The organism is Nocardiopsis sp. NPDC050513 (genome assembly GCF_044457925.1).
GTDB lineage: Bacteria > Actinomycetota > Actinomycetes > Streptosporangiales > Streptosporangiaceae > Nocardiopsis.
In genome coordinates this window covers 170,573-228,243 of the sequence record NZ_JBITHK010000001.1, presented here as the reverse complement: position 1 = coordinate 228,243, position 57,671 = coordinate 170,573, and the positions used below count along the sequence as shown (strand labels likewise).

General features: G+C 72.6%; 47 protein-coding genes (2 of these 47 running past the window's edge). 28 read left to right on the top strand and 19 right to left on the bottom strand.

The window, feature by feature from the left end; translation table 11 throughout:
• Both ACIBFB_RS00945 and ACIBFB_RS00940 read right to left on the bottom strand, forming a co-directional pair.
• A protein-coding gene (locus ACIBFB_RS00945) for an ATP-binding cassette domain-containing protein (RefSeq protein WP_397224762.1) crosses the window boundary here: on the bottom strand, positions 1-562 show its 5' portion. Its footprint begins 362 nt before the window's first position; only the first 562 of its 924 coding nucleotides appear in the window; it begins with the start codon at positions 560-562; its stop codon lies beyond the left edge, outside the window.
• Positions 563-610: 48 nt separating this feature from the next.
• Positions 611-1,282 carry a TetR family transcriptional regulator gene (locus ACIBFB_RS00940; RefSeq protein WP_397224760.1) on the bottom strand — a complete coding sequence of 224 codons (672 nt, stop codon included), beginning with the start codon at positions 1,280-1,282 and terminating at the stop codon, positions 611-613.
• A gap of 183 nt (positions 1,283-1,465) precedes the next feature.
• Here ACIBFB_RS00940 and ACIBFB_RS00935 point away from each other — a divergent pair, with 183 nt between their 5' ends.
• Both ACIBFB_RS00935 and ACIBFB_RS00930 read left to right on the top strand, forming a co-directional pair.
• Positions 1,466-2,317 carry a carbon-nitrogen hydrolase family protein gene (locus ACIBFB_RS00935; protein WP_397224758.1) on the top strand — a complete coding sequence of 284 codons (852 nt, stop codon included), beginning with the start codon at positions 1,466-1,468 and terminating at the stop codon, positions 2,315-2,317.
• A gap of 241 nt (positions 2,318-2,558) precedes the next feature.
• Positions 2,559-2,804, top strand: a complete 246-nt coding sequence (locus ACIBFB_RS00930; RefSeq protein WP_397224756.1) for a hypothetical protein — start codon at positions 2,559-2,561, stop codon at positions 2,802-2,804.
• Between the two features lie 306 nt (positions 2,805-3,110).
• Here the strand turns inward: ACIBFB_RS00930 and ACIBFB_RS00925 are convergent, their stop codons facing one another.
• On the bottom strand, positions 3,111-4,619 hold the full coding sequence (locus tag ACIBFB_RS00925) for a CoA-acylating methylmalonate-semialdehyde dehydrogenase (protein ID WP_397224754.1): 1,509 nt from the start codon (positions 4,617-4,619) through the stop codon (positions 3,111-3,113).
• A gap of 203 nt (positions 4,620-4,822) precedes the next feature.
• Positions 4,823-6,118: an aspartate aminotransferase family protein gene (locus ACIBFB_RS00920; RefSeq protein WP_397224752.1), complete on the bottom strand. Its 1,296-nt coding sequence runs from the start codon at positions 6,116-6,118 to the stop codon at positions 4,823-4,825.
• Between the two features lie 183 nt (positions 6,119-6,301).
• Here ACIBFB_RS00920 and ACIBFB_RS00915 point away from each other — a divergent pair, with 183 nt between their 5' ends.
• On the top strand, positions 6,302-7,906 hold the full coding sequence (locus ACIBFB_RS00915; RefSeq protein WP_397224750.1) for a PucR family transcriptional regulator: 1,605 nt from the start codon (positions 6,302-6,304) through the stop codon (positions 7,904-7,906).
• 149 nt (positions 7,907-8,055) lie between these two features.
• A complete protein-coding gene (locus ACIBFB_RS00910) occupies positions 8,056-8,544 on the top strand; it encodes an Lrp/AsnC family transcriptional regulator (protein WP_397224748.1) in 489 nt (162 codons plus the stop codon).
• Between the two features lie 234 nt (positions 8,545-8,778).
• On the opposite strand, the gene gabT is transcribed toward ACIBFB_RS00910, so the two are convergent.
• Positions 8,779-10,116, bottom strand: coding sequence for a 4-aminobutyrate--2-oxoglutarate transaminase (gabT, locus tag ACIBFB_RS00905; protein ID WP_397224746.1), 1,338 nt, complete (start codon positions 10,114-10,116; stop codon positions 8,779-8,781).
• A 153-nt stretch (positions 10,117-10,269) separates the two neighbouring features.
• On the opposite strand from gabT, the gene ACIBFB_RS00900 reads away from it, so the two are divergent.
• The 11 genes from ACIBFB_RS00900 (at position 10,270) to ACIBFB_RS00850 (ending at position 26,280) form a co-directional block, all read left to right on the top strand.
• Complete coding sequence (locus tag ACIBFB_RS00900; RefSeq protein ID WP_397224744.1) at positions 10,270-11,703, top strand: PucR family transcriptional regulator; 1,434 nt, start codon at positions 10,270-10,272, stop codon at positions 11,701-11,703.
• A gap of 185 nt (positions 11,704-11,888) precedes the next feature.
• Complete coding sequence (locus ACIBFB_RS00895; RefSeq protein ID WP_397224743.1) at positions 11,889-15,008, top strand: DNA helicase; 3,120 nt, start codon at positions 11,889-11,891, stop codon at positions 15,006-15,008.
• 417 nt (positions 15,009-15,425) lie between these two features.
• The gene (locus ACIBFB_RS00890) at positions 15,426-16,304 is read left to right on the top strand and encodes an Fpg/Nei family DNA glycosylase (protein ID WP_397224741.1); all 879 of its coding nucleotides are present in this window, start codon (positions 15,426-15,428) and stop codon (positions 16,302-16,304) included.
• 79 nt (positions 16,305-16,383) lie between these two features.
• A complete protein-coding gene (locus tag ACIBFB_RS00885) occupies positions 16,384-17,403 on the top strand; it encodes a LacI family DNA-binding transcriptional regulator (RefSeq protein ID WP_397225407.1) in 1,020 nt (339 codons plus the stop codon).
• Positions 17,404-17,629: 226 nt separating this feature from the next.
• Complete coding sequence (locus tag ACIBFB_RS00880) at positions 17,630-19,330, top strand: ABC transporter substrate-binding protein (RefSeq protein ID WP_397224739.1); 1,701 nt, start codon at positions 17,630-17,632, stop codon at positions 19,328-19,330.
• A gap of 74 nt (positions 19,331-19,404) precedes the next feature.
• Entirely contained in the window at positions 19,405-20,400 is a 996-nt protein-coding gene (locus ACIBFB_RS00875) for an ABC transporter permease (protein WP_397224737.1), read from the top strand.
• Positions 20,397-21,296 carry an ABC transporter permease gene (locus ACIBFB_RS00870; protein WP_397224735.1) on the top strand — a complete coding sequence of 300 codons (900 nt, stop codon included), beginning with the start codon at positions 20,397-20,399 and terminating at the stop codon, positions 21,294-21,296. The genes ACIBFB_RS00875 and ACIBFB_RS00870 overlap by 4 nt, the downstream gene beginning before the upstream one ends.
• Positions 21,296-22,249 carry an ABC transporter ATP-binding protein gene (locus ACIBFB_RS00865; RefSeq protein ID WP_397224733.1) on the top strand — a complete coding sequence of 318 codons (954 nt, stop codon included), beginning with the start codon at positions 21,296-21,298 and terminating at the stop codon, positions 22,247-22,249. Before ACIBFB_RS00870 ends, ACIBFB_RS00865 begins: the two co-directional genes overlap by 1 nt.
• Positions 22,246-23,175: an ABC transporter ATP-binding protein gene (locus ACIBFB_RS00860; protein ID WP_397224731.1), complete on the top strand. Its 930-nt coding sequence runs from the start codon at positions 22,246-22,248 to the stop codon at positions 23,173-23,175. The genes ACIBFB_RS00865 and ACIBFB_RS00860 overlap by 4 nt, the downstream gene beginning before the upstream one ends.
• A gap of 91 nt (positions 23,176-23,266) precedes the next feature.
• Positions 23,267-25,789: a glycoside hydrolase family 2 protein gene (locus tag ACIBFB_RS00855; protein ID WP_397224729.1), complete on the top strand. Its 2,523-nt coding sequence runs from the start codon at positions 23,267-23,269 to the stop codon at positions 25,787-25,789.
• Positions 25,790-26,061: 272 nt separating this feature from the next.
• Complete coding sequence (locus ACIBFB_RS00850) at positions 26,062-26,280, top strand: cold-shock protein (RefSeq protein ID WP_358569782.1); 219 nt, start codon at positions 26,062-26,064, stop codon at positions 26,278-26,280.
• Positions 26,281-26,481: 201 nt separating this feature from the next.
• On the opposite strand, the gene ACIBFB_RS00845 is transcribed toward ACIBFB_RS00850, so the two are convergent.
• From ACIBFB_RS00845 to ACIBFB_RS00815, 7 genes are all read right to left on the bottom strand, one after another.
• Positions 26,482-28,050: an FAD-dependent oxidoreductase gene (locus ACIBFB_RS00845; RefSeq protein ID WP_397224726.1), complete on the bottom strand. Its 1,569-nt coding sequence runs from the start codon at positions 28,048-28,050 to the stop codon at positions 26,482-26,484.
• Between the two features lie 353 nt (positions 28,051-28,403).
• Positions 28,404-29,153, bottom strand: coding sequence for an MIP/aquaporin family protein (locus ACIBFB_RS00840; RefSeq protein WP_397224724.1), 750 nt, complete (start codon positions 29,151-29,153; stop codon positions 28,404-28,406).
• A gap of 210 nt (positions 29,154-29,363) precedes the next feature.
• Entirely contained in the window at positions 29,364-30,869 is a 1,506-nt protein-coding gene (glpK, locus tag ACIBFB_RS00835; protein ID WP_397224722.1) for a glycerol kinase GlpK, read from the bottom strand.
• A gap of 310 nt (positions 30,870-31,179) precedes the next feature.
• Positions 31,180-31,971 (bottom strand): IclR family transcriptional regulator, encoded by a 792-nt coding sequence (locus ACIBFB_RS00830; RefSeq protein WP_397224720.1) that lies wholly within the window; start codon positions 31,969-31,971, stop codon positions 31,180-31,182.
• 151 nt (positions 31,972-32,122) lie between these two features.
• Positions 32,123-33,136 (bottom strand): threonine aldolase family protein, encoded by a 1,014-nt coding sequence (locus tag ACIBFB_RS00825; RefSeq protein WP_397224718.1) that lies wholly within the window; start codon positions 33,134-33,136, stop codon positions 32,123-32,125.
• A gap of 89 nt (positions 33,137-33,225) precedes the next feature.
• On the bottom strand, positions 33,226-33,681 hold the full coding sequence (locus ACIBFB_RS00820; protein WP_397224716.1) for a MarR family winged helix-turn-helix transcriptional regulator: 456 nt from the start codon (positions 33,679-33,681) through the stop codon (positions 33,226-33,228).
• Positions 33,678-34,316, bottom strand: a complete 639-nt coding sequence (locus ACIBFB_RS00815) for a DJ-1/PfpI family protein (RefSeq protein WP_397224714.1) — start codon at positions 34,314-34,316, stop codon at positions 33,678-33,680. Before ACIBFB_RS00815 ends, ACIBFB_RS00820 begins: the two co-directional genes overlap by 4 nt.
• Positions 34,317-34,546: 230 nt before the next feature.
• Here ACIBFB_RS00815 and ACIBFB_RS00810 point away from each other — a divergent pair, with 230 nt between their 5' ends.
• Together ACIBFB_RS00810 and ACIBFB_RS00805 are read left to right on the top strand one after the other, a co-directional pair.
• Entirely contained in the window at positions 34,547-35,728 is a 1,182-nt protein-coding gene (locus ACIBFB_RS00810) for a caspase family protein (protein WP_397224712.1), read from the top strand.
• A gap of 234 nt (positions 35,729-35,962) precedes the next feature.
• Positions 35,963-37,339, top strand: a complete 1,377-nt coding sequence (locus ACIBFB_RS00805) for a GntP family permease (RefSeq protein WP_397224710.1) — start codon at positions 35,963-35,965, stop codon at positions 37,337-37,339.
• A 35-nt stretch (positions 37,340-37,374) separates the two neighbouring features.
• On the opposite strand, the gene ACIBFB_RS00800 is transcribed toward ACIBFB_RS00805, so the two are convergent.
• The gene (locus ACIBFB_RS00800) at positions 37,375-38,079 is read right to left on the bottom strand and encodes a FadR/GntR family transcriptional regulator (RefSeq protein ID WP_397224708.1); all 705 of its coding nucleotides are present in this window, start codon (positions 38,077-38,079) and stop codon (positions 37,375-37,377) included.
• A gap of 134 nt (positions 38,080-38,213) precedes the next feature.
• On the opposite strand from ACIBFB_RS00800, the gene ACIBFB_RS00795 reads away from it, so the two are divergent.
• Entirely contained in the window at positions 38,214-38,729 is a 516-nt protein-coding gene (locus tag ACIBFB_RS00795) for a gluconokinase (protein WP_397224706.1), read from the top strand.
• Positions 38,730-38,867: 138 nt separating this feature from the next.
• Complete coding sequence (locus ACIBFB_RS00790; protein WP_397224704.1) at positions 38,868-39,401, top strand: hypothetical protein; 534 nt, start codon at positions 38,868-38,870, stop codon at positions 39,399-39,401.
• Here ACIBFB_RS00790 and ACIBFB_RS00785 read toward each other — a convergent pair.
• A complete protein-coding gene (locus tag ACIBFB_RS00785) occupies positions 39,372-40,220 on the bottom strand; it encodes an alpha/beta fold hydrolase (protein WP_397224702.1) in 849 nt (282 codons plus the stop codon). The two genes, ACIBFB_RS00790 and ACIBFB_RS00785, sit on opposite strands and share 30 nt — an antisense overlap.
• Positions 40,217-40,645 carry a helix-turn-helix domain-containing protein gene (locus ACIBFB_RS00780; RefSeq protein WP_397224700.1) on the bottom strand — a complete coding sequence of 143 codons (429 nt, stop codon included), beginning with the start codon at positions 40,643-40,645 and terminating at the stop codon, positions 40,217-40,219. The genes ACIBFB_RS00785 and ACIBFB_RS00780 overlap by 4 nt, the downstream gene beginning before the upstream one ends.
• 403 nt (positions 40,646-41,048) lie before the next feature.
• Between ACIBFB_RS00780 and ACIBFB_RS00775 the strand changes: the two genes are divergently transcribed.
• The 7 genes from ACIBFB_RS00775 (at position 41,049) to ACIBFB_RS00745 (ending at position 49,617) form a co-directional block, all read left to right on the top strand.
• Positions 41,049-42,716: an ABC transporter substrate-binding protein gene (locus ACIBFB_RS00775; protein WP_397224698.1), complete on the top strand. Its 1,668-nt coding sequence runs from the start codon at positions 41,049-41,051 to the stop codon at positions 42,714-42,716.
• Positions 42,717-42,860: 144 nt separating this feature from the next.
• Complete coding sequence (locus ACIBFB_RS00770; protein WP_397224696.1) at positions 42,861-43,865, top strand: ABC transporter permease; 1,005 nt, start codon at positions 42,861-42,863, stop codon at positions 43,863-43,865.
• Entirely contained in the window at positions 43,865-44,848 is a 984-nt protein-coding gene (locus tag ACIBFB_RS00765) for an ABC transporter permease (RefSeq protein ID WP_397224694.1), read from the top strand. The genes ACIBFB_RS00770 and ACIBFB_RS00765 overlap by 1 nt, the downstream gene beginning before the upstream one ends.
• Positions 44,849-44,850: 2 nt before the next feature.
• Positions 44,851-45,909, top strand: a complete 1,059-nt coding sequence (locus ACIBFB_RS00760) for an ABC transporter ATP-binding protein (RefSeq protein WP_397224692.1) — start codon at positions 44,851-44,853, stop codon at positions 45,907-45,909.
• Positions 45,906-47,009: an ABC transporter ATP-binding protein gene (locus tag ACIBFB_RS00755; RefSeq protein ID WP_397224690.1), complete on the top strand. Its 1,104-nt coding sequence runs from the start codon at positions 45,906-45,908 to the stop codon at positions 47,007-47,009. Before ACIBFB_RS00760 ends, ACIBFB_RS00755 begins: the two co-directional genes overlap by 4 nt.
• 73 nt (positions 47,010-47,082) lie before the next feature.
• Positions 47,083-48,666, top strand: a complete 1,584-nt coding sequence (locus tag ACIBFB_RS00750) for a serine hydrolase domain-containing protein (RefSeq protein WP_397224688.1) — start codon at positions 47,083-47,085, stop codon at positions 48,664-48,666.
• A 177-nt stretch (positions 48,667-48,843) separates the two neighbouring features.
• A complete protein-coding gene (locus ACIBFB_RS00745) occupies positions 48,844-49,617 on the top strand; it encodes an LPXTG cell wall anchor domain-containing protein (protein WP_397224686.1) in 774 nt (257 codons plus the stop codon).
• A gap of 63 nt (positions 49,618-49,680) precedes the next feature.
• Here the strand turns inward: ACIBFB_RS00745 and ACIBFB_RS00740 are convergent, their stop codons facing one another.
• Both ACIBFB_RS00740 and ACIBFB_RS00735 read right to left on the bottom strand, forming a co-directional pair.
• Positions 49,681-50,571 (bottom strand): 3-methyladenine DNA glycosylase, encoded by an 891-nt coding sequence (locus ACIBFB_RS00740; protein WP_397224684.1) that lies wholly within the window; start codon positions 50,569-50,571, stop codon positions 49,681-49,683.
• A 42-nt stretch (positions 50,572-50,613) separates the two neighbouring features.
• A complete protein-coding gene (locus ACIBFB_RS00735; protein ID WP_397224682.1) occupies positions 50,614-52,416 on the bottom strand; it encodes a hypothetical protein in 1,803 nt (600 codons plus the stop codon).
• Between the two features lie 331 nt (positions 52,417-52,747).
• Between ACIBFB_RS00735 and ACIBFB_RS00730 the strand changes: the two genes are divergently transcribed.
• On the top strand, positions 52,748-54,172 hold the full coding sequence (locus ACIBFB_RS00730) for an aldehyde dehydrogenase family protein (protein ID WP_397224680.1): 1,425 nt from the start codon (positions 52,748-52,750) through the stop codon (positions 54,170-54,172).
• Between the two features lie 57 nt (positions 54,173-54,229).
• Here ACIBFB_RS00730 and ACIBFB_RS00725 read toward each other — a convergent pair whose 3' ends face one another.
• Positions 54,230-55,294 carry a trypsin-like serine peptidase gene (locus tag ACIBFB_RS00725; protein WP_397224678.1) on the bottom strand — a complete coding sequence of 355 codons (1,065 nt, stop codon included), beginning with the start codon at positions 55,292-55,294 and terminating at the stop codon, positions 54,230-54,232.
• A gap of 169 nt (positions 55,295-55,463) precedes the next feature.
• Positions 55,464-57,125, bottom strand: coding sequence for a CocE/NonD family hydrolase (locus ACIBFB_RS00720; RefSeq protein ID WP_397224676.1), 1,662 nt, complete (start codon positions 57,123-57,125; stop codon positions 55,464-55,466).
• Between the two features lie 244 nt (positions 57,126-57,369).
• On the opposite strand from ACIBFB_RS00720, the gene dxr reads away from it, so the two are divergent.
• A protein-coding gene (gene dxr, locus ACIBFB_RS00715; RefSeq protein ID WP_397225405.1) for a 1-deoxy-D-xylulose-5-phosphate reductoisomerase crosses the window boundary here: on the top strand, positions 57,370-57,671 show its start. 913 nt of this gene lie beyond the right edge of the window; only the first 302 of its 1,215 coding nucleotides appear in the window; its start codon is at positions 57,370-57,372; its stop codon lies beyond the right edge, outside the window.

Genomic DNA, 57,671 nt, shown 5'->3' with positions numbered 1-57,671 from the left:
TGGACAGCAGGACCGAGCGGCCCTGGGCGCTGGCCTCGCGCACGCAGTCGGTGAAGACGGACTCCATGAGCGGGTCGAGGCCGGAGGTGGGCTCGTCGAGGATGAGGAGTTCGGCGTCGGAGGCCAGGGCGGCGACGAGGGCGACCTTCTGCCGGTTGCCCTTGGAGTAGGTGCGCGCCTTCTTGGTGGGGTCGAGCTCGAACCGGCCGAGCAGTTCCCGCTTCCGGGCGGCGTTGACCGACCCGTGCAGCCGCCCGAGCAGGTCGATGGCCTGGCCTCCGGTGAGGTTCGGCCACAGGGCGACGTCGCCGGGGACGTAGGCGAGGCGGCGGTGCAGGGCGACGGCGTCGCGCCAGGGGTCGCCGCCGAGCAGGCGGACGCTGCCGCCGTCCGCGCGGAGGAGGCCGAGCAGGACGCGGATGGTCGTGGACTTGCCCGCGCCGTTGGGGCCGAGGAACCCGGCGACCTGGCCGGGCTGGACGGTGAGGTCGAGGCCGTCGAGGGCCTTGAACGCGCCGAAGTGCTTGTCGAGTCCGCGCACGTCGATGGCGGGGGATGACATGGGTGTTCCTCCTGAGGGGCGGTGATCGTGAACGTGGGAGCCGGGGATTCAGGACGATCCCTCCGGCGGGTCGCTCACGTACAGGAGGTAGGCGTCGAGCATCGACCGGTCGGTGAGCAGCCCCTCGGTGTAGACCTCCAGGGCGGGGAGCGCGAACTCCGTCATCCACTCGCGGATGACCTTGCGGAAGTCGACGTCGGGGCCGGGTTCGCGCAGGGTGACGAGCATGAGGAGCGACCCGGCGCCGTTGGCGGCGAGCCAGCGGGCCCTGGCCCTGGGGTCCCGGCTCGGGCGGACGGTGCCCGCCTCGACCCCGGCGTCGAGGTAGGCCTCGACGTCCGCGGCCATGCGCTCGTACAGCGTGCGGGCCAGGTCCCCTCCGGCTTGCAGGCACCGGAAGACGAAGGCCATGTAGGGGGCGAACTCCTCCGCCTCGGCGATCTGGTGCAGGATCGTCTGCTGGTCGCCACTGGTGACCGACTCCGTCTTGACCTCGCGGATCAGGCGCGTGACGTGGTCCTCGCAGGCGGCGAGCAGGTTGGCCTTGGTGCCGAAGTGGTGCATGACCAGCGCGGGGGAGACCCCGGCGCGTTCGGCGATCTCGCGGACCGGGACGTTGAACCCCCGCTGCCCGAAGCAGTCGATGGCCGCGTCGCGGATGCGGGCGCGTGCGGTGAGGTCCTCCTCGCGGTCCGGAGGCTTCCTCGTGGCTGAACTCATGTTCATCATGCTAAACGCGCGTTCAGTATCCTGGCAAGACGTTCAGCCGATGTCCGGTCCGGCGCGGTAAGGGGTCGGGCCGGGGAGCGGGAGCGGGGCCGCGGCGCGGGTGCGCCGGCCGTAGACTGCGGTGCACGGTCCGGGGCGGCCCAGGCGCTCCGGCGTCGAGGAGGGGAGCCATCCATGGTGCGGGTCGCGGTCGCCCAGTTCGCGCCGGGGCAGGACAAGGCGGAGAACGCGCGCTCGGTCGCCGAGTTGGCGGCCAGGGGCGCCGCCGAGGGCGCCGACGTGGTCCTGCTGCCCGAGTACGCGATGTTCACCGCGCCGCGGACCGACCACCGCTACGTCAAGGCGGCCGAGCCCTTGGGCGGACCGTTCCTGGAGGCCGCCGCCGACACGGCCCGGTCGGAGGGCGTCCACCTGGTGCTGGGCGTCAACGAGACGGTCGGCGGGACGGGCGGTCCGGACGGGGCCGTGGAGCCGGACGCGGGCGGGGCCACGCACTTCGCCAACACCCTCGTCGCGCTCGGTCCGGACGGCGGGCGGGTCGCGCTCTACCGCAAGATCCACCTGTACGACGCGTTCGGCGTCCGCGAGTCGGACGTGGTTCGCCCGGGTCCGATCGAGACGCCGGAGACGTTCACCGTGGACGGGGTGGTCTTCGGTCTGCAGACCTGCTACGACCTGCGCTTCCCCGAGGTGACGCGGCGGATCGCCGACGCGGGGGCGCACGTGCTGCTGCTCGCCGCCCAGTGGGTGCCGGGGCCGCTGAAGGAGGACCACTGGCGGACGCTGGCCCGGGCGCGGGCGATCGAGAACACGGTCTACGTCGCGGCGGCCGGGCAGTCGGGGCCCACGGGGGCGGGCAACAGCATGGTGGTCGATCCGATGGGGACCACCGTCGCGGCGCTGGGGGAGCACCCCTTCGCGGTCGCCTCCGCGGAGGTTTCGGCCGCCCGCGTGGAGGAGGTACGCGCGGTGAATCCCGCACTGTCCCTGCGCCGGTTCGCGGTCACCGCGCGCGACCTGGACTGAGGTCCCGTACCCCTACCACTCAGTAGGCATCGGGCAAATCATGTGAATATACATCTATGAACTGGGGTCTTCCCAGGGTTCGTTACTTAGGGTTATGATCTCCGTGCACGGAGTGATTTGGATCGGTCCGGACACTTTCCAGTGCCGCGAGCCTCTGATTCGATAAAGAGCCGGTAACTATCGGCCCGCCAGACTGTCCTAAACCACGGGGGGAGCAAGGACATTGCGCGGAACGAGCACGATGTGTGCAGCGGGTGCACGGCCTGACGACACGTCGGAAACCTACGTCTACGACCCGGAGGCGCTGACCGGGGCCCAGCGCGTGGGGGATGCCTGCGCCGTCTGCCACGCGCAGTGGCCCCGACCCCGTCGCGTTCTCGGCCGGCTCCCGGACGGCGCCCGCGTGTTCGGCTGCCAGGAGTGCGCGGACATCATCGGCGCGGATCTCGTCACGGGCTCCGGTCACCGCGTCTACGCCGTCCGCTAGGGGCGGTCGCCGGAGAGGGCGTGTCCGCCGACGGGTGCGCCGTCGTGCGCGAACGCACGGGGGCGCGACTCCGCGAGCGCGGTCGCGCTCCGGGTCCAGGGGGAGAGTCGGACCCGGAGCGCTTCCGCTGACGCGCCCGCTTCCATGGGGAGGAGGGGAATTGAGCGCGTCCTTCCAGGATGGTCTCCGCGGCCTCCTCCGGCGTCGGCCACGCCCCGTGAGGGTGGCCGCCACCAACGATACTCCGTGTCGTCCACCGTCGACCGTCAGTGAGAGAGATTCATCCCGTGTTTCCGTTACCGGGGTCTAACCGTTCGTGGGGAATCCCAGGTCGACGCCGCCCTCGGGGCGCTTGCCGGGGTCCGTCCAGCGGGCGGTGACGGCCTTCGTGCGGGTGTAGAAGTGCACACCCTCCGTGCCGTGCGCGTGCGAGTCGCCGAACAGCGACTGCTTCCACCCTCCGAACGAGTAGTAGGCCATCGGCACCGGGATCGGCACGTTGATGCCGACCATGCCGACCTGGATCTCGTTCTGGAACCGCCGGGCCGCCCCGCCGTCGTTGGTGAAGACGGCGGTGCCGTTGCCGTAGCGGTTGCCGTTGATCAGTGCGACGGCCTCGTCGTAGCCGGAGACCCGCACGACGCTCAGCACCGGGCCGAAGATCTCGTCGCGGTAGCAGTCCATCTCCGGGGTGACGTGGTCCAGCAGCGACGGCCCGAGCCAGAAGCCCTCCGTCTCCCCGCCCAGGACCGGGTGCACGCGGCCGTCGATCGCCAGCGTCGCGCCCTGCTCCACGCCCGAGTCCAGGTAGGAGGCCACCTTGTCCCGGTGTTCGCGGGTGACCAGCGGGCCCATCTCGCTGCGGTCGTCGTCGCCCGGGCCGACGCGGAGGCGCTCGACCCGCTCGCGGATCCGCGCGACCAGTTCGTCGGCGACCGAGTCGACGACCGCGATCGCGGAGATGGCCATGCAGCGTTCACCGGCCGAGCCGAACCCCGCCGAGACCGCCGAGTCCGCCGCCAGGTCGAGATCCGCGTCGGGCAGCACGACCATGTGGTTCTTGGCGCCGCCCAGGGCCTGCACGCGCTTGCCGTTCTCAGCGGCGCGGGAGTAGATGTACCGGGCGATCGGGGTCGAACCCACGAAGCTGACCGCCGCCACGTCCGGGTGCTCCAGCAGGCCGTCCACCGCGACCTTGTCGCCCTGGAGCACGTTGAACACGCCGTCGGGCAGCCCGGCCTCGGCCCACAGCTCGGCGAGCAGCAGGGACGCCGACGGGTCCTTCTCGCTGGGCTTGAGCACGAAGGTGTTGCCGCAGGCGATCGCCACCGGGAACATCCACATCGGGACCATCGCCGGGAAGTTGAACGGGGTGATCCCGGCGACCACGCCCAGCGGCTGGAGGATGGAGTAGGCGTCCACACCGGTGGACACGTTCTCGGAGTAGCCCCCCTTGAGCAGGTGCGGGACGCCGCACGCGAAGTCGACGACCTCCAGGCCGCGCTGCACCTCGCCCGCGGCGTCGGAGACGACCTTGCCGTGCTCGGCGCTGATCGCCTCGGCCAGGCGTCCGGTGTTGGCGCGCACCAGCTCACGGAAGCGGAAGAGGATCTGGACGCGCTTGGACAGCGACGTGTCGCGCCAGCCGGGGAAGGCGTCCCTGGCCGAGCGCACGGCGGCGTCGATCTCGGCCGGTCCGGCCAGGTCGACCGTGCCGGAGACCTTCCCCGTCGCGGGGTTGTACACGTCCGCGCGGCGCTCCGCGGGACCCTGGTGGCGGGCTCCGCCGATCCAGTGGGTGACGTTCTCGCTCATGCGTTCCTTCTTCGTCGAATGCCGGCCTGTCCACAGGAACCCAGTCACGACTGGCGCACCCACGACACACCGTGTTTGCTTACTGACAAGGGGGCGCTCAACCGCCGCCGACCTCGTGCTGCCCGCGCGCCGACCGGGCCCCGCGCTCACCCACGGGACCCGACCCCCCACACCTCGGGCGGTCCTGACGCCCCCGACGCCTCTCAGGCGTCGCACGCCTCCGCGTCGACCGCGCGGACCGCGTCCAGGAGCACGTCCCGGCCCTCGGCCGCCTCCTCGGCGGACAGCGTCAGCGGCGGCGCCATCCGCAGCACGTTGCCGTGCACGCCGCCCTTGCCGACCAGCAGCCCGCGCTCACGCGTGCCCTCCAGCACCCGCCCGGCCAGCTCCGCGGAGGGGGCGCCCGTGTTCGGGTCGACCATCTCCACGGCGAACATCAGGCCCTTGCCGCGCACGTCGGAGACGCTCGGCAGGTCGGTCAGCGGGCGCAGGCCGTCGGTGATCAGCCCGCCCTGGCGCAGCGCGTTGCCCTGGAGGTCGTGCTCCAGCACGTAGTCGAGGGTCGCCCCGGCGGCCGCCATCGACACCGGGTTGCCGCCGAACGTCGCCACACCCAGCGCGTGCAGGCGGTCCATCAGGTCGCCGCGCGCCACGACGCCGCCGACCGCGAAGCCGTTGCCGAGCCCCTTGGCGAAGGTCATCGCGTCCGGCGTGACACCGTGGTTGCCGATCCCGAAGAAGCTCGACCCGGTACGTCCCCAGCCCGTCTGGACCTCGTCCGCGACGAACAGGATGCCGTGCTCGTCGAGGACCTCCTTGTAGGCGGCGTACAGGCCGTCCGGCGGCATCGCGAAGCCGCCCACGCCCTGGATCGGCTCCGCGATCAGGCACGCGACGTTCGGCGCCGTGGTGTCCAGGACGTCGCGCAGGTCGGCGACGCACGCGGTGACGTACTCCTTCTCGGACATCCCGCGGAAGGCGGGTGCGCCGCGGTCGGTGCCGTGCAGGTAGTGCACGTTGAGCGGCGACAGCGAGGAGTTCTTCCAGCCCCGGTTGCCGGTCACGGCCACGGTGCCGAACGAGCGGCCGTGGTAGCTGCCGCGCATGGCGAGGACCTCGTCGCTCCCGCGCGCGTAGGTGGCCAGGAGCAGCGCGGTCTCGTTCGCCTCGGTCCCGGAGTTGGTGAAGAAGACCTTGGCGTCGGGGATGCCGGACAGCCGGGCGATCTTCTCGGCCAGTTCGACCTGGCCGCGGATGAGGTACAGCGTGGAGGTGTGCACGACGCCCCTGGCGATCTGCCGCTCCACGGCCTCGCGGACCTCGGCCACGTCATAGCCGATCATGTTGGTCACGATGCCCGTGAAGAAGTCGAGATAGGTGCGGCCGTCGGCGTCCGTGACGCGCGACCCCTTGCCGCTGACGATCTCCAGCGGGGACTCGTAGTAGAGGGGCAACCAGGAGGGCATGACCGCGCGGTGGCGCGAGAGAAGTTCCGACATGCCCCCAGTCTCTCCGCGCCTCCGGCGGATGGCCAGGATCACCATGTTGACAACATGCCGGTCGGTGTTACGACGTGTAAAGTCGGCCCCGGTGCGCGGTCGCGGTGGTCAGAGGGCATGCGGTGCGTGCAGGGTGTAAGGCGGCGGTGCCCGGTGCGTGACAGTGCGTCCTAGAATGGCAGGGTGCTTCCCACTCTCGCCGAGGTCCTCGAGCTGCCCGCCCTCAAACGCGCGCGCCCGCGCGTCGTGGTCGGCTCCGACCACCTGGACGTCCCCGTGCGCTGGGTGCACATCGCCGAGGTCACCGACCTCGCCCACCTGCTGCGCGGCGGCGAACTGGTGCTCAGCACCGGCATCGCGATGCCCGACGACCCCGACGCCCTGCGGCGCTACATCGACGACCTCGCCGCCGCCGGTGTCAGCGGCATCGCGGTCGAACTCGGCCGCAAGTACCACGCCGAACTCCCGCCCGCCTTCCTGGGCGCGGCACGCGACGCGGGGGTGCCCGTCGTCCTGCTCGACCGCGAGGCGCGGTTCGTGGAGATCACCGAGGCCGTGCACATCCGGGTGGTCAACGAGCAGCTGGAGGAGCTGCGCGAGTCGGAGAAGCTGCACTCGGTCTTCACCCAACTCTCGGTGGAGGGCGCCGACACCGGCCAGATCCTGCACGAGGTCGCCCAGCTGTCCGGGTGCCCGGTGGTGCTGGAGAACCTCACTCACCAGGTGCTGGCCTGCGACCTCAACGGCGAGGACCCCGGCACGCTGCTCACCTCCTGGGAGAGCCGGTCGCGCGCGATCCGCTCGGGCAGCCACACCGTCCACGCCCCCAGTACCGGCTGGCTGGTCACCACGGTCGGCGCACGCGGCCAGGACTGGGGCCGCCTGATCCTCATCGTCGGCGCCAACCCCACGCAGCGCCAGAGCATGCTCATCGAACGCGCCGCCACCACGCTGGCGCTCGGTCGGCTGCTCGAACGCCACCAGGAGAGCCTGGAGCGCCAGACGCACCGGACGATCATCTCCGGCATCATCGACCGCGCCTACTCCGACCCCGAGGAGGCGCTGGTCCGGGCCCGGGCGGTCGGGGTGCCGCTCAAGGGGCGCGAGCTGGTCGGGCTGGTCCTGCGGCTGCGGGAGAGCGGGACCGGGCTGGCGGCCCAGGCACGGCTGTCGGACACCGCGGAGGGCGCCGCGCGCGCCTGCCGCGAGCTGCGGCTGCCCGCCCTGGTCGGCTCGCTCGACGACCTGAGGGTGGGCATCCTGCTGCCGCTGTCGGGCAAGCAGCGGCTGGAACCGACGCTGCACATGCTCGCCGACCGGGTGCGGCACACGATCGGGGACGCGGCGGTGCTGGCCGTGGGGTCGTCGGCGGACGGCATCCGCGAGGTGCGGCGGTCGTTCCTGGAGGCGCGGCAGGTCGGCGACGTGGCCGTGCGCCAGAACGACCAGCGCCCCTTCTACCGGCTGCCCGACCTGCACCTGCGCGGGTTGCTGCACCTCTTCCGCGACGACGAGCGGCTCCAGACCTACGTCGAGCGCGAACTGGGCCCGCTGCTGGACCACGACGCCCGGCACGGCGACGACCTGACCGCCATGCTCCGGTGCTACCTGGGAGCGGGCCGCAACAAGGCGCTCGCCGCCAGCCGCGCCCACCTGTCGCGGCCCGCCTTCTACGAACGGCTGCGGCGGATCGCCAACATCCTCGACGCCGACCTGGAATCCGTGGAGACGTGCCTGTCGCTGCACGTGGCCCTGCTGTCCCTGGACTCGGTGCGGGACGAGCGCTGACCCGGTCGCGGGTTCGCAGGAGAGTCTTCCGCCGGGAACGAACCGTGCAGTAACGTGGAATCCGTCGTTGTTGACTGGCGCAGCGGCGAATTCCCTACGTCGTCAGGCCAGAATTCATCGGATTCTTGCGGAAGCAAGCGGAGGATCATGTGACCGACCAGGGGGACTCCGGTCCCGCGCGCAGGAGCAACGGCGTCGTCCTCGACGACACGGCCAAGCGCATCATCGAGCTCCTCCAGGAGGACGGGCGGCGGTCCTACGCCTCCATCGGCAAGTTGGTCGGCCTGTCGGAGGCGGCGGTGCGCCAGCGTGTCCAGCGGCTGCTGGAGGCCGGGGTCGTGCAGGTCGTCGGCGTCACCGATCCGATGATGCTGGGCTTCAACCGGCAGGCGATGATCGGCGTCCGCACGACCGGCGACCTCAACCGGGCCGCCGACGCCATCTCCGACATCCCGGGCGTGGAGTACGTGGTGATCACCGCGGGCTCCTTCGACCTGATGGTCGAGGTGGTGGCCGAGGACGACCCCAGGCTGCTGGAGATCCTGGCGCGGATCCGGGACGTCGACACGGTCGACACCACCGAGACCTTCCTCTACCTCAAGCTCCGCAAGCAGACCTACGCCTGGGGTACGCGCTAGCGGTCTCGGACGGGAACGGCCCCGACCGCCGCCCTCCACCGCCCGGGGCCACCGCGCGGAGAACGGCCCCGCCCGCGTCCAACGAGACGCGCGGGCGGGGCCGTGCCTTGGCGGGATCACGGTGGACGCGGGGGCATACCATTAGCCTGTTGCGCAAGGCCGTGATCGGGCGATGTCCGCCAAGGTGGCCGGGGTGGGGGCGTGCGCCGTCGGACGCCCCCGGGGCCGGGCGGTCTACAGACGGGCGAAGGCCTCGTCGAGGATGTCCAGCCCCTCGTTCAGGAGCTCGTCGGAGATCACCAGCGGCGGCAGCATGCGGACGACGTTGCCGTAGGTGCCCGCGCTGAGCAGGATCAGGCCCTGGGAGTGCGCGTAGGCGAGCACCTTGGCCAGCGCCTCCGGGTTCGGCGTCTTGTCCGCGTCCTTGACCAGCTCGATCGCGATCATCGCGCCGCGGCCGCGGACGTCGCCGACGACCTCGTACTTGGCGGCCAGCTCGCGCAGGCGGCCCAGCATCAGCTCTCCGATCCGGCGGGCGCGCTCCACCAGGCCGTCGGACTCGACGGCCTCCAGGGCTGCCAGGGCGGCGGCGCACGCGGCCGGGTTGCCGCCGTAGGTGCCGCCGAGGCCGCCGCCGTGGACGGCGTCCATCAGCTCCGCGCGGCCGGTCACGGCGGCCAGCGGCAGGCCGCCCGCGATGCCCTTCGCCGTGGTGATGAGGTCGGGGACGATGCCCTCGTGGTCGCAGGCGAACAGGTCGCCGGTGCGGGCGAAGCCGGTCTGGACCTCGTCGGCGACGAACACGATGCCGTTGGCGCGGCAGAAGTCGACGATCGCGGGCAGGAACCCGGCGCCCGGCTCGATGAAGCCGCCCTCGCCCTGGATCGGCTCGATCACCACGGCGGCGACGTTCTCGGCGCCGATCTGCTTGGCGATCTGGTCGATGGCGGTCCTGGCGGCCTCGGGGCCGCAGTTCTCGGCGCCGGTCGCCCAGCGGTAGGGGTAGGCCATCGGGACGCGGTAGATCTCGCCGGCGAACGGCCCGAAGCCCTGCTTGTAGGGCATGTTCTTGGCGGTGAGGCCCATGGTGAGGTTGGTGCGGCCGTGGTAGGCGTGGTCGAAGACGACGACGGCCTGGCGACCGGTGGCGCTGCGGGCGATCTTGACCGCGTTCTCCACCGCCTCGGCGCCGGAGTTGAGCAGGATCGAGCGCTTCTCGTGGTCGCCCGGGGTGACGCGGTTGAGGGCCTCGCACACGTCCACGTACGCCTCGTACGGGTTGACCATGAAACACGTGTGGGTGAACCGGCCGAGCTGCTCGGCCGCGCGCTCGACGACGCGCGGGTCGGCGTTGCCGACGTTGGTGACCGCGATGCCGGAGCCGAAGTCGATCAGGGCGTTGCCGTCGACGTCCTCGACGATCCCGCCGCCCGCGCGCTCGACGTAGACGGGCAGGACGCTGCCGACGCCCTGGGCGACCGCACCCCTGCGGCGTTCCTGGATCGCACGGCTCTTCGGGCCGGGGATCTCCGTGACGATCCGGCGTGACTGGACGACCTCGGACGTGGCCATGCGGCTGCCTCCTGTGAACGGGCTCGGTGAGGGTGTCGGTCCGACTGCCACGACCTTAGGCGGCGCGGACCGGGCCAGACATGGACACGGTGGATAATTGGGGCACGGAGCTGTGCCAATGAGGCGTGCGACACGTGGACGGAGGGAGAGCGGATGCCCCCGACCCTGGGCGCCCTGCTGCGGACGCCGAGCCTGAGGCTGCGCCTGCTCACGGGCGAGGACCGGCTGGACCGGAAGGTCGCGTGGGTCGCGGTCAGCGAACTCACCGACCCCACCCCGTACCTGGCCGGCGGCGAACTCGTGCTGACCACCGGCGTCAGGTGGGCCGACAGCGCGCCGGACCACCGCGACTACGTCCGCCGACTGGCGGAGCGGCAGGTCGCGGGACTCGGCTTCGGGGTCGGCGTCGTGCTGGAGGAGACCCCTCCGGCGCTGCGCGGGGCCGCGGCCGAGTTCGGCGTCCCGCTCGTGGAGGTGGCGCGCGAGACGCCGTTCATCGCGGTGGGCAAGGAGGTCTCGCGGCTGCTGGCCAAGGAGGAGTACGAGGGCCTCACCCGGGCCTTCGCGGCGCAACGGGAACTGACGCGGGCGGCGCTCGCGGGGGCGCCCGAGATCATCGACCGGCTGGCCCGCGACCTCGACGCCTGGGTGCTCCTGCTCGGCGACGACGGCGCCGTCGCGCACGCGGCGCCCGCCGCGGCCGGGAGGCACGCGGCGGAGATCGCCGCGGAGCTGCCCCGGCTCCGCCAGGCGGGCGTGCGCGCCAGCGCGTCAGTGGAGACCGGGGGCGAGCGGGTGTCCGTGCAGCCGCTGGCCACGGGGCGGCGGGCGCGCGGGTACCTCGCCGTGGGGACCGCCGGGCCGTTGGGCTCGGACGAGCGCACGCTGGTCAACGCGGCGGTGTCGCTGCTCTCGCTCGAACTCGAACGCGGCCCCTCCGGCCAGGCGGGCGAGGGCGTGGTGGTCGCACTGCTGAGCGGGGCGCTCGACCCCCTGCACGAGGGCGCGGCGCCCCTGCGCGGGACGCTTCCCCGCGAGCCGGTCGTGGTCGGCGTCGGTACGGCGGTCGGGGCCGCCCACCCGCCCGAAGGGGTGCTCGTCGCCGAACACGACGGGCGGGCGCTGCTCCTGGCGGGTGCGGCGACCCCGGGCGCGGTGATCCGCGAGGTGCTGGACGGGCCGGTCGGGCTGAGCGAGCCCAGCGGGTACGCGGACCTGGAGACCGCCCTGGCCGAGGCCGAACGCGCCCGGGCCGCCGCGCCGGAGGGGGAGGGCGGCGTGGTCCGCGTCGGCGACCTGCCCGGGGGGCTCCTCGGTCTGGCGGAGACCCCGGTGGGCGCGCGCATGGCCGCGGACCTGCTCCGACCGCTCAGCGGCCAGCGCACCGGAGCCGAGTTGCTGGCGTCGTTGCGCGCGTACCTGGCCAGCGCGGGCCGGTGGGACGCCGCGGCCGAGGCGCTCGGCGTCCACCGCCACACCCTGCGGTACCGGATGACCCGGATCCGGGACCTGCTCCCCGGGGATCTCGACGACCCCGACTACCGGGCCGAGCTCTGGATCGCCCTGCGCGTGCGCGGCGTCGACTGACCCTCGCGCGGACCGTTCCCGCACGCGGGCGACCCCGTGTCCGGACCGTTCCGATCGTGGTCACCCAGAGTGAAATTCCGGGCGGTTTCCGTGGTTCCACCGGCTTGGGCCGGGCTGATCCACAAGAATGGCCTTGCTAGCGGGCGGTAATCACCCGATCACGGGGCGGCGGGCCGGGGGGCGACGTGAGGTCACTGCGCGACGACGAACAGCAGATCGGCGGGCCGATCGGCCCCGGGACGGTCGCGGGGGTACCGGGAACGCCCTCCACCGACACCCGGATCGGCAGGTCCGGGGTGGGGGCGGCATCGCTGCGGTGGAAGCCCTCGATCGACCGCGACGAGGTCCGTTCCGTCCTCGCCTACCTGCGCGCCTGCCTGAGCCGCGAGGGCGTGCACACCCACGTCGTGCGGGCCGAACACCTCGGCTCCGACATCTGCGCCTGCCTGCCGCCCGGCCCGGAACTCCTGTTCAGCGGCGCCCTGGACGCCGTCCCCCTGCACCCCGAGGGCACCCGCGTCCTGCGCCTGGCCCAGCTGCGCGGCCAGGCGCTGCGGTACGGGTACCCGCTGGTGGTCCTGGGCGAGGGCGCGGACCGCGTGGCGCTCCCGCTGCTCACCACGGACGTGCGCGCCGTGGACGACCTCGACGGGCTGCCGCGCGACCCCGGTCCCCGCGCCGAGAACGGGACCGCGGTCCGCGCGGTCGGCCCGCCCGACGTCAACGTCGCCCTGCTCGCCCGCCTCGGGATCGGCGACCCGGACGACCTGTTCGAACTCCGGGCCCGCCTGCGGGCCGGCGCGCCCGACACCGCGCACCGCCCGGCCGCCGTCGCCGACCTCACCGCCAAGGTGCGCACGCTCCTGGCCCGGTTGGAGGTCGAGCGGGTCGACGCCATCGACCCGCTGGGCACGCGAGGCTGCCCGACCGAGCTCGTGCCCGGCGCGCACAACACCGCCGTGCTCTTCCGCGCCGGACCCGGCGCCCAGTCCGAGGGCGACGACCACGGGCCCGGCTCGGTCGAGGGCGTGCTCGCCGACCTCGACTCCTCCGACCGGGACGGTCTGGACCCCGAGTCGGCCGTCGGCACCGCCCTGGAACCCCTCCTCGGCCGCGGCGCGCGGCCGGCCCAGCCGGAGACGGCCCGGCGGCCGGTCGGCGGTTCCGCCCGCCGGGCCGCCGCCCCGGCTCCGGAAGGCCGCGACGGCGGCGTCGCCGCGTCGGTCCCCGTCTCGGCCACGCCGCTCAACCAGTCCCAGTACGCGGTCCTGGACGCTGCCATGCGCGAACAGCTCACGGTGGCGGCGGCCCCGCCCGGCAGCGGCGTCCACGACCTGGTCGACGCGCTCGTGCGCACCGCCGTCAGCAACGGCCAGCGGGTCCTGGTCTGCGGGGGGACGGAGAACGACCTCGCCGAGATCACCCGGCGCGCCCGGATCGCGCCGGGGCACCCGGTCGTGCGCGTCGGCGGATCCGAACACCGCTCCGCCGAGATCCGCCAGCTCAACCGGCTGCTCCTCGACCACGCCGGGACCCCGCCCCCGGTCACCCCCGACCCCGCGGACGGCGAGGACGTCTCCCACCAGGCCGACCTCGCCGACGACTGGGCGCGCGTCCGCCAGGCGTGGCGGGCCATGGACTCCATGGCCTCGGGCGGGCACGCGCTCGCGCGGCTGGCGGAGGAACGCGGGCGCAGCATCGCGGGCGGCTGGGACCCCGACGCGCTGTTCACCCCCGAGCGGGGCGGCCCCGAGTACTGGCTGCACCGCGCCGAACGTGCCGGGGCGGGCGGGTTCGTCGGTCTCCAGCACCGCGCCGCCATCCGCCGTGAGCTGGGCGTGGGCACCGATCCCGACAGCCTCGCCCGGTTGTGCGCCGTCGCCCGGATGGAGAGCGAGTGGCGGGCGGCGGTCGACCGGCGGACGCGCTGCGCACCGCTCGGCGAGTTGACCGGGGGGCTGTCCGACGCCCTGACCGGCCACCGCCGGTCCAGCTCCGCCTGCCTGAGCGCGGCGACCGAGCCCCGGCTCCGTCGCGGCCGGGCGGCCATCGAGAACCGCCTGGAGACCCTCAACTGGCACCACGGCACCGGTTGGCCCGGGGTGTCCAACCTGCTGGACACCCTGCCCACCTGGATGTGCCGCACCGAGCAGGTCCGCGCCCTGCCGCCGCAGGCCGGACTGTACGACCTGGTCATCCTGGTGGGGGCCGAGCGGACCCGGGCCGCCGAGGCGCTGCCCGCCCTCTACCGCGCCAGCCGGGCGCTCGTGCTCGGCGACCCCGCCCACCCGGGGCCGCCGAGCGGGCTCGAACCCGCCGAGGAACGCCGGGCCCTGACCGCCGCGGGGTTGACCGCCGACCAGCTCGACGACCGGGGCCTGCGGCACGGATCGGGGTCGGCGCTGCGGGCCGCCTACAAGGCCGCGCCGCCCCTGCTGTGGCTGGACGAGCACGTCGGTGCGGCCCCGCCGCTCGCCGCGGCGGCCTCCCGGCACTGCTACGGGGGGCGCGTGGCCGTGCGCACGATCCCCGACCCCGCGGGCGGTCCCGCCTTCGAGTGGCACGACGTGCACGGCACGTGCGAGGCCGCGCCGGGCGCGTCCTACGTCAACCGCGACGAGGCCTACCGGGTGGCGGTCGTGGTGGACGAGCTCGACGCCACGCTGCCCGCCGACCACCTGATCGCCGTGGTGGCGCCGACACAGCCGCAGGTGGCGCTGATCCGCCGCCAGCTCCGCCACCGCGAACCGCGCCACGACGTGCGCGTCGGCGGTCCCGACCTGCTCGCCTGCGACCGGGACTCCGCCGACGTCACCGTGCTCTCGCCGATGCTCGCGGCCGGTGCGCCCGCCATCGCCGAGCGCCGGGTGCGGCGGATGGGGCACCTGTGGTCGTCGGTGCTCACCCGGACGCGGCGGCGGCTCGTGGCGGTGGGGGACCGGGGGTACTGGATCGGCGGCGACGGGCCGCTCGCCGACCTGGACACGTTGGTGTCGGGCACACACCTGGGAGCCGGGGCCGACCCGGCCAGGGACGCCCTGGTGGACGAGCTGCGCGGCGCGGGCACGTCGGTCGCACTGCTCCAGACCGTCCAGGGGTGGACGGTGGACCTGGTCGTCCGCTTCGCCGCCCGTCGGTTGATCATCCTGCTCGACCGGGAGCCGGACGGCCGCGCGCTGCGCCACCTCATCGTCCGCGGCGAGGCGCTCAACCGCGTCACCGGCGACCCGGTCGTGCTCGTGCCCGCCTGGCGCTGCCTGGCCGACCCCCGTGCACTGGTGGAGGAGATCCTCGCGGCGTACTGAACGCGGGGCGGGCCGGTCGCGCGCGCCGACGGGCCCTCCCGCCGTTCGGGGCGCACCCCCGCGTGCGGGGCCAGGGCGACCGCCCGGGGCCCGGTGGTCGCTGGGGCGCGTAGCCGTGCCGCCCGGGTCGCTCGGGTCGGGTTCCCCCGATGGCCGTGATGCATGGGTCGCGTGGGGCTCGGTGATCCCTGGGCTGTTCGGGTTCCGCCGTCTGTTCGGGGCGTCCGGCCTTCGGGGCAGGTCCGCCGGTCGGGGGTGCGGCGGCCCTGGGGCCGGCCTGCCGCGGTCGGCCCGGCGGCCACCGCGCGGCTCGGGGACGCCCGTCCTGGGCGCGGGCGGGCCGCACTACCCTGATCGGAGCATCGTGCCCGGCACGCGGCGGTCCGTCCGCCGTGCCGGGCGGGGAGGGAGACACGCGTGCCCGAGGGCCACACGCTGCACCGGTTGGCGGCGCACTTCGACACGACCTTCGGCGGCGGCGCCGTGCGCGCCTGCAGCCCCCAGGGCCGCTTCGCCGACGGCGCGGCGCGGGTCGACGGGCGCGTGCTCACCGAGAGCGAGGCGCACGGCAAGCAGCTGTTCCTCGGATTCGACTCGGGGGAGTGGCTGCGGGTGCACCTCGGCCTGTACGGCGCGTGGACCTTCGGCGACGCCGACGGCGAGCGCCACCTGGGCGCGCCCAGGACCGAGGGCGCGGGCCGACGCGAGCTGGAGCGGGACGCCGAGGGCTTCGTCCTGCCGCCCGCCCCCGTCGGCACCGTGCGGGCCCGGATGGTCAACTCCTCCGGCTGGGCGGACCTGCGCGGCCCCTCGGCCTGCGAGGTGATCACCGACGACGGCAAGCGCGCGGTCCAGGACAGGCTGGGCCCCGATCCGCTGCGCGCCGACGCCGACCCCGAACGCGCGTGGCACGCGGTCAGCCGCTCCCGGACGAGCGTCGCCGTGCTGCTCATGCGCCAGGACGTCATCGCGGGCATCGGCAACATCTACCGCGCGGAGTCCCTCTTCCGCGCCGGGATCGACCCGTGGACGCCGGGCCGCGACCTCGCCCGGGACCAGTGGACCGCTCTCTGGGACGACCTCTCGGCCCTGCTCCGCGACGGCGTGCGCGACGGGTACATCATCACCACGCGTCCCGAGCACCGGCCCGATCCCGACGCCCGCCCCGTGCCCCGCCCGGACACGCTCTACGTCTGCTACCGCACGGGGGAGCCCTGCCGCGTGTGCGGATCGCCCGTCGCCGCCGCGGACCTGGCCGGACGCACCCTGTACTGGTGCCCCGGTTGCCAGCGCTAGACACGGTGTGTCACGGAGACACCGCGTAAACTCGATACTGAACCGGTTCAGTACCCAGGGAGGATCGTTGGGGTCCCAGATGCGGCGGCCGACCATCATGGACATCGCCCGGGTGGCGGGGGTGTCCAAGGGGGCGGTGTCCTACGCGCTCAACGGCAAGCCGGGGGTGTCGGAGCAGACCCGCCAGCGCATCGTCGGCATCGCCCGCGACCTGGGGTGGGCCCCCAGCGGACCCGCGCGCGCCCTGTCGTCCGGCGGCCGGGTGGGCGTGATCGGCCTGGTGGTGGACCGGCCCGCGCACACCCTGGGGGTCGAACCCTTCCTCATGCGGCTGGTGTCGGGCATCGAGGCGGAGCTGGCCGAGTCCGGGACGCACCTGCTGTTCCAGGTGGTCGAGGGGCCGGGCGCCGAGCTCGCCACGTACCGGCGCTGGGCGGCCGAGCAGCGGGTGGACGGCGTCGTGCTGGTCGACCCGCGGGTCGACGACCCCCGGCCGGACGTCGTGGACGGCCTCGCCCTGCCCGCCGTCGTCGTGGGCTCCCGGGAGAGCGCCGGTCCGCTGCCCGGCCTGCACACGGACGACGGCGCCCCCATGCGCGAGGTGGTGCGGTACCTGGCCGCGCTCGGGCACCGCAGGATCACGCGCGTGGCCGGACCGGAGTCCTACGTCCACACGCGGGAGCGCTCCCACGCGTTCCGTGAGGCGGCGGGGGAGGCCGGGATCGGCGAGGCGCGCACGGTCTGCGCCGACCACACGGGGGAGGCGGCCACGCGCGTGACGCGCACGCTGCTCGCCCAGCGCGACCGGCCCACGGCGTTGGTCTTCGACAGCGACCTCATGGCGGTGGCCGGCCTCGGCGTGGCTCGGGAGATGGGCGTGGACGTGCCCTCCCGGCTGTCCGTCGTGGCCTGGGACGACTCCGTCCTGTGCGGTCTGGTCCGCCCCTCGCTCACCGCCGTCGCCCGCGACGTGGCGGCCTGCGGGAACGAGGCCGCGCGCATGCTGCTCGCACTGATCGAGGGTGAACCGGTCGAGAGCCGGCCGGCCCCGCGCGCGGAGCTGCACCCGCGCGCGAGCACGGGCCCGCTCGTCTCCTGACGCGCGGCCGCGCCGATCCGGATCCGCAGGTCCGCGCTGTTACAAGCGGATAACGCCCATGCTGCTGGGGATTGACGACGCCGTCGGGCGCGTGTTGTTGTTGACGTCACTTACCCGGTTCAGCAACGGCCTTCCGCGCCCCTGATTGGGAGCGCTCCCACCCTGCCGCTTGCCGGAAGGGCCCACCCCCATCCGAGGGCCGGCCGGGGACGAAGGAGGAGTCGAGATGAGAGCTCTGCGGCTTCCGGCCGCCCTCGCGGCCCTGGTCCTGGCGGCCACGGCCTGCGCCGACGGCGGAGAGGGCGGCTCCGGGGCCTACCCCCGCAACGAGACCCTGTACACGTCCGGGACCGCCTGGGGGCCTCCGGTCAGTTGGAACCCCTTCATGCGGGGCCAGTACGCGGTCGGCACGATCGGCCTCGTCTACGAGCCGCTCTTCCTCTTCGACCCGTCGGAGAACGAGTACGTGCCCTGGCTCGCCGAGAGCGACGAGTGGACCGCCGAGGACGTGCACGTGATCACCCTCCGCGAGGGGATCCAGTGGACCGACGGAGAGGTCCTGGACGCGCAGGACGTCGTCACCACCCTCGAACTCGGCCAGATGGACGCCTCCCCCTACAGCAACGTGTGGGACTACGTGGAGAGCGTCGAGGCGACCGACGACCGGACCGTGACCGTCACGTTCTCGGAGCCGCGCCCGCAGGAGTGGATGAACTGGGCCTACACGAACCCGATCGTCCCCGACCACCTCTGGGCCGACAGCACCGAGGACGAGATCGTCGACAACCCCAACGAGGACCCGGTCGGCACCGGCCCCTACGTCTACGGCGACCACGCGGACGACCGCATGATCTGGGAGCGCAACGACGACTGGTGGGCGGTCGAGCAGCTCGACATCGACATGGACGCCCGGTACATCGTCGACATCGTCAACGCCTCCAACGAGGTGACGATGAACATGCTCGCCCAGGACGAGCTGGACCTGTCGAACAACTTCCTGCCCGGCATCGACCAGCAGCTCGAGAGCGACGAGACCCTCACGAGCTTCTACGACGGCCCGCCGTACATGCAGAGCGCCAACACCGCCTGGCTGGTCCTCAACCACGACCGCGCGCCGATGAACGACACCGCCTTCCGCCAGGCGCTGGCGCGGGCCGTCGACATGGACCAGATCATCGCGGGCCCCTACTCCAACCTGGTGGAGGCGGCCAACCCCACCGGCCTGCTCCCGAGCTGGGACCAGTACGTCGACCACGAACTCGTCGACGAGTCCGGGATCGGCTACGACCCCGACGAGGCGGTCGGGCTCCTGGAGGAGGCCGGCTACCTTGACGAGGACGGCGACGGCTTCGTCGAGACGCCCGACGGCGACCCGATCGAGCTGACCCTCATGGTCCCCTCCGGCTGGACCGACTGGATGGAGGCCGCCCGCCTCATCGCGGAGAACGCGCAGGCGATCGGAATCAACGTCGAGGCGCAGTTCCCCGAGTTCGACCTGCTCGTGGACGACCGCAACGCGGGCGAGTTCGACATGCTCATCAACAACGAGCGCCAGCAGAGCAACTCGCCCTGGACGTACTACGACTACCTCTTCCAGCTGCCGGTCCAGGAGCAGCAGACCACCGTCAACTTCGGCCGGTACGAGAACGAGGAGGTCTGGGGACTGGTCGAGGAGTTCGCGGCCGTTCCCACCGACGACGTGGAGGCCGCCGCCGAGATCAGCGCGCGGATCCAGGAGATCCAGCTGGCCGAGATGCCCGCGATCCCCCTCTGGTACAACGGCCTCTGGTCGCAGACGAGCAACGTGTACTGGACCAACTGGCCCAGCGAGCACGAGGACACCCCCGACTCCGCCGCCACCCTGTGGAACGGGTGGCTGGAGCTCGGCGGAGTGCTCACACTCGCCGAGATCGAGCCGGTCGGATAGGCGGTCCGGGGCCGGGGGCACACGCCGCCCGGCCCCCGGACCTCCGTCCACCGCCAACCCCGGAGGTCAAGCGCGTGTCGCGCTACATCGGCCGCAAGCTCGTCATCTACCTGCTGACGTTCGTCATCGCGGTCACCGTCAACTGGATGATCCCCCGCTTCATGCCGGGGGATCCCGTCCGCAGCATGCTCTCCCGCGCCTCGGTCAGCGACCCCGCCGCCCTGGAGCGCATGAACGCCTACTACAACGAGGTCTTCGGCCTCGACACCCCGCTCCACCAGCAGTACCTGAGCTTCTGGAGCGGACTCCTCAGGGGCGACCTGGGGGTCAGCATCATGCTGTACCCCGAGCCCGTCACCGACGTCATCCTCCGCGCCGCTCCCTTCACCCTGGCGCTGCTGATCCCGGCCATCCTGCTGAGCTGGATCGCGGGCAACCGCCTCGGCGCCGTCGCCGCGCGCGGCAAGGTCCTCGACAACACCATCCTCCCGGTGGGCTACGTCCTCACCGCGACGCCGTACATGTGGCTGGCGCTGCTGCTGGCCTGGTCACTGGGGGTCGTGGCCGGGGCCTTCCCGGTCGCGGGCGGCTACAGCTACGCCCTGCGCCCCGAGCTCTCGTGGGCGTTCACGTCGAGCCTGGTCAGCCACTGGTTCCTGCCGTTCCTGTCCCTGTTCGTCGTGGCGCTCGGAGGGTGGGCGATCGGCATGCGCAACATGATCATCTACGAGCTGGAGGCGGACTACGCCAACTACCTCCAGGCCCTGGGCGCCCCGCGGCGCCTCATCCGGCGCTACGCGTTCCGCAACGCGATGCTCCCGCAGATCACCGGACTGGCGGTCCAGCTCGGCACCGTCATCGCCGGGGCGCTGCTCACCGAGATCGTGTTCAACTACCCCGGCCTCGGCACCCTCATCCTGGACGCCCTCACCAACCGCGACTTCTTCCTCCTCCAGGGGATCTTCCTGTTCGTGGTGGTCGGGGTGCTGATCGCCAACTTCATCATCGACATCGTCTACGTCCTGGTCGACCCCAGGACCCGGACGCAGATGACGGGAGGTGCGGCGTGAGCGACGTCGCCGGAACCCCGGGCACCGCCGCCGGAGGCCCCGCCGCCGAGCGGCGGTTCTCCGAGACACTGCACTTCGCCCGGCGCAACCCCAAACTGCTCATCGGACTGGGCGTCGTGCTCGCGTTCCTCGTCACGGGGCTGGTCGGCCCGGTGTTCGTCGACCACGACCCCAACGAGTACGTGGGCCCCCAGAGCCAGCCGCCGAGCGGCGAGTACTGGCTGGGCACCACGACCTTCGGGCAGGACGTGTGGGCCCAGTTCGTCCACGGCCTGCGCTCGACCTTCCTCATCGGAGCCTTCGGCGGCGGGGTCGCGTTCGCGGTCGGCACCGCGGTCGGCTTCCTCGCCGGATACAAGGGCGGCTGGGTCGACGAGGTCCTCAACATGATCACGAACGTCGTGCTGGTGCTCCCGACGCTCGTCGTGCTCATCGTGGCCGTCGCCTACCTCGACGCGCGCGGCGTGCTCGTCCAGGGCGTGTTCATCGGCCTCACCTCCTGGCCCTGGGCGGCGCGCGCGGTACGGTCCCAGACCCTTTCCCTCGCCACCCGCGACTTCGTGGACCTGGCGCGGCTCAGCGGTCGGCGCACCTGGCGGATCATCACCGCCGAGGTGGCGCCCAACATGAGCTCCTACCTGGTGATGACGTTCATCCTGCTCTTCGGGGGCGCGATCCTCATCGCCGCCGGTCTGGACTTCATCGGACTCGGCCCGACGAACGGCGTCTCCCTGGGCCTGATGCTGGAGAACGCGGTCGCCTGGAGCGCCCTCCAGCTCGGTCTGTGGTGGTGGTTCGTCCCGCCGGGGCTCGGCATCACCGTGATCGTCGGCTCGCTGTACATCCTCAACGTCGGGTTGGACGAGGTGTTCAACCCCAAGCTGCGGGAGCTGTGATGACGCTGCGCGTGAAGGACCTCAAGGTCTACTACCGGACCCTGCGCGGGGACGTCCACGCCCTCGACGGTGTCACCTTCGACCTCGCCGACGGCGAGATCATGGGCCTGGCCGGGGAGTCCGGCTGCGGCAAGAGCACGTTGGGCAAGAGCCTGATCCGGTTGGACTCGCGGATGCGGCACGTCGGCGGCACGGTCGAGCTGGACGGGAAGGACGTGCCGATCGCCGACGACGAGGCGATGGTCCCGCTCCGGTACCACGAGATCTCCCTCATCCCGCAGTACGCGATGAGCGCGCTCAACCCCACGCGCAGGATCGGGCGGATGATCAACGAACTGCTGCGCTCCCGCGGCGTCCGCCCCGGCGACGTGGCCGACGAGCTGCGCCGCCGCCTGGAACTGGTCGGTCTCGACCCCGAGGTGCTCGACCGCTTCCCCATCGAGCTGTCCGGCGGCATGAAGCAGCGCGTGGTGATGGTCGTCTCGACCCTGCTCGACCCCTCGCTGCTCATCGCCGACGAGGTCACCTCGGCCCTGGACGTGTCCACCCAGCGCTCGGTGGCCGAATCGCTCGTGGAGTTCCGCGACCGGGGGTACGTGCGCAGCATGGTGTTCGTGACCCACGACATCTCGCTCGTGTACCAGATGGCGGACACGATCATGGTGATGTACGCGGGGCGGGTGGCCGAGAAGGCGCCCGCCGGGGCCGTGATCGGGGACCCGCGCCATCCCTACACGCGCATGCTCGTCTCGGCGCTGCCCGAGGTGGGGAGCACGGTCGACGGAGGACGGCTGGAGGGCATCCCCGGCACCCCGCCCGGCCTCCTCGACCCGCCGACGGGCTGCCGTTTCAGGGACCGCTGCCCCCTGGCCTTCGACAGGTGCGCCGAGCAGCCGCCGCTGGTGGAGATCGAACCCGGCCACTGGGCCGCGTGCTGGAAGACGGGTGAATGACGGTGAGCGAGCCCCTCCTCGAACTCGAACACGTGCACAAGGTGTACCGGACCGGAGCCTTCGGCGGCGGACGCACGCGGGCGGTCCGCGACGTCAGCCTGACCGTGCGGGCGGGCGAGGTCGTGTCGCTGATCGGCGAGAGCGGCAGCGGCAAGAGCACCCTCGGCAAGATGGTGCTCGGCCTGTCGCGGCCGACCGAGGGCCGGATCCTGGTCGAGGGCACCGACATCGCCACCATCCGCCGGTTCGCCGCGCGCAAGGAGTACTACCGCCGGGTCCAGGGCGTCTTCCAGGACCCGTTCAGCTGCTTCAACCCCATCTTCAAGGCCGACCGGGTCTTCGGGATGGTGCGCGGCTCCTACTTCCCCGAGGTCTCGGACGCGGACTGGCGGGACCGGGTGCTGTCGGCGCTCGGCACCGTGCGGCTGGACCCGGGCAACGTGTTGGACAAGTACCCGCACCAGCTCAGCGGCGGGCAGCTGCAGCGGATGCTCATCGCCCGCGCCCTGCTGCTGGACATCCGGCTCCTGGTGGCCGACGAGATCATCAGCATGCTGGACGCCTCCACCCGGATCGACGTGCTCAACCTGCTCGCCGACCTGAAGGAACGCGGCCTGGGCATCCTGTTCGTCACCCACGACCTGTCCCTGGGCAACTACGTCAGCGACACCTCGGTCATCCTGCGCAGGGGCGCGATCGCCGAGATGGGCCCGACCGCGCGCGTCTTCGACAACCCGCTGCACCCCTACAGCCGCCACCTGCTCTCCTGTGTGCCCCAACTGCACCGCACCTGGGCGGAGGTCGACGCCGACCTGGCGGCCCACCCCCCGGAGGACGTCACCCTGCCCACGGTGGCCGACGGAGACGCCTCGGCGCCGCTCCTGGAGGCGGAGGAGGGGCACTTCGTCGGGATCGACCAGAGGTGAGGGGCGCCCCGCCGCGCCCACACGCCCGCGTGGACCCGGCCGGGGGCCGGGCCCCCGCATGACCCGTCCCACCACCGGAAACGGAGCCTCCATGACCGCCTCGTTCGACCTGCGCGACGGATGGGCCCTGGCCGCCGTCGGCGCCGACCCCGGCTCCCCCGCCGCCGGGCTCGGCACGCTGCCCGCGACCGTGCCGGGGTGCGTGCACACCGACCTCCTCGCCGCGGGGGAGATCGACGACCCCCACGCCGACGACAACGAGACCCGGCTCGGCTGGATCGGCCGGACGGACTGGGTGTACACGCGCTCCCTGGCCCGGGAGGCCGGGCTGCTCGCCCGCCGCGGGGAGGTCTCCGGCCGGGGGGAGGAGCGCGTGGACCTGGTGTGCGAGGGCCTGGACACGGTCGCGACCGTGCGGGTGGCCGGGCGCGACGTGGGGCGGGCCGAGAACGCGCACCGCGTCCACCGGTTCGACGTCACCGAGGCGTTCGCCGCCGGGGGAGGCGCCCCGGAACTGGCCGTGGAGTTCACCGCCCCGTACCGCTACGCCGAGGCCCACCGGGAGCGGATGGGGCCGCTCCCGGCCGCCTACGACGAGCCGTACCAGTTCATCCGGAAGACCGCCTGCGACTTCGGGTGGGACTGGGGGCCGACCCTGGTCGGCGCCGGGATCTGGCGGCCGATCCGGTTGGAGTGCTGGTCGACCGCGCGACTGGCCGCCGTCCGACCGCTGGTGAGCGTCGAGGGACTGGGCGGCGGGAGGGTCACGGGGCGCGTCCGGGCGCACGTCGACCTGGAGCGGGCCGCCTCCGGTCGGGAGGCCGAGCTCACCGTCACGGCCCGTCTGTCCGGCGTCGCCGCCGCGGTGACCGCGGGCCCGGGCCGGGACAGCGCGGTGGTGGAGCTGGAGGTGGCCGACCCCGAACTCTGGTGGCCGCGCGGCCACGGCGGCCAGCCGCGCCACGAGCTGGTCGTGGAGCTGCGGGCGGGAGAGCGGGTGTGCGGCACGTGGCGCGGCCGGATCGGCTTCCGCGAGATCGCGGTGCTCCAGGAACCCGACGAGCACGGCACCGGGTTCGCGCTCGCCGTGAACGGGCGGCGGATCCTGGTCAGGGGCGCCAACTGGATCCCGGACGACACCTTCCCCGCCCGCGTCGACCGCGCGCGCCGCCGGGAGCGGATCGGGCAGGCGTGCGCGGCGGGCGTCAACCTGCTGCGCGTGTGGGGCGGCGGCACCTACGAGTCGGAGGACTTCTACGAGGTGTGCTCCGATCTGGGGGTCCTGGTGTGGCAGGACTTCCCCTTCGCCTGTGCCGCCTACCCCGAGGACGAGCCGATCGCCTCCGAGGTGGCCGCCGAGGCGCGCGACGCGGTCGTCCGGCTGTCTCCGCACGCCGCTCTCGCGCTGTGGTGCGGCAACAACGAGAACCTGTGGGGCCACGAGGACTGGGGGTGGAAACCCGCCCTGGACGGTCGCCCGTGGGGCGCCGGGTACTACCTCGACCTGTTGCCGCGCGTGGTGGCCGAGCTCGACCCGACCCGGCCCTACCTCCCGGGCAGTCCGTTCTCGCCGGGGGAGGGCACCCACCCCAACGACCCCGCCCACGGCACCACGCACGTGTGGGACGTCTGGAACCGGCTCGACCACACCCGGTACCGGGACCACCGGCCGCGCTTCGCCGCCGAGTTCGGCTACCAGGCGCCGCCCGGCCACGCCACCCTGCGCGCGGCCGTCTCCGACGACCCGATGACCCCCTCCTCCCCGGGCGTGGCCCACCACCAGAAGGCCGAGGACGGCGACGCCAAGCTCGCGCGCGGACTCATGGAGCACTTCGGGGTCCGCGACCCGGGCTACGACGACTGGCACTACCTCACCCGCGTGCTCCAGGCACGGGCGCTCGACGTGGGGATCGGCCACTTCCGCTCCCTGTGGCCGTACTGCACGGGGACGGTGGTGTGGCAGCTCAACGACTGCTGGCCGGTGACGTCGTGGGCGCTGGTCGACGGCGCGGGACGGCGCAAGCCCGCGTGGTACGCCGTGCGCGCGGCCTACGCCGACCGGGTGGCCACCGTGCAGCCGTCCGGGGGAGGGCTGTGCGTCGTGCTGGGCAACGACACCGACGAGGAGTGGCCGGTGGAGCTGACCGTGGCGCGGCGCGACGTCGCTGTGGAGGGCGGGCTCCTGGCCTCGTCCGCCCACGCCGTGCGGGTGGGTCCGCGCGCGGCGCTGCGGGTGCCCGTTCCCGACGGGGTGGCCGTGCCGGGACGGCCCGGACGGGAGGTGCTGACCGTCGACGGAGCCGGGGAGCGGGCGTGGTGGTTCTTCGCCAGGGACCGGGATCTCGACCACCGAAAACCGGAATTCGACGCGCAAACACGCGTGCGCGGGAGGGATTTGCTGGTGCGGATCCGTGCTCGCTCGCTGCTGCGGGATCTGGTCGTCGAGATCGACCGCCTCGACCCGGCGGCCACCGTGGACACCGCCCTGGTGACGCTGCTGCCGGGGGAGGAGCACACGTTCGTGATCACGGACGGTGCCCGTCTGGACCCCTCCGCCGTGCTGGCCAGACCCGTCCTGAGGTGCGTCAACGACGTTCTGGCGACATCGAGGTGAGCAGACAGTGACGCTCCGGTGACCTGGGGGGAGTCCGTGCGCGCTGTCCCGGGTACGCCGGGTATTCCCCGGGCGTCCGTGCGGGTTGCCACACCGAAATCCGCCGCCGACGCGCCCGGCTGTGATACGTTCGATGGTGATTGTTAGTCGTTGAATTTCGCAGTTGGTGTATGCCCGCGGAGTTTGTGACCGGCGGGCGGTTTCGATCGGCTCGCGGCAATTGCTCGGACGCGTGTGTAAGCGTCCGTGCACACCGAGCTGAAGGAGAGAACATGGCTCAGGGCACTACTGTTCAGGGTACTGTGAAGTGGTTCAACGGCGAGAAGGGCTTCGGCTTCATCTCCCCCGACGACGGTGGGCCCGACGCTTTCGTCCACTACAGCGCGATCCAGGGTTCGGGCTTCCGTAACCTCGAGGAGAACCAGCGCGTGGAGTTCGAGATCGTCGCCGGCACCCGCGGCCCGCAGGCCGAGAACGTCGTCGCCATCTAGGTAGGGCCACGCACGTCACGGTACGCCCCCGGAAGGTCCGCCTTCCGGGGGCGTTCGCGTGTGCGGCGCCGCTCCGGCCGGGCGGGGCCGCGGAGCACGCCCCGGACACAGCGGTGTCCCGGCGCCGGGGTCAGGAGCCCGGCGCCGGGACGCGGTGGACCGGCCGCCCCTCCAGGGAGTGCGGGGCGGCCGGAGTCGGGGTCAGCCCTGGAGCAGGGCCTCGGTGCGCTGACGCACCTCGGGGGTGTCCAGCCCGCGCACGGTGACCGTGGTGCGGCGGCGCAGGACGTCGTCCGCGGTGACCGCCCACTCGTGGTCGCGGGCGAAGACCACCTGGGCCCAGATGTCCGGGCCGTCGGGGTGGATGCGCTCGCCCAGCCCGGGCTCGTCGCGCACCAGGGCCGCGATGTCCATCGCCAGGCTGCCGTAGTGCGACGCGAGGTGCCGCGCGACCAGCGGGTCCAGGCGGGCGCCCGGATCGCGGTCGATGATGATCCGGTGGGTGACCGCCTCGGGGCTGGCCAGGCCGGGCAGCGGCACCGTCTTGAGCGGGTCGGACATGTCCTCGGCCAGCGGCACGGCCGAGACCTTGCGCAGCTCCTCCAGGATGGTGCGGCCGATGTGCCGGTAGGTGGTCCACTTGCCGCCCGCGACCGACAGCATGCCGCCCCGGCCCTGGGTGACCACGGTCTCGCGCTTGGCGGAGCTGGTGCCGCCGGGCCCGCCGGGAAGGACGCGCAGCCCGGCGAAGGAGTAGGTGATGTTGTCGGGGTTGAGGTAGGGGGCGTCGATGCCGAGCGCCGCCTCGCCGAGGATCTGGTCGACGTCGCCCGGGACCACACCGACCTCGGCGGGGTCGCCGGTGTACTCCTCGTCCGTCGTGCCCAGCAGGAGACGGCCCTCCCACGGGATGGCGAAGGAGACGCGGTACTTGTCGACGGGGATGGTCAGCGCGGCGCGCCACGGCTCCGGGGTCTTGAGCACCAGGTGGGCGCCCTTGGACAGGCGCACGCTCGGCGCGACGCCCGGCTGCTCCATGTCGCGCAGGCGGTCGACCCACGGGCCGGTGGCGTTGAGCACCAGGCGCGCGTCGATCCCGAACTCCCGCCCGTCGACCCGGTCGCGCAGGTCGGCGCCGGTGACCCGGCCCCGGGTGGTGCGCAGGCCCACGACCTCGGCGTGGTTGAGCACGACCGCGCCCGCGTCGACGGCGGCGCGGACGGTCATGACGGCCATCCGGCTGTCGTTCATCTGGTGGTCGCTGTAGGCGGCGACCGACCGGAGCCCGTCGGTGCGCAGCCCGGGAGCCAGCCGCTTGGCCTGGTTGGGGGAGAGCAGACGGCCCATGCCGTCGCCGAAGGCCGACAGAGCCGAGTACAGGAACACGCCCGCGCCCATCTTCGCGGCGCCGTGGGGGCCGCCGGAGTAGATGGGGACGAGGAACGGCATGTGGTTGACCAGGTGGGGGGCCACGTCCGAGGCGAGGGAGCGGCGCTCCTTGTGGTTCTCGGCGACCAGGCGCACGTTGCCGGTCTGGAGGTAGCGCAGGCCGCCGTGCACGAGCTTGGAGGAGGCGCTGGAGGTGGCCCCGGCGAAGTCCCCGGAGTCGACCATCGCGACGCGCAGACCGGCCTGGGTGGCGGTCCAGGCGGCGGATGTGCCCAGGATGCCGCCGCCGATCACGAGGAGGTCGAACGTGCCCCTGGCGAGTTCCTCACGCGTGTGGGCGCGGGAGGAGGCGATGTCGTGTTGGTGGGTTCTGGCGGTCATGGCTGGTGCTCCGTCCGTTCGGGAGGGATGGCGGGTGCCGTGCCTGTACCTGAACGGGCTCTGACGTTTCAGGCAGGTGTCATCTGCATAATACGACAATGCCGCACGATGTTGAAGATAGTCCTCCCCTCTACCTGCGAGTAGGCGCGAGGGCGGGGGTATGGCCGCGATTTCGCGGGGATTTCGTCGCTCAGGGTGGCGAATCATGCGCATGAAGCTTCGGATGTTCGGTATTGTCGAACGCTCTGGTCAGTACCAGTACGGCCGCCCGGGCGTCGCGGGATCGGGCCGCAGACGAAGGAGCCGGGTACCGCCCCCGTGGCGGTACCCGGCTCCCCCGGTGGAGAGGCTCGTCAGCCCCCGAACCCGGTCAGCTTCCAGATCCAGGCGCCGAGCACGCCGCCGACGATCGGCGCGACGACGGGGATCCAGGCGTAACCCCAGTCCGAGGAGCCCTTGCCCGGGATGGGCAGGAGCGCGTGGGCGATACGCGGGCCCAGGTCACGGGCCGGGTTGATCGCGTAGCCGGTCGGGCCGCCCAGGGACAGGCCGATGCCGAGCACGAGCAGACCGACCAGGAGCGGGGCCAGACCCGTGGAGAACAGGGCCGACAGGTCCACCTCACCGTCGCGGATGTGCTCGCTGTTGGCGCCGATGCCCAGGATGCCGATGAGCAGCATCGCGGTACCGATGACCTCGGTGACGAAGTTGGCGACCGGCTTGCGCACGGCCGGGGCCGTGCTGAACACCGCGAGCTTGGCGTCGGCGTCCTCGGTCGGCGCCCAGTGCGCGTGGTAGACGAGGTACACGAGCACGGCACCGGTGAAGGCGCCCGCCATCTGCGCGGCGATGTACCCGGGAACCAGGGACCACTCGAACGAGCCGATGCTCGCCAGACCGATGGTGACCGCCGGGTTGATGTGGGCGCCGCTCGTGGTGCCCGTGACGTAGACGGCCATCGCGACCGCCATACCCCAGCCGAACGTGATGACGATCCAGCCGGCGTTGTTGGCCTTGGACTTGGCCAGCACCACGCCGGCGACGACGCCGCCGCCGAGCAGGATCAGGATCGCCGTGCCGACGAACTCTGCCAGATAAACCATGTGGACCTCCGCCCCGTGTGGGGCATGCGGGGTGCGGGAGGTCCGTCGCTCCGCGTCCGGGGGGCGTGGGACGCGGGCGACAAGCGGACTCACCCGTCACGTGATGGGGATGTGCGGGGCACGCGGTGTGCCCCGGGGGCCGCCCCGGGGATCCCCGGCTGTCGCCGGTGACCCCTGGGAGCGGTCGTCAGAGGGGATCGCCGAAGCGTTCTACTTCGCGTTCTCGGCCGGGTGCTCGACCCAGCCGAGGGTGCGCTCGACGGCCTTGTTCCAGTTGCGGTACTCGCGGTCGCGGACCTCGGGATCCATCTTGGGAGTCCACTCGGCCGCCTTGTGCCAGTTGGCGCGCAGGGTCTCCACGTCCGGCCAGTAGCCGACGGCCAGACCCGCGGCGTAGGCCGCGCCCAGGCAGGTGGTCTCGGCGACCATCGGCCGGACGACCTCGGCGTCGAGCACGTCGGACAGGATCTGCATGAGGAGGTTGTCCGCCGTCATGCCGCCGTCCACCTTGAGGGTGGTCAGGTCGATCCGGGCGTCGGCGTTCATCGCGTCGACGACCTCGCGGGTCTGCCACGCGGACGCCTCCAGGACGGCGCGGGCGATGTGGCCCTTGTTGACGTAGCCGGTCAGACCGGCGACGACGCCGCGGGCGTCGCTGCGCCAGTGCGGGGCGAACAGGCCGGAGAAGGCGGGGACGATGTAGCAGCCGCCGTTGTCCTCCACGGTGCGCGCGAGGGTCTCGATCTCCGGGGCGGTGGAGATCAGGCCCAGGTTGTCGCGCAGCCACTGGACGAGGGAGCCGGTGACGGCGATCGAGCCCTCCAGGGCGTACACGGCGGGCTCGTCGCCCAGCTTGTAGCCGAGCGTGGTGAGCAGGCCGTTGTCGGAGGTGACCGGCTCGGTGCCGGTGTTCATCACCAGGAAGGTGCCGGTGCCGTAGGTGCCCTTGACGTCACCCGGGTCGAAGCAGGTCTGGCCGAACAGGGCGGCGTGCTGGTCGCCGAGGGAGGAGGCGACCGGGGTTCCGGCGAGGTAGCCGCGGGCGGTGCCGTAGACCTCGGAGGAGGAGCGGATCTCGGGGAGGACGGCCGCGGGGATGTCCATCGCGTCCAGGACCTCGGGGTCCCACTCCAGCGTGCGGAGGTTCATCAGCATGGTGCGGCTGGCGTTGGTCACGTCCGTGACGTGGTGGCCCGTCAGCTTCCAGATGAGCCAGGTGTCCATGGTGCCGAACAGCACCTCGCCGCGCTCGGCGCGCCCGCGCAGGCCCTCGACGTTGTCCAGTAGCCAGCGGAGCTTGGGGCCGGAGAAGTAGGTGGCGAGCGGGAGGCCGCACGCGGCGCGGAAGCGGTCCTGGCCGCCGTCCTCGCTGAGCTCGCGGACGATGTCGTGGGTGCGCGTGTCCTGCCAGACGATGGCGTTGTGGACCGGCTTGCCCGTTTCGCGGTCCCACACGACGGTGGTCTCGCGCTGGTTCGTGATGCCGATGGCGGCGACCTGGTCGGGCGTGATGTCGCTCTTCTGGAGGGCCTGCTGGACGACGACCTCGACGTTGGTCCAGATCTCCTCGGCGTCGTGCTCCACCCAGCCGGGCTGGGGGAAGATCTGGCGGTGCTCGCGCTGGTCGACCGAGACGATCCGTCCGTCCCGGTCGAAGAGGATGCAGCGGCTCGACGTGGTGCCCTGGTCGATCGCGGCGACGTACTGCTGACTCATCGGGATGTTCGCCTTCCGGTGGACGGCTGCGGGTTGGAAGCCGGGATGGGTGTCGAACGGGTGAACTCGGCATGTACCGAACGGCGTACGACATTGACGTATGAAGTACGCGTCAGTTTCATCCGTCTTTCCTTCCCATGTCAAGACGGCGTGACGCAATCGTGTCGCGTGGATCACACACCACGGAGAGTGATCGCCAGTGGGTGTACGAGAACTGTGTCAGGGCAGGGGCTGGCGCGGAACGCACCACTCCGACCTGCGGATATCGCGTGACTCAGGGGCGGAGGGCCGTGCGGGCGCGGGGTGGCGGTCAGTAGGGGGTGGCGCCCAGATCCCGGGATATCGCGCGGGCGGCGTCGCGGACGTAGGAGACCTGCTCCATGTCCGGCTTCCCGTCCTCCCCCGCCAGGCGCTCCACCGCGCCGCGCACGCCGATGCCGCCCACGGTGACGCCGCGCCGGTCGCGGATGGGCGCGGCGATGGAGACCTCGCCCTCGACCAGCTCCTCGGCCTCCCACGCCCAGCCGTTGTCGCGCACCTCGGCCAACTGCTCCTCCAGGGCGGCCGGGGAGACGATCGTGTGCCGGGTGAACACGGGGAGCGAGACCACCCCGTCGGACTCGGAGGCCGGGGTGTCCTCCTCGGGGACGGCGAGGGGGTCGTAGGCCATGAGGACCTTGCCGATGGCGGTCGCGTGCAGGGGCAGGAGGTCGCCCACGTCGAGTGTCTGCCGGGTCGAGTCCGGGCGGAAGACGTGGTGCACCACCAGGACCTGGCTCTTGTGCAGGGTGCCGATCCGCACGCTCTCGCCGCTGCGGGAGGCGAGGGTGTCGGCCCAGTTCAGGGCGCGGGTGCGCAGTTCGTTCCCGTCGAGGTAGCGGGTGCCCAGGCTCAGCATGCCGCCGCCCAGGCGGTAGCGCCCCGACTCGGGGTCCTGCTCGACGAACCCCACGTGCTGGAGGGTGCGCAGGATGCCCAGGGCGGTGCCCTTGGGCAGTTCGAGGGACCGGGAGATCTCCGCCAGGCTCAGCCCCCGGGCGCCGCTGGCCAGGAGCCGGAGGATGGCGGCGGCGCGTTCGATCGACTGGATTCTTCCCGGCATGGGGGTGCAACCACTCTCTAGTACGACAATGTCATACGCCAAATGCTACTACGCGATGTGACGCGCCACACCTCGCGTGCGTCTCGGCTCCGCGTGCGGTCGGGCAAGTGTAGCCCCCGACCTGTGCCCTGACCTGCGTGGGAGAGGAGCGTCACAGCTCCGCGGCGGCCTTGGTGATCTCCCCCGCGGCGGCGTCGACATCGCTGTCGGTGATGTCCAGGTGCAGGACGAGCCGGATGAGGGAGGGGCCGATGGCGAGGGCGGCGACACCGTGCTCGGACATCAGCTCCACGAGCCGGTCCGCCGCCCCCTCCGGGGTCCGCACCAGCACCATGTTGGTCCGCGCCCGCGCCGACAGTCCCGGCGCCTCCGCGAGCCGATCGGCGAGCAGGTCGGCGCGGCTGTGGTCCTCGGGCAGCCGCTCGCGGTGGTGGCGCAGCGCGTGCAGCGCGCCCGCGGCGACGATCCCCGCCTGGCGCATGCCGGCGCCCAGCAGCTTGCGGGCGCGCCGGGCACGGCGGACGGTCGCCGCGTCACCGGCCATGGCGGACCCCACGGGGGCGCCGAGCCCCTTGGAGAAGCACACCGACACCGTGTCGAACCCGTCCGCGACCTCGGCGGGGGACACCTCGAGCGCCGCCGCCGCGTTCCACAGCCGTGCCCCGTCCAGGTGCGCGCGCATGCCGTGGCCGTGCGCGAACGCGACCACCCGGCGCTGTTCGGCCAGGGGCACGACCTGTCCGGTGAAGGTGTTCTCCAGCCACAGCAGCGCCGGTTCCGCGCGGTGCGCGTCGTCCTGGCGCGCGCCGCGCATCCACGCGGTCAGGAGGCCGTCGTCGGGGACGGGGGCTCCGGAGTACAGGCGCGGCAGCGCTCGGGACAGGACCGCCGTCGCGCCCTGCTCGTCGCCGATGAGGTGGTGGTGCTCGTGCGCCCACACCTCCTCGCCGCTGCGCGTGGACACGTACAGCGCGACCTGGTTGGCCATGTGCCCGGACGGCACGTAGACGGCGGCCTCCTTGCCCAGCGCGGCCGCCGTCTCCTCCTCCAGGGCGCGCACGGTCGGATCCTCGCCGAACACGTCGTCGCCGACCTCGGCCGAGGCGATGGCACGGCGCATGGCCGAGGTCGGACGGGTCACGGTGTCGGAGCGCAGGTCGATCATCGGCGTTCCTCTCGCTGGGGCGGAGCCGGGCTCCGGGGCGGAGCCCGTGAGGTGGTGGAACCGACGATACTGGGGCGATCCGGGCTAGGTCAGGACTCTCCGATCCGGTCCAGGGCCTGCGACAGCAGCCGCAGCGACTCCAGGGCGCGCGCCGTCCCCTCCTCGCCGAGCTCGCTCACGAGCGCCTCCGCGACCCGGGCGTGGTCCGGATCGATCCGGCGCAGCGCCGCCAGCCCCTCCTCGGTGGGGGCCAGCAGCTTGGCGCGGCTGTGCGCGGGGTTGGGGCGGTACTCGGCCAGCCCCTGCTCCACCAGCAGGTCCGCGATGCGCTGCACGCTCTGGCGCGAGGTGCCGAATCTCCGGGCGACCGCCGACACGGGTCTGGGCTCGTCGGTCACCGCTCCCAGCACCTGCCATCGGGCGGCGGTCAGCCCCACCGGCCGGGCCAGCTCCTCGGCCACGGTCAGGAGCTGGCCGTTGAGGCGGAACACCGTGAGCGCGGTGCCCGACAACAGGTCGGAATGGCGTGGGTCGGGTCGGGTCATGCGTGCGACGCCTCGGCGAGCACGGCGAAGGCCTCCGGGTCGTGGTTGGCGAAGAGCCGGTACCAGGCGTCGAGGACGCGCGGGGAGTACAGGTCCAGCATCGCGAAGATCGCGCGCGCGAACTCCATCGGCGCGGTGGGACCCGCGGTGATCAGGTCCCCGTCGGTGACCACGAGTTCGGAACGGTAGTGCGCGATCCCGGCGTACCCGGTGGCCAGGAGGTACTCGGGGACGGCGCTGGTGTGGGCGCGGTCGTCGAGGAGCCCCTCGCGGGCCAGCCCGGCGGTCGCGCCGCAGATGGCCGCGACCGGGACGCCGGCGTCGAGGAAGATCCCGGCGGCCGAGGTGAAGGGCGTGAGCGTCTCGGGGTCGGCGTCCCACAGGTCGGAGCCGGGGAGGATCAGCATCGCGCTCGCCGAGGGCTTGAGCTGGGGGAGCGTGATGTCGGGCAGGACGGTCAGCCCTCCCATCGTGGTGACGGGGGCGCCGGTGAGCCCGACGGTGACCACGTCGTGGTGGCCGGGGTGCCGGTGGGCGTGTCCGTTGCGGATGTGCGCGACGGCGTGCCCGATCTCCCAGTCGGCCATCTGGTCGTAGACGGCGAGGTGGACGGTGCGCTTGGGTGTTTCGTTCATGACAACATCCTGTCATGTTGACAGCATCCTGTCAAGAGGGAGGACTGTCCGAGAGAGGTTGCGGGGAGGTGTGCCCCACGGACGAGCGGTCGGCCGCGGCCGTGCGGACACGGTAGGGACTCCGCGCCAGGTCTGTGGGCATAATGGAGCAGAAACGGTCCGCCGTGCCTTTTCGGACAGTGCACAATTCCACAGCCCCCACGAATGAAAAACGGAGAGGGTGACCCCCCGTGCCGACCGAGACCGGCCGTCGCTTCCTCGTCGCCGTTGGCGTCTCCCGGTACCAGCACCTCCCGAGCGACGGGCAGTTGGGCGGGGTCGGTGAGGACGTGCGGGCCGTGCGGGACCTGTTCACCGGCCTGGGCTACACGTCCGTGCTGGAGGGTGTGGGGGAGTACGACAGCGCGCACGGAATCCGAGAGAGAATCAGATTCTGGGCGGAGGATGTAGAACTCGACGAAACGGACATCGTCGTCGTGTATTTCGCCGGGCACGGATACGCGCCCGACCGGGACCGGCACTATCTCTGCTGCTGGGACACGAAGATCGAGAACCCGGCCTCCACCGCGCTGGCCACCGAGGACCTGGCACGCATCCTGTGCGAGGGGCGGCTCCGACGGCTCATGGTCGTCCTCGACACCTGCTCGGCCGGTGCGGGGGCCTCCGACGCCGCCGGGTACGCGCTGCGGACCCTCGCCTACCGTTTCACCGGCGGGGACGTGGCCAGTTCGGTGTGCTTCCTGTCCTCGGCCCGTGCCAAGGACCTCGCCCAGGACAGGGCCTTCGCGCCCGCGCTGCGGGAGGCGGTCGCGGCCGCGACGGAGCGGGCGGGCCAGCGGCAGCCCTACCTGGATCTGGCGTCGGTGGTTCAGCACGTCAACGACCACTTCGGGGAGTCGGGCGTCCACCAGCGCGCCGAACTGGCCAAGGGGGCGGGGACGGGGCTGGACCCGTTCCTTCCCAACGACTCCTACCGGCCCGGGCTGCCCGCCGAGGGGACCGACCTCGACCTCCAGCGGCAGGCGGCCGAGCTGATCGAGCACTACGGGCCGCGTTCGCGCGGGGTCGAGTTCGAGTCCGAGCAGGGCCGGTACTTCAGCGGGCGGGAACGGGTCCTGCGCGAACTGGTCGATCTGGTGACGCTCGGCTCGCCGCTGGGGATCTCCGGACTGATCTTCGACCGCCTCGTCCCGTCGCCCTCCGACGGCCGGGGCACGCGACCGCCGAGCGTCGGCGCGTGGACCGACGTGGCCGACCGGCGTGACGTGGTCGCGCTCGTCAAGGCGTTGGATCCGCTGTTCGGCGGGGTCGACGACCGGTCGGTGGACAACGGGCCCAAGGCGCACGACGCCGCGCCCTACCTGACCTCCCGCCAGGTGGGGGAGGCGGTGGCCGCCGGGCTGAGCGCCTGAGGCGACGACGAACCCGCCCCTCCGGGCCCGTGGCGTCCCGCGCCACGGGCCCGGACATGTTTCCGCGTGGGGGCGCGGGGGTGACGCGGGTCTCGCGGACGTAACAGATCCGAACGACCCGGTTCACACGGGCTCACAAATGGTATTACCATTGCCGTCACCTGTTCCAAGCGCAGGTCACGGCCGTGTCCTCGGCGGCCCAGTGTCCACATCCGCCCACCGGAAGGCTCCGTCGTGGAGAACTTCGAACCCGTCTACGGCACGGGACCCCTCCTCGGGATCGCGGCCGGCGCCATCGCCCTCCTGCTGCTCCTGATCATCCGCTTCAGACTGCACGCGTTCGTCGCGCTCGTCCTGGTCAGCGTCCTCACCGCGCTCGCGACCGGGATCCCCGCCTCCGGCGTGGTGCCGACCCTCCTCGGCGGCTTCGGCGGCACCCTCGCCAACGTCGCCCTCCTGGTCGGCCTCGGCGTCATGATCGGCCGCCTCCTGGAGGTCACCGGCGGCGCCGCCGTCCTCGCCGGGGCCCTGATCAAGGCCTTCGGGGAGAAGCGGGCCCCCCTCGGGCTCGGCGTGGCCTCCCTGCTCTTCGGCTTCCCGATCTTCTTCGACGTCGGCCTCATCGTCATGTTGCCGATCGTCTTCAGCGTCGCCCGGCGCCTGGGCGGATCGGTGCTCACCTACGCCCTGCCGACGGCCGGTGCGTTCGCGGTCATGCACGCCTTCGTCCCGCCGCACCCCGGACCGGTCACCGCGGCCGTCGAGATCGGCGCCGACATGGGCCTCGCCCTCCTCGTCGGCCTGGTCCTGGCCATCCCCACCTGGTACCTCTCCAGCTACCTCTACGGCCTGTGGGCGGGCAAGCGCTTCGAGATCCCCGTCCCCGACGACATCCTGGCCGACGGCACCGTCAAGCACGACGACCCGCCGCGCCTGGCCACCGTCCTGGGCATCCTGCTGCTCCCGATGGTGCTGATCTTCGGCAACACCGGCACCGCCACCCTCGTGGCCACCGGCGCCGTCGCCGAGGACGCCCTGTGGGTGCGGGTCCTGCAGCTGCTGGGCCAGACCCCGATCGCGCTGCTGCTCACCGTGCTCGTCGCGATGATCGCGCTCGGCCACGGCCGGTACTCCCGCGCGAAGGTCGAGGAGATCGTCGGCGGGGCGCTCGGCCCGGTCTGCGGCATCATCCTCATCACCGGCGCCGGCGGCATGTTCGGCGGCGTCCTGCGCACCAGCGGCATCGGCGAGGCCCTCGCCGGGACCCTGGAGTCCACCGGGCTCCCCGTGATCGTCGCGGCCTTCGTCATCGCGCTGGCCCTGCGGGTCGCGCAGGGGTCGGCGACGGTGGCCCTGACCACGGCGGCCGGTCTCATCGCCCCCGCGGTGCACGCCACCGGCGGCCTGTCCTCGATCGACCTGGCCCTGATCGTCATCGCGATCGCCTGCGGCGCCACCGCCTTCTCCCACGTCAACGACTCCGGGTTCTGGCTGGTCGGCCGCTTCCTCGGCATGGACGTCAAGACGACGCTCAAGACGTGGACGGTCATGGAGACCCTCATCGGCTTCGTCGGCTTCGGCTTCGCCTTCGGACTGAGCCTGGTGGTGTGACCTGTTCCCGCGCGGGCGACGGGCGGGAACCCGCGTCATCCCCGCCCGTCGCCCTCCAGCGCGCCGGCGACCTCGCTGACGATCGAGCGCATGGCCGCCTCGGCCACGTCGGGCAGACCGTCGGCGACGGCCCGGGCCACCGCGGTGTGCAGGCGCAGCGCCTCCGGGCGGGGGTTGCGCGGCATGAGGTGGAAGGACGTGCGACCGATCAGCACCTCGGCCACCACCTGGGAGAGTCCGACGAACATCTCGTTCGCCGACAGCTCCAGGATCCGGCGGTGGAAGGCGATGTCGAGGTCGAGGAAGGCGTCCAGGTCCCCGGCGCGTCCGGTGCGGGTCATCTGCTCGGCGACCACGACGAGCTGGGCGCGCTCCTCGCCGTCGCCGCGCACGGCAGCGAGGGCGGCGGCGGCCGGTTCCACGGCGGCGCGCAGTTCGTTGAGCGAGCGCAGCTGCGCCATCCGGCCCGGCCCGGCCAGGCGCCAGCGGATCAGCTGGGGGTCGAAGACGCTCCAGTCGGAGCGCGGGAGCACGCGGATCCCGGTCCGGGGCCGACTGACCACCAGGCGCATCGACTCCAGGACGCGGACGGCCTCGCGGGCGACCGTGCGGGAGACCCCGAAGTCCTCCTCCAGGCCCTGGAGCGTGAACGTGTGGCCGGGCTCGTACTCGTCGGCGGCGATCGCGGGGCCCAGGACCGCCAGCACGCGGTTGTGCAGTGTGCGGTTGTCAGTGCCCATCGTGCTCCCAGCGCTCCGGATTCCGCCCGCCGTGTGGGACGCGGTCCGCCCGAAGCCTAGCCGGACTGATTGATATCACTATTGATGGCGGTGGTCGCGTGAGCACGCGGGTACACACGAGAGCGGGAGAGACCATGCACTTCGTCTTCATGGGCGTTTCGGGGAGCGGCAAGACCACGGTGGCCGCGCGCGTGGCGGGGCGGCTCGACCTGCCCTTCGCGGAGGCCGACGCGTTCCACCCCGCGGGGAGCATCGCCAAGATGGCCCGGGGCGTGCCGTTGACCGACGAGGACCGGTGGCCCTGGCTGCGCGACCTCGCGGCGTGGATCGCCGGGCACGACGCGCGCGGCGAGTCCACCGTCATGGCGTGCTCGGCGTTGAAACGGTCCTACCGCGACGTGCTGCGCGAGGGCGCGCCGGACGTGCGCTTCCTGCACATGAGCGGGTCCTTCGAGGTGATCAGCGCGCGCATGGGCGCCCGGGAGGGCCACTTCATGCCTCCAGCGCTGTTGGAGTCGCAGCTGGCCACCCTGGAGGATCTGGGCCCCGACGAACTCGGGGAGGTGTTCGACGTGCGCGAGGACGTCGACGTGCTCACTGAGCGCGCTTTGGCCTATGTCGGCCGCCAGTCCCGCCCCGCCGGGACCTGAACTCCCCGCGGGAACGTCTCTGACCTGCGAACTCCGAACGGGTCGCGCGGTCCGCTCCGGGTTGGGGGCCTCGGCTCGGGGAGGATTGGGGCCATCCCCCTGTTGCGCCGCGCCGCGCCGCACGCGACCCTGTTCGTCATGTATGAGACGGTTTCCTCCCCCTCCGTCACCGAGCAGCGACCCGGGACCGCCGCGCCGACGCCCGGCAGCGGCCTCCTCGCCGGACGCCGCCCCGGTGAACGGGCCCCGTCGGACGTGCTGCACGCCTGCGTCCTGATGTTCGCCACCGCACCCTTCTTCGCCTACCTCGCGTACGCGGCCTGGGACCGCCTGGGCGCCGGCGTCCCCGCCCCGGTCGCCACCGGGCTGTGGACCGTGCTGGTCGGCTCCGCCGCGGCGGGCGCGGCGATGGCCGGGCTGGCCGTGCCGGTGCTCAGGGCCGTGCCCCTGCTGTGGCGGGTGTCCCAGGCGGGCGCCCTCCTGGGGATGGCCGTCGCCCTGTCGGGCCTGCACCGGGCGGCCCAGGTCGCCAGCACCCCGCTCATGGTCGCCGGGGCCCTGGCGGCGCTGGCCGCCGTCCTCGTCAACGTCGCCCTGTGGACCACGGTGGTCCGCCGCTGGTGCGCGGCGGACCCGGCGGGCTCAGCCGGCCGCGTCGGCCAGGAAGGCTGAGAGCGTCTCCCCCTGCCCGAGGATCGCGTGTCCGGTTCCGGGCAGGACGGTCACCGCGGCGTGCGGGACCAGCGCGCGCACGCGGCGGACGGTCCCGCGGGAATCGAACATCGCGTCGCGGTCGCCCACGATCACCAGGGTCGGCATCGCCAGGCCGCGCAGGGCGTCGTCGGAGAAGACGGGCAGCCGTTCGGTACGCGGCCGGAACCCGGAGAAGGTCTCCTGCACGGCGTCCAGCACCTCCCGGTCCTCCGGATCCCTCAGGCCCGTCACCGCCCGCACCGAGCGGCGCCGTCCGCGTGCCCCGAACAGGCGCGGCAGCAGGGCCGCGAGGATCCGCTCCGTGGTCTGCCGACCCAGGCCGCCCGGGCACAGCAGGGCCAGGGCGCGGATCCGCTCCGGGCGCCGGACGGCGTGGTCGAGGGCCACCCAACCGCCCAGGGACGTCCCGACGAGCGCGGTCCCGCCGATCCCCAGCCCGTCCAGGACCTCGTCCAGCCACGCGGACAGGGCGTCGGAGTCCAGCGGCGGGCGCGAGGGCGCGCTCAGGCCCGGCTCGCCGACGAGGTCGACGCAGTGGACCCGGTTCCGCCGGGCCAGGACGGCGGCGTCCTCCCTCCACGCCGACGTGTTGGCGCCCGAACCGTGCAGCAGCACGACCGGGGGCGCGTCCCGCGGTCCGCAGACCACGACGAACGTCTCGCCCTGGCGGGTGGGCACCCGCCGGTGTTCGACGGGGACCGGCCAGGCGTCCAGGTCACGGCGGTAGCGGTCCCGGATCGCCCGCTCGCCGGCGGGCGAACGGTAGATCGCGCTCACGGGGCGAGCACCCCCTCCAGGCAGTCGAGCATCCGGGCGGTGTCCGCCAGACCGCCCAGGACGACGACCTTCATCCGCGACCGCTCGGCGTCGAAGACCGTCTTGACGCCCAGCGGCGGGCCGTCCGCGCGGGGGCTGGCCGCCACGCTGGTCAGGAGTGTGGTCACCCGGTCGGCGGTCGCCCGGTCCACGCCCTCGATCTCCACGATGCTCGACACCTCGCCGCGCGGCGGCCCGGAGGCCGCGCCCGGCGGATCGGGCATCGGCCGCCCGGTGAAGGCCTCCAGGTCGGATTGGGCGATCCGGTACTGCTTGCCGATGCGCACCGCGTTGAGCCGCCCGTCGCGCACGTAGGTGCGGACGGTGCGGACGTGGAGGCCCAGCCGCTCGGCGACCTGGTCCACGGAGTAGAGACGATCATTCACAAGGATACTCTAACCTTCCTCATCTTCCATGGCAACAGGGAAGTTTAAGGAACAATAGGTGCGTGTGGCGTCAGGAGTCCTGTGCCCGGTGTCGGACCTGGGTCCCCAACGCCGCGTGAGTGGACAAAGAAGACAAACGTTGAACGTCCCATCATCCTTTTTAATCTGGGCACTCGACGACCAATAACCACATAATTCACGGAGGGGTTTCTTTCCCGCGGTTCGCGTGATAACGGGGGCGGCCTTCACACGGCGCGCACAAAACCCGACCTATGGATCGCGGCACAGAACTGAAACGGTTGTATTAATACCCAGCCGTCCATCTTCCCCGGCGGACTTCACGCGGTTTAGGGTCCGACCTATCGACCAGGGCCTCGACCCCCCGCCCACACCGAGGTGGACCATGTTCAGGAAGTCTTCCGGAAGGCCGCTCGCGCTCCTCGCCGCGGCCGCCTCACTCGTGCTGGTGGCGACAGCCTGCGCGGAGAGCGACCGCGAGGGGTCGGGTGGCGACGACTCCGAGCCGTTCGTCTTCGCGAGCGCCGGCGACATCAGCACCCTCGACCCCTTCTTCACCAGTAGTGGAGAAACATTCCGCTACAGCAGGCAGGTCTTCGAAACACTGCTGGAACACGAATCCGGCGGCACGGAGATCGTCGGCGGCCTCGCCGAGGACTGGGAACAGTCCGAGGACGGCACCGAATGGACCTTCCACCTGCGCGACGGCGTCACCTTCCACGACGGCGAGGAATTCAACGCCGAGGCGGTCTGCGCCAACTTCGACCGCTGGTACACCATGACCGGTCCCTACCAGGACGGGAACAACTCCTACTACTGGCAGGCGATCTTCGGCGGCTTCGCCGAGAACGAGAACGAGGACCTGGGCGAGCCCCGCTTCGAGTCCTGCGAGGCGACCGACGAGCTCACCGCGGTCATCACCGTCTCCGAGTACTCGTCGGTCTTCCCCGGAGGGTTCTCCCTGGCCGCCTTCGGCATCATGAGTCCGGCCGTGATCGAGCAGGTCGCCGACGAGGAGATCACCGGCGAGCCCGGCAACTTCACCCTTCCCTCCTACACCCAGGAGGCGGGGACGGTCGCCGGAACGGGCCCGTTCCGCGTCACGGAGTGGAACCGCGACCAGGCCGAGGTCACCCTGGAGCGCTACGACGACTACTGGGGCGAGCCCGCGGGCTTCGAGACCATGATCCTGCGCGCCATCCCCGACGAGAACGCGCGCCGCCAGGCCTTGGAGGCGGGCGACATCCACGGCTACGACCTGGTCGCCCCCGCCGACGTCGAACCCCTGGAGGCCGCCGGGTTCCAGGTGCCCACCCGCGGCGTGTTCAACGTCCTCTACATGGCCTACCAGCAGGAGACCAACGAGTCCCTCGCCGACCTGGAGGTCCGCCAGGCCCTCGCGCACGCGGTCGACCGGCAGCGGATCGTCGACACCATCCTCCCCGAGGGCGGTGAGGTGGCCACCCAGTTCATGCCCGACACGCTCGACGGCTGGTCGCCCGACGTCCAGACCTACGAGTACGACCCCGACCTGGCGGAGCAGATGCTGGCGGACGCCGGGCAGGAGGACCTGACGGTCGAGTTCTGCTACCCCACCGACGTCACCCGGCCCTACATGCCCGCGCCGCGCGACATCTTCGATGTCATCGCCGCCGACCTGGAGGCCGTCGGCGTCACCGTGGAGCCGACGACCTACGAGTGGACCGAGTACATCCCGCGGACCAACGCGGGCGACTGCGACATGTACCTGCTCGGCTGGACCGGCGACTACAACGACGCCTACAACTTCATCGGCACCTGGTTCAGCGGCCCCTCCGACGAGTTCGGGCTGCGGGACGAGGACCTGTTCGAGGCCATGGCCGAGGCCAGTTCCAACCCGGACACCGGGGAGCGGGTCGCCGCCTACGAGGGCCTGAACGAGCAGATCATGGAGATCCTGCCCGGGCTGCCCATCTCCAGCTCCCCGCCCTCCATCGCCTTCGCGCCGAACGTCGACCCGCCGAACGTGAGCCCACTGACCCAGGAGGAGTTCCGCGAGGCCTCCTGGCAGTGACCCGCGCCCCCTCTCCCTGACGGGGGAGGGGAGGGGCCCGACCACGACCCCGGTCGGGCCCCTCCCGCGCACCGGCGCTCCCGCCCCACCCCGTCGGGGCGCCGCCCGTCTCATCGTTCCCACCGCTGACGAAAGGCGGCGAAGGTGCTGCGATTCGTCGTCAGGCGCACCCTCCAGCTGATCCCCACCCTGGGGGGCCTGTCGATCCTGCTGTTCGCCTGGCTGCAACGGCTGCCCGGCGGCCCCGAGTACGCCCTCCTCCCCGACGACGCCACCGAGGAGCAGCGCGAGGCGCTGCGGCGCGCGCTCGGCCTGGACGAACCCTTCACCGTCCAGTACCTCGCCTTCCTCCGGAGGATCGCCCAGGGCGACCTGGGCGCCTCCCTCCAGACCGGCAGACCCGTGCTCACCGAGTTCCTGACACGGTTCCCCGCCACGGTCGAGCTGTCCGTCACGGCCATGCTCATCGCGGTCTGCGCGGGCATCCCGCTCGGGTACCTGGCCGCCCGCCGACGCGGCTCGGCCCTCGACTTCGCGGCGGTCGGCGGCTCCCTCCTCGGGATCTGCACACCGGTCTTCTTCCTGGCGTTCATCCTCAAGGCGGTCTTCGCCGAGACCCTGGGCTGGCTGCCCTCCGCGTTCCGGCTCTCACCGGGCCTGAGCCGGACCGACATCACCGGGTTCGTCCTGCTCGACGCCGTCATGACCCGTGAGTGGGACGTGGTCTGGGACGGGCTCGTCCATCTGATCCTGCCCGGTCTCGCCCTGGCCTCGATCCCGCTGGCCGTCATCGTCCGCATGACCCGCGCCAGCGTCCTGGAGGTCCTGGGCGAGGACTACGTGCGCACCGCCGACGCCAAGGGGCTGCACCGCCGCACCGTGCGCACCCGCCACGTCATGCGCAACGCGATGCTGCCCGTGGTCACCGCCGTCGGCCTGCTCACCGGCAGCCTGTTCGCGGGGGCGGTCCTGACCGAGAGCGTCTTCGCCTTCCCCGGCATCGGCTCCTTCGTCTACTCCGCCACCCAGGAGCGCGACTACCCGGCGCTGACCGGCTTCATCCTGCTCATCGCCACCATGTACGTCTTCATCAACCTGCTGGTGGACATCTCCTACAGCCTCCTCGACCCGAGAGTGCGGGCCCAGTGATGCCGACGACACCCAGCTCCCCCCTCCTCGGCCGCAAGGCGGCCAGGGTCGACCGGCTCGCCGAACTCATGGGCGAGCGGACCGACGACGGCCACGGCGCGAGCGTCTGGCGGGAGGCCCTCTCCCGCATGCGGCGCAGCCCGATGGCGATCGCGGGCGCAGCCATCGTCGTCCTGTTCCTGCTCATCGCCCTGTTCGCCCCGCTGATCGCGCCCTACAGCCCCGTGGCCCAGACCTGGGGCGACGAGGTCTTCCCCAACCGCAACGTGTTCGTCGGCCCACGCGCCGAGAACTGGTTCGGACTGGACAACCTCGGCCGCGACCAGTTCTCCCGCATGGTGATCGGCGCCCGGCAGACCCTCCTCGTCGGGGTGGTCGCCACGGTCGTCGGCTTCGGCGTGGGCGCCCTGCTCGGCGGGACGGCGGGCGCCGCCTCCGTGCTCGGCGGACGCTGGGGCCGCCAGCTCGACAACGTCGTCATGCGCGTCATCGACATGATGCTCGCCCTGCCCACCCTGCTGCTCGCCGTCACCGTGGCGGCGCTCATCGGCCCCAGCCTGCTCACGGTCATGCTGGCGGTCGGTGTGGCCCAGGTGCCGATCTTCGCCCGGCTGCTGCGCGGCGCGATGATCTCCCAGGGCGGCCGCGACTACGTGCTCGCCGCGCGGGCGCTGGGCGTGGGCGAACGCAGGATCGCGCTGACCCACATCCTGCCCAACTCGATGGGGCCGGTGATCGTGCAGTCGACGCTCACCCTGGCGACCGCGATCATCGACGCCGCCGCGCTGTCCTACCTGGGCCTGGGCAACCCGGACCCGTCCTTCCCCGAGTGGGGGACGATGCTCGCCGACGCCCAGCGCTTCCTGTCCAGCGCGCCCTCCCTGGCGGTCTACCCCGCCCTGGGCATCATCGTGACCGCGCTCGGCTTCACCCTCCTCGGTGAGGCGATGCGGGAGGCCCTCGACCCCAAGCTGAGGAAGTAGCCATGAGTTCCAGCACGCCACTGCTGACCGTGGACGAGCTGTCCGTGGTGTTCCGGCGGCGCGGGGCGGACGAGACCCGCGCCGTGGACGGGGTGTCCTTCACGCTGGAGGAGGGTCGGGTCACCGGCCTCGTCGGCGAGTCCGGGTGCGGCAAGAGCGTCACGTCGCTGGCCCTGATGGGGCTGCTGCCCGAACGGGGCGTGAAGGTCGGCGGCTCCGCCGTGCTGCGGCTGCCGGACGGGAACGTCGACCTGCTCACCCTGTCCCAGAGGCGGATGCGCGATCTGCGCGGATCCCGGCTCGCGATGATCTTCCAGGACCCGCTCAGCTCGCTCAACCCGGTCGTCCCCATCGGCCGCCAGGTGACCGAGATCCTCACCCGCCACCGCGGCCTGAACGGGGAACGGGCCCGCAAGGAGGCCGCAGACCTGCTGTACCGGGTGGGCATCCCCGATCCGACGCGGCGGCTGCGCGAGTACCCGCACCAGCTGTCCGGCGGCATGCGCCAGCGCGCGCTGATCGCGATGGCGGTCGCCTGCCGCCCCCGGCTGATGATCGCCGACGAGCCGACCACGGCGCTGGACGTCACCATCCAGGCGCAGATCCTGGAGCTGCTGCGCGACCTGGTCGTCGAGGAGGGCACCGCCCTGCTGATGATCACCCACGACCTGGGCGTGGTCGCCGGCCTGTGCGACGACATCAACGTCCTGTACGCGGGGAGGGCCGTGGAGCGGGCGTCCCGGTCGCGGCTGTTCGCCGACCCCACCCACCCCTACACCGTCGGACTGCTCGGCTCCATCCCCCGGTTGGACGCCCCGCGCGGCGAACCGCTCACGCCGGTGCGGGGGTCGGTCAACGACAACATCGCCTGGGCCGACGGGTGCGCCTTCGCCCCGCGCTGCGACCACTACGCGACGGCGTGCCTCCAGGGGCCTCCCGCGCTGGTGCCGACGGAGGACGGCGGCGCCCACGTGCACCGCTGCGTCAACCCCTCCGGAGACGCCGGGGCGGCGGAGGAGGCGCCGGACGCGGCGGCCGAGGACGAGGAGGACCGGGTATGAGTCTGCTGCGGATCGAGGACCTGAAGGTGCACTTCCCGATCAGACGGGGGGTGGTGATCGACCGGACCATCGGCCACGTGCGCGCGGTCGACGGAGTGAGTCTGGCGGTCGAGCGCGGCCAGACCTACGGCTTGGTCGGCGAGTCGGGCTGCGGCAAGACCACCCTGGGCCGTGCCGTGCTGCGCCTGTCGGACATCACCGGCGGCGCGGTGCGGTTCGACGGCCGGGACCTGGCCGGGCTCGACGCGCGGTCGATGCGGCGGGAACGGCGCAGGCTCCAGATGGTCTTCCAGGACCCGTTGGGCAGCCTCAACCCCCGGCAGAACGTGGGGTCGATCCTCATGGAGGGGCTGCGCGCGCACGGGATCGGCGGGCCCGACGGGGGAGGGGACCCGTCGCGCGGCCGTGAGCACCGGAACCTCGTGCTCCGGGACCAGCGGAGGCGCGTGGTCGAGGCCCTGGAACGGGTCGGACTGTCCGCCAAGGCGCTCACCCGCTACCCGCACGAGTTCTCCGGCGGGCAGCGCCAGCGCGTCGGGATCGCCCGGGCGCTCGTGCTGGAACCGGACCTCATCATCTGCGACGAACCGGTGTCGGCGCTGGACGTGTCGATCCAGGCCCAGGTGCTGAACCTGCTGGAGGAGCTGCAGCGCGAACTCGGGCTGACCTACCTCGTGATCGCGCACGACCTGGCGGTCGTCCGCCACGTGAGCGACGTGGTCGGGGTGATGTACCTGGGCGGCCTGGTCGAGGAGGCCGACAGCGACGACCTGTACCGGACGCCGCTGCACCCGTACACGCGGTCGCTCATGTCCGCGGTGCCCGTCCCGGACCCGGAGGTGGAGGACGCCCGGGAGCGGATCCTGCTCGCCGGGGACCTGCCCTCGCCCGCCAACCCGCCGTCGGGGTGCCGGTTCCACACCCGGTGCCCGTGGCGGCAGGACGAACGGTGCGCCACGGAACGGCCGGAACTGCGGCGGTTGGAGGGCGTGCCGGAGACGGGCACGCACCGGGTGGCGTGCCACCACGCCGAGAGGATCCTGTCCGGCCAGATCCAGCCGAGCGAGGAGCGCGCCGAACGCATCGTGCACGGGGCCTGAGACCGGTCCGGGGCGATCCACGCGGTCGGGGCGTCGCCTTCCGGGGCGGTGTGGTGTGCGCCACCATGGAGTCATGGATGAACCCGCCGGCCACGGCTACGGGACGACCGTCCCTTCGGCGAGGGTGGGACGTCCCCTCCCCGCCGAGGCGCCTGTGCGGGTGTGGCTGGTCGCCCTGGCGGTGGGCGTGGTCGCGTCCGTCCTCGCCTTCCTGTTCGCCCCCGTCTCCCCGCCGCCGGTCCCGGCGGTCGGGGGGGACGAGGCGCTCGCCGACGACGTGGCGACCGTGCTCGACGCGCGGAACGTGCAGGGGCTGGTGGTGGCCCGCTTCCCGGTCGACGACCCGGGCGCGGTCGCGTTCGCGCGTGCCGGGACCGAGGACGGCACGGTCCCCGTGGACGAGGAGACGTGGTTCGAGACCGGTGCGCTGTTCACGACGGTCACGGCGATGACACTGGCGGACATGGTCGACAGGGGCGAGACCTCGCTCAACCGCACGCTCTTCGAGATCTTCCCCGACGTCGATTTCGCCGACCCGGGCGTCGCCGGGGCCTCGTTGGAGGACCTGGCCACCCACCACTCGGGCCTGCCGACCGTCCCCGACGGCATGGTGCTGGACGCCTACGTCCTCCCGTCGCTCACCCTCACCGACCCCTTCGCGGACGCCCCGCCGCCGGTGGAGGCGCTGGAGACCACCACGGCCGGCCATCCCGGCGCGTTCCGGTACTCCGACCTCGGCTTCTCCGTGCTGGGCGCGGCGCTGGCCGCGGAGAGCGGCACCCCCTACCAGGAGCTGGTGGCCGAGCGGGTCCTGGAGCCGATCGGCATGGACGACACCGTCATCGGCGTCCCCGGGGGAGGGGCGCGGCCGCACAGCGTTCCCGGGGCGCCGACCGAGCCGTGGGGCAACACCGACTACGCGCCCGCCGGGAGCGCCACCTGGAGCACCCCCTCCGACCTGGTCCGCTTCCTCACCGCCGTCACCCAGGGCGCGGCACCCGGCGCGAGCGCCGTGGAGCCCGTGTACGAGTGGGTCCCGGTCTCCCGGAGGGGGTCGGACCAGGTGGCGCTGGGGTTGTCCTGGTTCACGGTCGACGTGGCCGGTGTCGGCTCCGTGACCGGGCACGCCGGTGACACGTTCGGCACCAGCACGATGCTGGCCTTCGACGACGCCCACGGCGTGGTCGTCATGTCCAACAGCCAGAGCGTCGACGCGGCGGACCTGGCCTACGCGCTCCTGGGGGACGCCCCCGAACCGCTGCCCCTCTCACCTCCCACCCTCCTCACGGCGGCCGTGACCGCGATGGCGGTGGCCGCGCCGGTCCTCCTGCTCTCGCTCATGCTGCGCCGCCGGACGCTGGCCGCGCGGAGCCCGCTCGACCGGCTGCGTGTCGTGTCGCTGTCCCTGGGAGCGGTGGCCTGGCTCGTCGCCGGACAGCGCCTCGGCGACTGGACCTGGGCTCCGCTGGCGCTGTGGGCGCTGGCCGCGGGGGTGGCCGCCGCCGCGGTGACGGTCGGGGTGTGGCACTTCCGTGGGCTGCCGACGGAGAACGCGCGCTGGCGGTGGGTGCACGTGCCCGTGTTCGTCCTGTCGGTGGCCCTCTCGCTCACCCTCGGCGCGCTCACGCTGTGGGGCCTGGCGGCGGCCCACGCCTGACCGGGTTCCCCGCGGTCCGGGCCGTGCGTGCCGCACCGCTCGCGACGGTCTCCGTTGGGTATCTGTGACGTGTGTGTTCCCTGTTCCGGCTGGGACACGGGTTAGGTTTATACCGTTCCTTTTCACCATTCGCCCTGGATCCCCGCTCTCCGGGCTCGCACACCGCAGGAGTCCCCTGTGTCCCCCAACCCCGGATTCGGCGCGCTCAGCGTGCGCCTGCTCACCGGCGCGGCACTCGCCGCCGGTTTCGTCCTCGGCGGCGCCGCCGTCGCGTCGGCCGACCCCGGCAACGGTGCCCGGGGTGACAACGGCACCGTCAAGATCCACGACCCCGAGCGACCCGAGGAGGACCGCCGCAACGTCCCCAAGGTCTGCGGTTTCCACGTCACCTCCTTCGGCTTCGACGCGGGCCAGGAAGTGACGTGGGAGATCGTCACCCAGGGCGGCGCGCCGGACTCGCGCGAGACCGTCCTGGAGGGCACCCTCGTCCTGGACGACGAAGGCGGGGGCAGCACCGAACTCCTGGACCTCCCGGACGGCCACTACCGGCTGAACTGGACCTTCGAGGGCCAGAACAGCTCCGACGCCAAGCACAAGGTCTTCAAGGTCGACTGCGGGGACGAGGAGCCGAGCCCGGAGCCGTCACCCGAGCCCAGTGAGGAGCCCTCCGAGGACCCCAGCGAGGAGCCGTCCGAGGAGCCGAGCCCGACCGACGACCCCTCGGCCGGGCCGACGGACCCCGACTCCACGCCGACCCCTGACGAGTCCCCGGCCCCGAGCGGGACTCCGACCGACGCCGACGACGCGCCCGCCCCGGACGACGGCTCCCCGAGCCTGCCCGTGACGGGTTCGGCGCTCGCGGGCCTGGTCACCGCCGGCGCCCTGGCCGTCGCTGGCGGAGGCGCCGCGGTGTACTTCAGCCGCCGGCGCAGGGGCTCCGTCGAGGAGTAGGGTTCCGCGCGACCACGCGGGGGCGGCGCCGGGCCTGGCGCCGCCCCCGTCGCGTGCCGGGGCTCAGGCCGCGCGCAGGGCCGCGCAGACGTCGAGCAGCCGCCGCCGGAGTCCGGCGCCGCGCTCGGCGAACCCCTGTTGGGCGGCCATGTACTCCGCCTTGCCGTCGGCGGTCTCGATCCGGACCGGCTCGTACCCCCACGCGCGCAGGTCGTAGGGGGAGGCGCGCATGTCCAGGACGCGGATGTCCCGGGACAGCTCGAAGCAGTCCGCCAGCAGCTCGGACGGGACCGCCGGGGCGAGCTTGTACGCCCACTTGTACAGGTCCATGTTGGCGTGCAGGCAGCCCGGCTGGTCCAGGTCGGCCTGGGTCTCGCGGGACGGCCGCAGCGTGTTGAGCGGACGGGCGGGCTCGGTGAAGAACCGGAAGGCGTCGAAGTGGGAACACCGGATCCGGTGCGACTCCACGACCCGGTCGGTGCCCTCCCGGCCGAGCCGCAGCGGCACCCGGCCGTGCCGGACCTCGTCGGTCCGGTACACCATCGCCCATTCGTGCAGTCCGAAGCACCCCAGGTGGGCGGGGCGCCCGGCGACCGCCGACAGCAGGCGTTCGACGAAGTCCACGACGCGCCGGGCCGAGCGGAAACCTTCGGCGTCCAACCCCACGGCGCCGGGAACTCCGGGGACTTCGGTGTAGAAGCGCTCCTCCAGCCGGGCCCGGGCGCCCGGGCCCAGCAGGACGGTCCCGACGCCCGGGTGCCAGCGCCGCATCTGCGAGGGCTTGAGGTTGTAGTAGGTGAACAGGAAGTCCTCCACCGGGTGGCGCTCGCCCTCCGCGCGGCGCCGCAGGTGGTCGGCGAGCAGCGCGTCCACGCGCCGCTCGTGCCGCAGGGCGCGCTCACGCCACTCGTGCTCGGCGAGGGCGGCCACCGCCCCGGTCGTCGTTCCCGTCACGGCCCCCAGGGTACGCGCGGCCCGGGGACGCGGCGCGCGGAGTCAGTTCGACTGCTGCACCGGCAGGTGGCGGCCGAGGTAGCCGACGTAGACGCGGTTGGTGGTGCCCGGGCCCAGGTGGGGGTAGAAGTACAGCCTCGGGCAGATCCCGTACTCGGTGTCGAGCTTGATGTGGGCGTACATGGGTACCCGGCCGCTCGGGTCCACCTCCGTGGGCACCCGGAAGAGCCGCTTGTCGTTGAGCTTGCCCCGGTTGCGCACGTAGTCCGACTCCTGGGACGCCAGCCGCTTGACCGGGATCACCTGGTACCCGTCCGGAGTCTCGCGCAGGTAGGAGTGGAAGCCCAGTCCGCTGCCCGGGTTGTCGAACTGGTAGCGGGCGTAGTCGTTGAGGGCCAGCAGCGCCTCCCAGGCGCGTGTGACCCACAGCCCCTCCTTGCGGCTGTCGGAGAGCTCGTACACCGTGTCGTGGTCCTCGATGGTGAAGAACAGGTGCGGCAGGGCGGAGCCGTCGGTGATCTGTTCCAGGAGCTCGCTCACGCAGGTGGGGGGAGGGCGCCGGGTGTCGCGCGGCGCGGGCGCGGCCGCCAGGCGGTAGAGCCCGGCCTCGCGCGCCTGGGCGCGCAGCCACCGGGTCTCGTGGCGGGCGGCGCGCAGCTGTTCGCGGGCGGTGTCGAGCTCGTCTGTGAGGTCGGCGGTCTCGGCGACCAGCTCCTGGCGCTCGTCGGTGAGCTCGCTGATGCGGGCGCTGAGCCGCTTGACCTGGTCGCGCAGGCGTTGGGTCAGCAGTTCCTGGGCCTCCCGTTCCTGGGCGGCGGCGAGTTCGGCCGAGGTGACCGAGTCCGGGGCGGCCTGGTGCGCGTGGCCCGACGGGGGCGGGGGCAGCGGGGCGCGCGCGACGGGCGGGGCGTGGGAGCGCAGGTCCGCCGTCTCCTCGGTGAGGAGGGCGTCGATGGCGCGCAGGGGGTCGGGCAGCGTCACGCCCACGGCGTTGTCCCGGACCTTGCGGGCGAGCGCCGCGCCCACCCAGTTGCGGATGCGGTCCCCGTCCCGCGCGCTGTCCAGCGTGGTCGGGCTCATCCGGGGATGGCGCGCGCTGTCCGCCTCGTCCGAGGGGTCGACCCCGGGTAAGAAGGTGCGCACCCCGCCCGCCGGAACGTCCAGCGCCTCCGGCAGCAGTCCGCCCACCCGCTCCAGGGCGGCGGCGTCGAGCACGTATCCGGCGCACATGCCGGTGCACCGGGCCAGGGCCGTGGCCATGGCGCCGCGCCAGCCCGCCACGGTGACGTCGCGCGGGGCGCCCGTGGCCACGATCGCCATCCGGCGGCCCGGGTCCCGGATCGTGGACACCAGCGCCTCGACCAGGGCGTCGTCTCGGCCCCGCACGATCTGGGGGGCCGACGGCATGGGCCAGCGGCCGTCGTGGGCGTCGACCTCCTCCAGGATCATCCGCGCGGCCTCGGGCGGCATGACGTCCGGGCGCGGCGCGTCCGGCGGGGGGTCGGCGCGGTCGAGCGGGTCGACGCTCATGTCGATCCACACGTGGTGCCAGGGGGACAGTTCCGGATCGACGACCGCGGTGGCCACGGTGCGCCACACGCCGTCGGGTTTGTCCGACTCGGTGGTCAGGCGCAGGAACGTCAGCCCCTCGTCGGGGTTGTCGTGCCGCACCACCAGGGCCCGCGACCGGTTGCTCAGTTCGAAACGCCCCGAGGCGGAGAAGTCCACGCGCGCGCCCGAGTTCCCCCTTTTGCTCAGCCACCGGGACAGGACCGTCGACGTGACGGCGACCAGGTCACCATCGGTTTCGGGGACCGAGACGAGCGTGCGGTAGACAAGTGGCAATGAGCGCTCCCGGGCTTCCCGTCGGTGGCGGTGGACCCGAGGGCCGACCCGAACGCGCAGGCAGAGCCCTCATCAACCACTGTGAACGAAGGCGTCCGCCAACGCTAGTCGGTTGACCGAAGATCCCTTCTCAGGAAGTTCAGCTTAGACGTTTCGGAGCGTGCCCGACGGGGCGCGGTACCGCCTGTGGATCACAGGTCCTGGCGCACCCGGGGGAGAAGGTCCCGGGGCGGCGGGAATGTGTCCGGTGCGCCAGTGTGGCCAAGTCCGGGGAACGGCTTGGCAACGGTGGACAAGGCGCGCCCCCGCGGCGGCGGCTAGCGTTCCTGGCATGTCTACGCGTCCGTTCTGGCTGGCCGGCACCGCCGCGACCGGCGACACCGAGATCACCGTCGTCAACCCCTACACGGGTCGCCCCGCGGGCACCGTCGCCGTGCCCACCGCGGCCCAGATCGAGGAGGCCGTGGCCGCCGCGCACGCGGTCGCCGACGAGACCGCCGCCCTGCCCGCGCACGTGCGCGCCGACGCCCTCGCACACGTGTCCCGCCGGATCGGCGAGCGCGCCGAGGAGATCGCCCAGACGATCACCGCCGAGAGCGGCAAGCCGATCAGGTGGGCCCGCGGCGAGGTCGGGCGCGCCGTGTCCGTCTTCCGCCTCGCCGCCGAGGAGGCCCGCCGGGACAGCGGCGAACTCCAGCGTCTGGACACCGACGCCGGCGGCACGGGCCGCATGGCGCTCATCCGCCGCGTCCCCAAGGGCCCGGTCCTGGGCATCTCCCCGTTCAACTTCCCGCTGAACCTGGTCGCGCACAAGATCGCCCCGGCCCTGGCCGTCGGCGCCCCGATCATCCTCAAGCCCGCCCCGGCCACGCCCATGACGGCGCTCATCCTCGGCGAGATCGTCGCCGAGACCGAGCTGCCCGGCGGCGCGCTGTCCGTCCTGCCGATGCCCAACGAGCGCGCCGCCCCGCTCATCACCGACGAGCGCCTGCCGGTCATCTCCTTCACCGGCGGCCAGTTCGGCTGGGAGCTCCAGCGCCGCGCCCCGCACAAGCACGTCACCCTGGAGCTCGGCGGCAACGCGGCCGCCGTCGTCCTGGCCGACGCCGATCTGGACTGGGCCGCACAGCGCGTCGCCCTGTTCGGCAACAACCAGGCGGGCCAGGTCTGCATCGGCGTCCAGCGCGTGATCGTCGAGGACGCGGTCCACGACGCGTTCGTCGGCAAGCTGGTCGAGCGGGTGGAGGCCCTCGGCGTGGGCGACCCCGCCGACCCGGACACCGAGGTCGGCCCGCTGGTCGACGAGGCCGCCGCCGAGCGGGTCGAGGCCTGGGTCAACGAGGCCGCCGAGGCGGGTGCCACGATCCTCACCGGCGGCACCCGCGACGGCGTGACCGTGGCCCCGACCGTGGTCGCCGACGCCCCCGCCGACGCCAAGGTCGTGCGCGAGGAGGTGTTCGGCCCGGTCCTGGTGGTCCAGCGGGTCGCCGACACCGACGCCGCGTTCGCCGCCGTCAACGACAGCGACTTCGGTCTCCAGGCGGGCGTGTTCACCCGCGACCTGCCCACCGCGTTCCGCGCCCACCGGGAGCTGGAGGTCGGCGGCGTGGTGATCGGCGACGTCCCCACCTTCCGCGCCGACCAGATGCCCTACGGCGGCGTCCGCAAGTCCGGCGTGGGCAAGGAGGGCGTCCGCTCCGCGATGGATGACCTCACCTACGAGCGCGTCCTGGTGCTCACCGGCATCGACCTGTGACGTGTGCGGCGGCCCCGCCCGACGCGGGGCCGCCGCCCCTCCCGGCGGGGGAGCCGGTCAGAGCCGCTCGGCCCCGTCGTAGAGCCGGCGCGCCTCCTCGCCGAAGCGCGGTCCGTACTGCGTGTTCCGGTCGTTGGCGTACTTGAAGCTGACCACCGAGGAGATCGTCCCCCGGCCGGTGCCCGTGTCGAAGTCGGTGAACCACGGGCCGCCGCTGGAACCCTGGGTCATGCGGCAGCGCACGCCGTTGGCCGTGGTGCCGCCGCTGTCGGGCTTGGTCCGGCCCGAGCAGTAGTGCAGCAGGCGCCCGTCGTAGGGGGAGGCGGCCGGGTAGCCGAAGGTGTACACCTGCACGCCGCTGCGCACCCGCTGGTCCGACCAGGCGGAGAACGACACGCGCTGCGCTCCCACCCGGTCCTGCACGGCCTCGCCGCCGTCGGTGTTGAGCACGACCATGGCCACGTCGTGGCTGTCGTCGGCCTCGCGCGACCAGTGCGGCGAGACCAGCATGTCGCGCGCGGTGTAGCGGCCGTGGGGGCTCTTCCCGTCCCGGTAGCCCGGCACGAACGTCCAGTTGCGCGCCCACGAGCCGGTCCCGTCCTTGGCGCAGTGCCCGGCGGTGACGACCGTGCTGCGGTTCGCCGCGTCGATGACGGACGCCGAGCACGTGAAGTCGCGCCCGTCCATCGTCAGGTACACCTTGCCGGTGGTCCGGGTGACCAGGCCGCCGATGCCCCACACGTCCCCGGGGCTGTCCTCGCGCGGCGCCGCCTGGTGGTCGGTCCCGACGCCGGCGGGGTCGCCGGGGGCTTCGACGCCGAGGGTGCCCCCGACCAGGCCCGTGATCGGCCGTGCGGCGGCCATCCGCTCGCTCGTCCAGTAGTCGAGCACGGCCCTGCGCTGGGCCTCGGTCACGGCGGCGCTCTGGTGGGACACCCCGTCCATGCGCGAGAGCGCGATCCGTTCCCGCCCCGGCTCCGGGTCGGACGGGTGGGACATGTGGATGGCCTGGGTGACGGCGGAGGCCGCTCCGGACGGGAGGTCGAGGAGGGCCATGCCCCCGAGGGCGAGTGCCGCCGCGGCGACGGGGGCGAGGATCTTGTGTGCGGTGGACGAGGTCATGGCCCGATCCTCGCACACTTTCGGTAACTCGGTGACTACTTTGCGTTTGTGTCCCGGGTTTCCTGGGAAGAGGTTCCCGGTCCGACGGCGAGGCGCCCGGCCGGCGCCGCGGGAGTGGCGCCGGCCGGGCTCGCCCGCCCTCTCAGGCGGGCGGGTCCCGGGGTCGCCCTCAGGCGAGGGGGATCGTGATCTGCGACGGGGCGCTCTCGGGGGAGGACACCTCGACCTCGTGGAAGAAGTCGCTCTCACTCCAGTACCGCGGGTCGGCGCTGTCCACGACCACGGCCAGGCGGTGGCCCGCCGGGACGTCCCACACGACCGGCTGGAGCTCGACGGTGACCGTCACCGGCCCGTCCGCGTCCCCGCGCAGGGTGTACGGGGTGTGGGAGACCAGCGAGCCCGTGCCGTGCCTGTTGATGTCGTACAGGTACACGAACACCGACTGCTCGTCGTCGGTGGGCTCCAGGGTGAGCGTCACCTCCGGGGTCCCGGCCACGCGCGCCCCGTCCGGGTAGGAGGGGCTGGTCCACACGGCCGCGCGGTAGCGGTTCACCGTCGGCAGCAGGACCCCGGTGGGCACGTCGAAGAACTGCTGGAGCGCCCCCGACAGCAGGACCGTGCCGCTGACCGCGGTCGTGGTGATCCCCGTCCGGAAGTCGTAGTCCCACCCCGTCGACGGCTCCTCCCCCATGGCCCCGCTGCTCTGCCAGCGGAACCAGCTGGTGCTGGGCCGGTCCAGGTAGTAGCGGTCGGTCTCGCCGGTGACCGACGCCCAGTCGGGGTGGGAGGTCCAGCCGCCGCGGCCGTTGTTCGGCTTGACGTGCACCGAGCCCTCGGCGTCGACCTCGTTCGCCTCGCCCTTGAGGTGGTGGTCGAACCAGTCGCCCACCGCCTCCCAGATCTCGTTCGGCAGACCCGCCGCGCCGAAGGCCTCGGCGGTGGCGTGGTCGCCGGGGGTGAGCATGAGCCGCTTGGGGCCTTCGAGCCGCTCGTAGAAGTCGGTGATCTGCCCCGGCGGGAAGAAGCCGTCGTTCCAGGCGTTGGCCATCATCACGGCGGTGCCGTTGGCGTTGATCTGGTCGACCTTGGTGGCCACCGAGCGGTCGGGGGCCATCTCCAGCGCCGGCCCGACGTTCCCGCGACGGTACTCGCGCTCGACCTCGCGCATGACCTCGCCGGGGCGGCCGGTGAGGTTGCCCAGTCCGAGCAGCACCTCGACGGACTGCATGTCGATGGTCTCGTTCGGGTACAGCGACGGGACCAGGTCGGTCCATCCGCTCATCGCGGCCACCGCGCGCACGCGGTCGTCCTCGGCGGCGGTCAGCATGCTGATGCCCCCGCCGTAGGAGATCCCGGCCATGCCGATCCGCTCGGGATCGGCGTCCGTGTTCGCCAGCGCCCAGTCGATGACGGCGCTGGCGTCGGCGCGGTCCTCGGGTCCGGCGATCTGCACCTCGCCGCCGGAGTCCCAGAAACCGCGCGAGGTGTAGGAGACCACCTGGTAGCCGGACTCGTAGGCCAGGCGGTAGGCGGCGCCCACGTAGAGGAGGTTGTTCGTCCCCCACGCGGAGGGCATGACCAGCAGCGGGTGCGGCCCCTGGACGCCGGTGGGGGTGATCACCTTGGCGCCGAGTTCCGTGCCGTCGTGGCTGACGATGGTCTCGTAGCTGACGGTGGCACCGACCGAGGCGGCGGCGGGGGCGGCGGGCAGGAGCACGGCGGCGAGCACCGCCGCCAGGGCGAGGGACAGCAGCCGGGCGAGCGCGCGCGGGACACCGGGGGTCGCGCGCCCACCGCGGGGTGCGGGGGTGGGCGTGTCTGTCTGACGCATGGGGGGAACCTCGGGGGTCGTCGGGGGAGGAGGTTCCGGCCGCGCCGTCTCCATCGGGGAGAACCCGGATCCTTGGGGTCGGTCAGTGTGACGGAGGGCATTCCGTACTGTGAGGTAACTTACTAACCAGTAAGGTAAGCCACCGCCATCCGCTTGTAAAGTCCCCGAAACCCCGCCGAAGCACGTGCCGGTGCGCCCCGTGCGGAACAATGAGGACGTGCGACAACAACAGCAGCGAACCGTAGTGGTCCTCGGCTCGACCGGCTCGATCGGGACCCAGGCGATCGACATCGTCCAGCGCAACCCCGACCGCTTCCGGGTGGTCGGCCTGGCCGCGGGCGGCGGCCGGATCGACCTGCTCGCGAAGCAGGCCGCCGAACTCGGCGCCCGCACGGTGGCCGTCGCCGACGCCGACCGCGCCCCCGAACTCGCGCGCGCCCTCGCCGAGCACGGCGCCGCCGCCACCGTCCTGGCCGGCGCCGAGGGGGTCGCCGAGCTGGCGGGCTCCGAGTGCGACGTCGTCCTCAACGGCATCACCGGCGCGCT

Bases quoted from the DNA above. Each gene is read 5' to 3' on its own strand.
- ACIBFB_RS00940 (WP_397224760.1), bottom strand. From the start codon at position 1,282: ATGAGTTCAGCCACGAGGAAGCCTCCGGACCGCGAGGAGGACCTCACC.
- ACIBFB_RS00935 (WP_397224758.1), top strand. From the start codon at position 1,466: ATGGTGCGGGTCGCGGTCGCCCAGTTCGCGCCGGGGCAGGACAAGGCG.
- ACIBFB_RS00930 (WP_397224756.1), top strand. From the start codon at position 2,559: ATGTGTGCAGCGGGTGCACGGCCTGACGACACGTCGGAAACCTACGTC.
- ACIBFB_RS00925 (WP_397224754.1), bottom strand. From the start codon at position 4,619: ATGAGCGAGAACGTCACCCACTGGATCGGCGGAGCCCGCCACCAGGGT.
- ACIBFB_RS00920 (WP_397224752.1), bottom strand. From the start codon at position 6,118: ATGTCGGAACTTCTCTCGCGCCACCGCGCGGTCATGCCCTCCTGGTTG.
- gabT (WP_397224746.1), bottom strand. From the start codon at position 10,116: ATGGCCACGTCCGAGGTCGTCCAGTCACGCCGGATCGTCACGGAGATC.
- ACIBFB_RS00900 (WP_397224744.1), top strand. From the start codon at position 10,270: ATGCCCCCGACCCTGGGCGCCCTGCTGCGGACGCCGAGCCTGAGGCTG.
- ACIBFB_RS00885 (WP_397225407.1), top strand. From the start codon at position 16,384: ATGCGGCGGCCGACCATCATGGACATCGCCCGGGTGGCGGGGGTGTCC.
- ACIBFB_RS00880 (WP_397224739.1), top strand. From the start codon at position 17,630: ATGAGAGCTCTGCGGCTTCCGGCCGCCCTCGCGGCCCTGGTCCTGGCG.
- ACIBFB_RS00865 (WP_397224733.1), top strand. From the start codon at position 21,296: ATGACGCTGCGCGTGAAGGACCTCAAGGTCTACTACCGGACCCTGCGC.
- ACIBFB_RS00860 (WP_397224731.1), top strand. From the start codon at position 22,246: ATGACGGTGAGCGAGCCCCTCCTCGAACTCGAACACGTGCACAAGGTG.
- ACIBFB_RS00855 (WP_397224729.1), top strand. From the start codon at position 23,267: ATGACCGCCTCGTTCGACCTGCGCGACGGATGGGCCCTGGCCGCCGTC.
- ACIBFB_RS00850 (WP_358569782.1), top strand. From the start codon at position 26,062: ATGGCTCAGGGCACTACTGTTCAGGGTACTGTGAAGTGGTTCAACGGC.
- ACIBFB_RS00845 (WP_397224726.1), bottom strand. From the start codon at position 28,050: ATGACCGCCAGAACCCACCAACACGACATCGCCTCCTCCCGCGCCCAC.
- ACIBFB_RS00840 (WP_397224724.1), bottom strand. From the start codon at position 29,153: ATGGTTTATCTGGCAGAGTTCGTCGGCACGGCGATCCTGATCCTGCTC.
- glpK (WP_397224722.1), bottom strand. From the start codon at position 30,869: ATGAGTCAGCAGTACGTCGCCGCGATCGACCAGGGCACCACGTCGAGC.
- ACIBFB_RS00830 (WP_397224720.1), bottom strand. From the start codon at position 31,971: ATGCCGGGAAGAATCCAGTCGATCGAACGCGCCGCCGCCATCCTCCGG.
- ACIBFB_RS00825 (WP_397224718.1), bottom strand. From the start codon at position 33,136: ATGATCGACCTGCGCTCCGACACCGTGACCCGTCCGACCTCGGCCATG.
- ACIBFB_RS00820 (WP_397224716.1), bottom strand. From the start codon at position 33,681: ATGACCCGACCCGACCCACGCCATTCCGACCTGTTGTCGGGCACCGCG.
- ACIBFB_RS00815 (WP_397224714.1), bottom strand. From the start codon at position 34,316: ATGAACGAAACACCCAAGCGCACCGTCCACCTCGCCGTCTACGACCAG.
- ACIBFB_RS00800 (WP_397224708.1), bottom strand. From the start codon at position 38,079: ATGGGCACTGACAACCGCACACTGCACAACCGCGTGCTGGCGGTCCTG.
- ACIBFB_RS00795 (WP_397224706.1), top strand. From the start codon at position 38,214: ATGCACTTCGTCTTCATGGGCGTTTCGGGGAGCGGCAAGACCACGGTG.
- ACIBFB_RS00790 (WP_397224704.1), top strand. From the start codon at position 38,868: ATGTATGAGACGGTTTCCTCCCCCTCCGTCACCGAGCAGCGACCCGGG.
- ACIBFB_RS00775 (WP_397224698.1), top strand. From the start codon at position 41,049: ATGTTCAGGAAGTCTTCCGGAAGGCCGCTCGCGCTCCTCGCCGCGGCC.
- ACIBFB_RS00765 (WP_397224694.1), top strand. From the start codon at position 43,865: ATGCCGACGACACCCAGCTCCCCCCTCCTCGGCCGCAAGGCGGCCAGG.
- ACIBFB_RS00760 (WP_397224692.1), top strand. From the start codon at position 44,851: ATGAGTTCCAGCACGCCACTGCTGACCGTGGACGAGCTGTCCGTGGTG.
- ACIBFB_RS00755 (WP_397224690.1), top strand. From the start codon at position 45,906: ATGAGTCTGCTGCGGATCGAGGACCTGAAGGTGCACTTCCCGATCAGA.
- ACIBFB_RS00750 (WP_397224688.1), top strand. From the start codon at position 47,083: ATGGATGAACCCGCCGGCCACGGCTACGGGACGACCGTCCCTTCGGCG.
- ACIBFB_RS00730 (WP_397224680.1), top strand. From the start codon at position 52,748: ATGTCTACGCGTCCGTTCTGGCTGGCCGGCACCGCCGCGACCGGCGAC.
- ACIBFB_RS00725 (WP_397224678.1), bottom strand. From the start codon at position 55,294: ATGACCTCGTCCACCGCACACAAGATCCTCGCCCCCGTCGCCGCGGCG.
- ACIBFB_RS00720 (WP_397224676.1), bottom strand. From the start codon at position 57,125: ATGCGTCAGACAGACACGCCCACCCCCGCACCCCGCGGTGGGCGCGCG.